The organism is Methylocystis iwaonis, assembly GCF_027925385.1.
Taxonomy (GTDB): Bacteria; Pseudomonadota; Alphaproteobacteria; order Rhizobiales; family Beijerinckiaceae; genus Methylocystis; species Methylocystis iwaonis.
Genome location: NZ_AP027142.1, coordinates 2,842,501 through 2,897,449, shown reverse-complemented (window position 1 = coordinate 2,897,449; position 54,949 = coordinate 2,842,501). Strand labels below are relative to the sequence as shown.

58 protein-coding genes, 1 tRNA gene and 1 riboswitch (2 of these 60 running past the window's edge) are annotated in these 54,949 nt (G+C 65.3%); of the genes, 40 read left to right on the top strand and 19 right to left on the bottom strand.

The window, feature by feature from the left end; translation table 11 throughout:
• From murC to QMG84_RS13925, 12 genes are all read left to right on the top strand, one after another.
• Positions 1-1,128, top strand: partial view of a UDP-N-acetylmuramate--L-alanine ligase gene (murC, locus tag QMG84_RS13980; protein WP_281928631.1) — the 3' portion only. 285 nt of this gene lie to the left of the window's left edge; 1,128 of the gene's 1,413 nt are visible here — the last part of the coding sequence; the start codon falls outside the window, past its left edge; the stop codon is at positions 1,126-1,128.
• A 145-nt stretch (positions 1,129-1,273) separates the two neighbouring features.
• Complete coding sequence (gene murB / locus QMG84_RS13975; protein WP_281928630.1) at positions 1,274-2,194, top strand: UDP-N-acetylmuramate dehydrogenase; 921 nt, start codon at positions 1,274-1,276, stop codon at positions 2,192-2,194.
• The gene (locus QMG84_RS13970; protein WP_281928629.1) at positions 2,195-3,739 is read left to right on the top strand and encodes a hypothetical protein; all 1,545 of its coding nucleotides are present in this window, start codon (positions 2,195-2,197) and stop codon (positions 3,737-3,739) included.
• 99 nt (positions 3,740-3,838) lie between these two features.
• On the top strand, positions 3,839-4,762 hold the full coding sequence (locus QMG84_RS13965; RefSeq protein WP_281928628.1) for a D-alanine--D-alanine ligase: 924 nt from the start codon (positions 3,839-3,841) through the stop codon (positions 4,760-4,762).
• Complete coding sequence (locus QMG84_RS13960) at positions 4,729-5,724, top strand: cell division protein FtsQ/DivIB (protein WP_281928627.1); 996 nt, start codon at positions 4,729-4,731, stop codon at positions 5,722-5,724. Before QMG84_RS13965 ends, QMG84_RS13960 begins: the two co-directional genes overlap by 34 nt.
• Before the next feature lie 4 nt (positions 5,725-5,728).
• Positions 5,729-7,042: a cell division protein FtsA gene (ftsA, locus tag QMG84_RS13955; protein WP_202072405.1), complete on the top strand. Its 1,314-nt coding sequence runs from the start codon at positions 5,729-5,731 to the stop codon at positions 7,040-7,042.
• Between the two features lie 154 nt (positions 7,043-7,196).
• Positions 7,197-8,909: a cell division protein FtsZ gene (gene ftsZ / locus QMG84_RS13950; RefSeq protein WP_202072406.1), complete on the top strand. Its 1,713-nt coding sequence runs from the start codon at positions 7,197-7,199 to the stop codon at positions 8,907-8,909.
• A 128-nt stretch (positions 8,910-9,037) separates the two neighbouring features.
• On the top strand, positions 9,038-10,000 hold the full coding sequence (lpxC, locus tag QMG84_RS13945; protein ID WP_281928625.1) for a UDP-3-O-acyl-N-acetylglucosamine deacetylase: 963 nt from the start codon (positions 9,038-9,040) through the stop codon (positions 9,998-10,000).
• Between the two features lie 177 nt (positions 10,001-10,177).
• Positions 10,178-11,065 (top strand): outer membrane protein assembly factor BamD, encoded by an 888-nt coding sequence (locus tag QMG84_RS13940; RefSeq protein ID WP_281928623.1) that lies wholly within the window; start codon positions 10,178-10,180, stop codon positions 11,063-11,065.
• Between the two features lie 186 nt (positions 11,066-11,251).
• A complete protein-coding gene (gene recN, locus QMG84_RS13935; protein ID WP_281932018.1) occupies positions 11,252-12,928 on the top strand; it encodes a DNA repair protein RecN in 1,677 nt (558 codons plus the stop codon).
• Between the two features lie 78 nt (positions 12,929-13,006).
• On the top strand, positions 13,007-13,270 hold the full coding sequence (locus QMG84_RS13930) for a type II toxin-antitoxin system Phd/YefM family antitoxin (protein WP_281928622.1): 264 nt from the start codon (positions 13,007-13,009) through the stop codon (positions 13,268-13,270).
• Positions 13,267-13,707 (top strand): hypothetical protein, encoded by a 441-nt coding sequence (locus QMG84_RS13925; protein WP_281928621.1) that lies wholly within the window; start codon positions 13,267-13,269, stop codon positions 13,705-13,707. Before QMG84_RS13930 ends, QMG84_RS13925 begins: the two co-directional genes overlap by 4 nt.
• 23 nt (positions 13,708-13,730) lie before the next feature.
• Here the strand turns inward: QMG84_RS13925 and nth are convergent, their stop codons facing one another.
• Complete coding sequence (gene nth / locus QMG84_RS13920; protein WP_281932016.1) at positions 13,731-14,441, bottom strand: endonuclease III; 711 nt, start codon at positions 14,439-14,441, stop codon at positions 13,731-13,733.
• 49 nt (positions 14,442-14,490) lie between these two features.
• On the opposite strand from nth, the gene QMG84_RS13915 reads away from it, so the two are divergent.
• The gene (locus QMG84_RS13915) at positions 14,491-14,982 is read left to right on the top strand and encodes a DUF2244 domain-containing protein (protein ID WP_281928620.1); all 492 of its coding nucleotides are present in this window, start codon (positions 14,491-14,493) and stop codon (positions 14,980-14,982) included.
• Positions 14,983-15,245: 263 nt separating this feature from the next.
• Here QMG84_RS13915 and QMG84_RS13910 read toward each other — a convergent pair whose 3' ends face one another.
• The 3 genes from QMG84_RS13910 to gloA form a co-directional block, all read right to left on the bottom strand.
• Entirely contained in the window at positions 15,246-15,890 is a 645-nt protein-coding gene (locus QMG84_RS13910; protein WP_281932014.1) for a DedA family protein, read from the bottom strand.
• A gap of 81 nt (positions 15,891-15,971) precedes the next feature.
• Positions 15,972-16,322: a hypothetical protein gene (locus QMG84_RS13905; protein ID WP_281928618.1), complete on the bottom strand. Its 351-nt coding sequence runs from the start codon at positions 16,320-16,322 to the stop codon at positions 15,972-15,974.
• A 403-nt stretch (positions 16,323-16,725) separates the two neighbouring features.
• Positions 16,726-17,166 (bottom strand): lactoylglutathione lyase, encoded by a 441-nt coding sequence (gene gloA / locus QMG84_RS13900; protein ID WP_281928616.1) that lies wholly within the window; start codon positions 17,164-17,166, stop codon positions 16,726-16,728.
• Between the two features lie 156 nt (positions 17,167-17,322).
• Between gloA and QMG84_RS13895 the strand changes: the two genes are divergently transcribed.
• Both QMG84_RS13895 and QMG84_RS13890 read left to right on the top strand, forming a co-directional pair.
• Positions 17,323-18,726 (top strand): cation diffusion facilitator family transporter, encoded by a 1,404-nt coding sequence (locus QMG84_RS13895; RefSeq protein ID WP_281928614.1) that lies wholly within the window; start codon positions 17,323-17,325, stop codon positions 18,724-18,726.
• Positions 18,727-18,796: 70 nt separating this feature from the next.
• Positions 18,797-19,057 carry an exodeoxyribonuclease VII small subunit gene (locus QMG84_RS13890; protein WP_281928611.1) on the top strand — a complete coding sequence of 87 codons (261 nt, stop codon included), beginning with the start codon at positions 18,797-18,799 and terminating at the stop codon, positions 19,055-19,057.
• A gap of 259 nt (positions 19,058-19,316) precedes the next feature.
• Here the strand turns inward: QMG84_RS13890 and QMG84_RS13885 are convergent, their stop codons facing one another.
• From QMG84_RS13885 to recF, 3 genes are read right to left on the bottom strand one after another with little or no spacing between them, the layout of a single operon-like run.
• Complete coding sequence (locus QMG84_RS13885; RefSeq protein ID WP_281928609.1) at positions 19,317-20,633, bottom strand: DUF3422 family protein; 1,317 nt, start codon at positions 20,631-20,633, stop codon at positions 19,317-19,319.
• 5 nt (positions 20,634-20,638) lie between these two features.
• Positions 20,639-20,827, bottom strand: a complete 189-nt coding sequence (locus QMG84_RS13880) for a hypothetical protein (protein WP_281928607.1) — start codon at positions 20,825-20,827, stop codon at positions 20,639-20,641.
• A 36-nt stretch (positions 20,828-20,863) separates the two neighbouring features.
• Positions 20,864-21,997 (bottom strand): DNA replication/repair protein RecF, encoded by a 1,134-nt coding sequence (gene recF / locus QMG84_RS13875; RefSeq protein WP_281928606.1) that lies wholly within the window; start codon positions 21,995-21,997, stop codon positions 20,864-20,866.
• 231 nt (positions 21,998-22,228) lie between these two features.
• Here recF and coaBC point away from each other — a divergent pair, with 231 nt between their 5' ends.
• The 7 genes from coaBC to QMG84_RS13840 all read left to right on the top strand — a co-directional run bounded on the left by coaBC (position 22,229) and on the right by QMG84_RS13840 (position 28,673).
• Positions 22,229-23,476, top strand: a complete 1,248-nt coding sequence (coaBC, locus tag QMG84_RS13870; RefSeq protein WP_281932012.1) for a bifunctional phosphopantothenoylcysteine decarboxylase/phosphopantothenate--cysteine ligase CoaBC — start codon at positions 22,229-22,231, stop codon at positions 23,474-23,476.
• Complete coding sequence (gene dut, locus QMG84_RS13865) at positions 23,473-23,937, top strand: dUTP diphosphatase (RefSeq protein WP_281928605.1); 465 nt, start codon at positions 23,473-23,475, stop codon at positions 23,935-23,937. The genes coaBC and dut overlap by 4 nt, the downstream gene beginning before the upstream one ends.
• Positions 23,934-24,371 (top strand): RrF2 family transcriptional regulator, encoded by a 438-nt coding sequence (locus tag QMG84_RS13860; protein WP_281928603.1) that lies wholly within the window; start codon positions 23,934-23,936, stop codon positions 24,369-24,371. The genes dut and QMG84_RS13860 overlap by 4 nt, the downstream gene beginning before the upstream one ends.
• 12 nt (positions 24,372-24,383) lie before the next feature.
• Positions 24,384-25,160 carry an enoyl-CoA hydratase gene (locus QMG84_RS13855; RefSeq protein WP_281928602.1) on the top strand — a complete coding sequence of 259 codons (777 nt, stop codon included), beginning with the start codon at positions 24,384-24,386 and terminating at the stop codon, positions 25,158-25,160.
• Between the two features lie 184 nt (positions 25,161-25,344).
• Entirely contained in the window at positions 25,345-25,617 is a 273-nt protein-coding gene (gene rpsT, locus QMG84_RS13850) for a 30S ribosomal protein S20 (RefSeq protein ID WP_165055313.1), read from the top strand.
• Between the two features lie 938 nt (positions 25,618-26,555).
• The gene (gene dnaA, locus QMG84_RS13845; RefSeq protein ID WP_281928599.1) at positions 26,556-28,052 is read left to right on the top strand and encodes a chromosomal replication initiator protein DnaA; all 1,497 of its coding nucleotides are present in this window, start codon (positions 26,556-26,558) and stop codon (positions 28,050-28,052) included.
• Positions 28,053-28,193: 141 nt separating this feature from the next.
• Complete coding sequence (locus tag QMG84_RS13840) at positions 28,194-28,673, top strand: J domain-containing protein (RefSeq protein ID WP_281928597.1); 480 nt, start codon at positions 28,194-28,196, stop codon at positions 28,671-28,673.
• 216 nt (positions 28,674-28,889) lie between these two features.
• Here QMG84_RS13840 and QMG84_RS13835 read toward each other — a convergent pair whose 3' ends face one another.
• Complete coding sequence (locus QMG84_RS13835) at positions 28,890-29,969, bottom strand: polyamine ABC transporter substrate-binding protein (protein WP_281932010.1); 1,080 nt, start codon at positions 29,967-29,969, stop codon at positions 28,890-28,892.
• Between the two features lie 75 nt (positions 29,970-30,044).
• On the opposite strand from QMG84_RS13835, the gene QMG84_RS13830 reads away from it, so the two are divergent.
• Positions 30,045-30,515, top strand: a complete 471-nt coding sequence (locus QMG84_RS13830; protein ID WP_281928595.1) for an MmcB family DNA repair protein — start codon at positions 30,045-30,047, stop codon at positions 30,513-30,515.
• A 251-nt stretch (positions 30,516-30,766) separates the two neighbouring features.
• Here QMG84_RS13830 and QMG84_RS13825 read toward each other — a convergent pair whose 3' ends face one another.
• The 7 genes from QMG84_RS13825 to yajC form a co-directional block, all read right to left on the bottom strand.
• Positions 30,767-31,369 carry an ActR/PrrA/RegA family redox response regulator transcription factor gene (locus QMG84_RS13825; protein WP_281928594.1) on the bottom strand — a complete coding sequence of 201 codons (603 nt, stop codon included), beginning with the start codon at positions 31,367-31,369 and terminating at the stop codon, positions 30,767-30,769.
• A 160-nt stretch (positions 31,370-31,529) separates the two neighbouring features.
• Positions 31,530-32,864, bottom strand: a complete 1,335-nt coding sequence (locus tag QMG84_RS13820; protein WP_281928593.1) for an ActS/PrrB/RegB family redox-sensitive histidine kinase — start codon at positions 32,862-32,864, stop codon at positions 31,530-31,532.
• A 30-nt stretch (positions 32,865-32,894) separates the two neighbouring features.
• Positions 32,895-33,743, bottom strand: coding sequence for a phytoene/squalene synthase family protein (locus QMG84_RS13815; protein WP_281928592.1), 849 nt, complete (start codon positions 33,741-33,743; stop codon positions 32,895-32,897).
• Between the two features lie 85 nt (positions 33,744-33,828).
• Positions 33,829-34,203 carry an Mth938-like domain-containing protein gene (locus QMG84_RS13810; RefSeq protein WP_281928590.1) on the bottom strand — a complete coding sequence of 125 codons (375 nt, stop codon included), beginning with the start codon at positions 34,201-34,203 and terminating at the stop codon, positions 33,829-33,831.
• Positions 34,204-34,227: 24 nt separating this feature from the next.
• Entirely contained in the window at positions 34,228-35,316 is a 1,089-nt protein-coding gene (gene secF / locus QMG84_RS13805) for a protein translocase subunit SecF (protein WP_281928589.1), read from the bottom strand.
• Between the two features lie 15 nt (positions 35,317-35,331).
• Entirely contained in the window at positions 35,332-36,921 is a 1,590-nt protein-coding gene (gene secD, locus QMG84_RS13800; protein ID WP_202072428.1) for a protein translocase subunit SecD, read from the bottom strand.
• A gap of 43 nt (positions 36,922-36,964) precedes the next feature.
• A complete protein-coding gene (yajC, locus tag QMG84_RS13795) occupies positions 36,965-37,474 on the bottom strand; it encodes a preprotein translocase subunit YajC (RefSeq protein ID WP_281928587.1) in 510 nt (169 codons plus the stop codon).
• A 262-nt stretch (positions 37,475-37,736) separates the two neighbouring features.
• Here yajC and QMG84_RS13790 point away from each other — a divergent pair, with 262 nt between their 5' ends.
• The gene (locus QMG84_RS13790) at positions 37,737-38,054 is read left to right on the top strand and encodes a hypothetical protein (protein ID WP_281928586.1); all 318 of its coding nucleotides are present in this window, start codon (positions 37,737-37,739) and stop codon (positions 38,052-38,054) included.
• Positions 38,055-38,131: 77 nt separating this feature from the next.
• On the opposite strand, the gene argE is transcribed toward QMG84_RS13790, so the two are convergent.
• Positions 38,132-39,289 (bottom strand): acetylornithine deacetylase, encoded by a 1,158-nt coding sequence (gene argE, locus QMG84_RS13785; RefSeq protein WP_281928584.1) that lies wholly within the window; start codon positions 39,287-39,289, stop codon positions 38,132-38,134.
• 18 nt (positions 39,290-39,307) lie between these two features.
• Positions 39,308-39,700 carry a Co2+/Mg2+ efflux protein ApaG gene (gene apaG, locus QMG84_RS13780; protein ID WP_281928583.1) on the bottom strand — a complete coding sequence of 131 codons (393 nt, stop codon included), beginning with the start codon at positions 39,698-39,700 and terminating at the stop codon, positions 39,308-39,310.
• 200 nt (positions 39,701-39,900) lie between these two features.
• On the opposite strand from apaG, the gene QMG84_RS13775 reads away from it, so the two are divergent.
• The 6 genes from QMG84_RS13775 (at position 39,901) to QMG84_RS13750 (ending at position 44,587) form a co-directional block, all read left to right on the top strand.
• Positions 39,901-40,275, top strand: a complete 375-nt coding sequence (locus QMG84_RS13775) for a DUF2946 family protein (RefSeq protein WP_281928581.1) — start codon at positions 39,901-39,903, stop codon at positions 40,273-40,275.
• A 166-nt stretch (positions 40,276-40,441) separates the two neighbouring features.
• A complete protein-coding gene (locus tag QMG84_RS13770; protein ID WP_281928580.1) occupies positions 40,442-43,078 on the top strand; it encodes a TonB-dependent receptor in 2,637 nt (878 codons plus the stop codon).
• Between the two features lies 1 nt (position 43,079).
• The gene (locus tag QMG84_RS13765; protein ID WP_281928578.1) at positions 43,080-43,586 is read left to right on the top strand and encodes a DUF2946 family protein; all 507 of its coding nucleotides are present in this window, start codon (positions 43,080-43,082) and stop codon (positions 43,584-43,586) included.
• A gap of 105 nt (positions 43,587-43,691) precedes the next feature.
• The gene (locus QMG84_RS13760; protein WP_246744794.1) at positions 43,692-43,910 is read left to right on the top strand and encodes a hypothetical protein; all 219 of its coding nucleotides are present in this window, start codon (positions 43,692-43,694) and stop codon (positions 43,908-43,910) included.
• An 11-nt stretch (positions 43,911-43,921) separates the two neighbouring features.
• Positions 43,922-44,329, top strand: coding sequence for a hypothetical protein (locus QMG84_RS13755; RefSeq protein WP_281928577.1), 408 nt, complete (start codon positions 43,922-43,924; stop codon positions 44,327-44,329).
• A gap of 99 nt (positions 44,330-44,428) precedes the next feature.
• Positions 44,429-44,587 (top strand): hypothetical protein, encoded by a 159-nt coding sequence (locus tag QMG84_RS13750; RefSeq protein ID WP_202072438.1) that lies wholly within the window; start codon positions 44,429-44,431, stop codon positions 44,585-44,587.
• Between the two features lie 355 nt (positions 44,588-44,942).
• Here the strand turns inward: QMG84_RS13750 and QMG84_RS13745 are convergent, their stop codons facing one another.
• A complete protein-coding gene (locus QMG84_RS13745) occupies positions 44,943-46,127 on the bottom strand; it encodes an O-succinylhomoserine sulfhydrylase (RefSeq protein WP_281928574.1) in 1,185 nt (394 codons plus the stop codon).
• Between the two features lie 76 nt (positions 46,128-46,203).
• Positions 46,204-46,282: riboswitch (SAM riboswitch) on the bottom strand.
• Positions 46,283-46,388: 106 nt separating this feature from the next.
• On the opposite strand from QMG84_RS13745, the gene QMG84_RS13740 reads away from it, so the two are divergent.
• The 10 genes from QMG84_RS13740 (at position 46,389) to QMG84_RS13695 (ending at position 53,464) form a co-directional block, all read left to right on the top strand.
• Positions 46,389-47,495 carry a 2'-deoxycytidine 5'-triphosphate deaminase gene (locus QMG84_RS13740; RefSeq protein WP_281928572.1) on the top strand — a complete coding sequence of 369 codons (1,107 nt, stop codon included), beginning with the start codon at positions 46,389-46,391 and terminating at the stop codon, positions 47,493-47,495.
• Positions 47,496-47,522: 27 nt separating this feature from the next.
• Entirely contained in the window at positions 47,523-48,923 is a 1,401-nt protein-coding gene (locus QMG84_RS13735; protein ID WP_281928571.1) for an ATP-binding protein, read from the top strand.
• Between the two features lie 58 nt (positions 48,924-48,981).
• Positions 48,982-49,056: transfer RNA gene (locus tag QMG84_RS13730), tRNA-Gly, on the top strand.
• A gap of 76 nt (positions 49,057-49,132) precedes the next feature.
• The gene (locus QMG84_RS13725) at positions 49,133-49,375 is read left to right on the top strand and encodes a type II toxin-antitoxin system HicA family toxin (RefSeq protein ID WP_281928570.1); all 243 of its coding nucleotides are present in this window, start codon (positions 49,133-49,135) and stop codon (positions 49,373-49,375) included.
• A complete protein-coding gene (locus tag QMG84_RS13720; protein ID WP_281928569.1) occupies positions 49,372-49,602 on the top strand; it encodes a type II toxin-antitoxin system HicB family antitoxin in 231 nt (76 codons plus the stop codon). The genes QMG84_RS13725 and QMG84_RS13720 overlap by 4 nt, the downstream gene beginning before the upstream one ends.
• Positions 49,603-49,778: 176 nt before the next feature.
• Positions 49,779-51,119 carry a 3-phosphoshikimate 1-carboxyvinyltransferase gene (gene aroA / locus QMG84_RS13715; RefSeq protein ID WP_281928568.1) on the top strand — a complete coding sequence of 447 codons (1,341 nt, stop codon included), beginning with the start codon at positions 49,779-49,781 and terminating at the stop codon, positions 51,117-51,119.
• Positions 51,116-51,748, top strand: a complete 633-nt coding sequence (gene cmk / locus QMG84_RS13710) for a (d)CMP kinase (RefSeq protein WP_281928566.1) — start codon at positions 51,116-51,118, stop codon at positions 51,746-51,748. Before aroA ends, cmk begins: the two co-directional genes overlap by 4 nt.
• Before the next feature lie 154 nt (positions 51,749-51,902).
• A complete protein-coding gene (gluQRS, locus tag QMG84_RS13705) occupies positions 51,903-52,796 on the top strand; it encodes a tRNA glutamyl-Q(34) synthetase GluQRS (protein ID WP_281928565.1) in 894 nt (297 codons plus the stop codon).
• A 117-nt stretch (positions 52,797-52,913) separates the two neighbouring features.
• The gene (locus QMG84_RS13700; RefSeq protein WP_281928563.1) at positions 52,914-53,186 is read left to right on the top strand and encodes a phosphopantetheine-binding protein; all 273 of its coding nucleotides are present in this window, start codon (positions 52,914-52,916) and stop codon (positions 53,184-53,186) included.
• A gap of 20 nt (positions 53,187-53,206) precedes the next feature.
• Complete coding sequence (locus QMG84_RS13695; RefSeq protein ID WP_281928561.1) at positions 53,207-53,464, top strand: phosphopantetheine-binding protein; 258 nt, start codon at positions 53,207-53,209, stop codon at positions 53,462-53,464.
• On the opposite strand, the gene QMG84_RS13690 is transcribed toward QMG84_RS13695, so the two are convergent.
• Positions 53,465-54,949: the 3' portion of a M23 family metallopeptidase gene (locus QMG84_RS13690; protein WP_281928559.1), read on the bottom strand. Its footprint extends 555 nt past the window's final position; only the last 1,485 of its 2,040 coding nucleotides appear in the window; its start codon lies off the right edge, out of view — the gene reads right to left on this strand; its stop codon occupies positions 53,465-53,467.

Below are 54,949 nucleotides of genomic sequence, written 5' to 3'. Positions count from 1 at the left end.
CGCGCCGAAATGCTCGCGGAGCTGATGCGCCTCAAGCAATGCGTCGCCATCGCCGGCACGCATGGCAAGACGACGACCACGTCTCTTGTCGCGACGCTGCTCGACGCCGGCGGGCTCGATCCGACCGTCATCAATGGCGGCATCATCAACGCCTATGGCACCAATGCGCGATTGGGCGCCGGCGATTGGATGGTGGTGGAGGCCGACGAAAGCGACGGCACCTTCTTGAAGCTTCCCGCCGATGTCGCGATCGTCACCAACATCGATCCCGAGCATCTCGACCATTTCCACACTTTCGATGCGATCAAGGAAGCCTTTCGCGCCTTCATCGAAAATCTGCCGTTCTACGGCTTCGCGGTGATGTGCCTCGATCATCCGACCGTGCAGGAGCTCGTCGGCAAGATTGAGGACCGCCGGGTTTTCACCTATGGCGAGAATCCGCAGGCCGACGTGCGGCTGCTGGACGTCAATCTCGAAGGCGGCGTGTCGCGCTTCAACGTGCTGCTGCGCGACCGCAAGACCGCGCAGGCGACTTACCTCGAAAACCTGCTGCTGCCGATGCCCGGCCATCACAATGCGCTGAATGCCACGGCGGCCATCACTGTGGCCTATCAGCTTGGCCTGTCGCCGGATCAGATCCGCAAGGCGCTCGCGGGCTTCGGCGGCGTCAAGCGCCGCTTCACGCGCACGGGCGAATGGAACGGCGTTCAGGTCTTCGACGATTACGGCCACCATCCGGTGGAGATCGGCGCCGTGCTGCGCGCCGCGCGCGCCTCCACCAAGGGCAAGGTCGTCGCAGTTGTGCAGCCGCATCGCTATACGCGCCTGCAATCGCTCTTCGACGCCTTCGCGACCTGCTTCAACGACGCGGATGTCGTGATTGTCGCCGATGTCTATCCGGCGGGCGAGCAGCCAATCGTGGGCGTCGATCGTGACGCGCTCGTCTCGGCCATTCGCGCGCACGGCCATCGCCGCGCCGTGAGTCTGCCATCGCCGGAAGTGCTGCCGGCCATGGTGCGCGAGATCGTGACGCCGGGCGATTACGTTGTGTGTCTCGGCGCGGGGAACATCACGCAATGGGCCTATGCGCTGCCGGAGCAGCTTGCGGCGGGCGGGGTCAGCGCATGACGCGCATTCTTCACGGCTCCTCCCCTCTCCCGCTTGCGGGAGACGGTGGCCCTCGCGTCAGCGAGGGTCGGGTGAGGGCCGCCCTCATCCGTCACGCGTTCCGCGCGACACCTTCTCCCGCAAGCGGGAGAAGGAGGAAGCGTCTATGACCTTCCGCGATCTCACCCCCGACATCGCGCCCCTCCTGCCCGAGTTGCGCGGCAAACTCTCCGCCAATGAGCCGCTCGCGCCTTACACATGGTTTCGCGTCGGCGGGCCGGCGCAGCTTCTCTTCATGCCGGCGGACGAAGCGGACCTCGCCTATTTCCTCTCGCGTCTGCCGAGCGACATTCCCGTCACCGTCATCGGGCTCGGCTCCAATCTCATCGTGCGCGACGGCGGCGTTGCGGGCGTGGTTATCCGGCTCTCGGCGAAAGGCTTCGGGGAGATCGCCATTGAAGAAAACGCGCGCCTGCGCGTCGGCGCCGCCGTCCCGGATGTGAAAGCCGCGCGCGCCGCGGCGGATGCGGGCATTGATGGTCTGGCCTTTTATCGCGGCATTCCCGGCGCCATCGGCGGCGCGCTGCGCATGAACGCCGGCGCGCATGGCGGCGAGACCAAGGATACGCTCATCGAAGCGCGCGGCGTCGATCGCGCAGGCAACATCCGTATCTTCTCCATCGCCGATATGGGCTACAGCTACCGCCACTGCTCGGCGCCGGCGGATGTTATTTTCACGCAGGCGCTGTTTCAGGGCCGGCCCGGCGACAGCACGGCGATCCTCGCCGAGATGGATCGCATCACGCAGGCGCGCGAGGCTTCGCAGCCCATCAAGGAAAAGACCGGCGGCTCGACCTTCAAGAATCCCGAAGGCCACAAGGCCTGGCAATTGATCGACGCCGCCGGCTGCCGCGGCCTCGTCGTGGGCGATGCGCAGGTGAGCGAGATGCATTGCAATTTCCTCATCAACCGCGGCGCCGCCACCGCCGCCGACATCGAAAATCTCGGCGAGACGGTGCGGGCCCGCGTCTTGGAGACGAGCGGCGTGGAACTGCACTGGGAGATCAAAAGGATCGGCGTCGCTTAGATGAAAGCGGACACGCCGGGCGCCGACGCGGCCTCGAAGCTCGAGGCGATCCTTGCGAGTCCCTGGACGACGCTTGCCCTGGTCTTGATTGCAATCGGCCAGCAGATCGCCGGCCATCTCGATTGCGACGTGTCCTGGTTCATCACTTTTGCCGAGCGATATGTCGACGGCGCCGTTCCCTATGTCGACATCACCGATCCAAACCCGCCGGCGTCCTTTCTCGTTCTGGCGCCGGCGATCAGACTGGCCCGCGCCTTGGGCCTTGCGGCCGAGCCGGTCGTTGCAGGGCTCGTGTTCTTTTCCGCCTTTCTGTCGATCGCGCTCAGCGCTGTGATCCTGCGTTCGGGCGCACCGCGTTCGCGTAAGGAATGGGGGCTTATCGCCAACGCAGCGGTTTTCCTGCTGCTCGTCGCGCCTGCTTTGGCTTTCGCGGAACGCGAGCATCTGGCGCTTCTGGCGCTCGCGCCTCTGCTTGCGACATTGGCGGCGTCAGCCGAGGGCGGGCGCGTCGCTCGGCCATTGCGGATCGTCGCAGGCCTCGGCGGCGGGCTGGCCGTCTGCTTCAAACCGTTTTTCGCGCTCGCGATCATCGCGCCGGCGCTCGCTATTGCGTACCGCGAACGCTCGCTTCGTTCGCTGCTGACGGCGGAAATGGCCACGGCCGTCGGCGTCTGCGTCGCCTATGGCGTCGCGACCCTCGTGTTTTTCCCGGGCTATGCGCATTACGCGCTGCCCGTGATCGCGGATGTTTATCAGCCGTCCCGCGAAACCACGGCCAATCTCGCCTTCCGCTCGCTCGCGCCTGTCAACCTCGCGCTTCTCGGCGCGCTTTTGATCGCCTCGGCGCGTGGCGTGGCGCCCGCCGCCGTGCGGGTCTGCGCCTTCGCCTCGGCCGCCTTTCTCGCAAGCTTTTTCTTGCAGGGGAAAGGCTGGATGAATCACGCCTATCCAGGCGTCGTGCTGGCGCTTCTCGCCTGGAGCCTGTTCGCGCTCGGCGACGATCCGCGCGCCAAGGCCGCGCGGGAAGGGCGGCTGTTCAAATTCGTCTTCCTGCCTCTGCTGATCGCCGCGCCCTTCGAATTCGGCGCTCACATGCTTTGGGTGAACGCCGAGGAGCACCCCGGTCTGCGCGCGGCGATCGAACGCGTTGCGCCGCCGCATCCGCGCGTGATCGCCATGGCGCGCCAGCTCGACTTTGGCCATCCGGTCACGCGCCAGCTCGGCGGCGTCTGGGTCGGCCGCCCCAATGCGCTTTGGGTCGCGAGCTTCGCCGCCTATCTCTCGAAGGGCTCCATCGACCCGGAGCGGCGCGCGCTGCTGCAGGACTATCGCCGTCGCGATCTCGCCGGATTTGCCGAGGATGTTCGCCTCGGCAAGCCCGACGTCATCATCGTCGAGGATAAAGAGACGCGCGAGTGGGCGATCAAGCAGCCGGAGTGCGCGACCGTCCTCGATGGCTACGAAAAAACCGGGCGATCCGAGGAAATCGAAATCTGGACCCGCAAGGCGCGGGACGCCGTTGCGCCGTCTCCGGGGGCGGCATAGCTTCGGCCGGGTAAGGGATTCGGGCGCGGCCCGATCAACGCGCGACAGAGGCAAAGACTTCTCTTTCAGCTTTGCTTTGGCGCCAATCAAGAGATCGATATGACCAAACACGTCGCCGTGCTGATGGGCGGACTCTCCGCCGAACGCGAAGTCTCTTTGCGCTCAGGCGCGGCCTGCGCCAAAGCGCTGGAGGAGCAGGGCTACCGCGTGACGCCGGTCGATGTCGGCCATGACGCCGCAACCGTGCTGGCGTCGCTCGCGCCCGACGTGGCCTTCAACGCCCTGCACGGAAAGTTCGGTGAGGACGGCTGTATTCAGGGCGTGCTCGAGCTGTTGCGCATTCCCTATACGCATTCGGGCGTGCTCGCTTCCTCGCTCGCGATGAAGAAGGACGTGGCCAAGGTCGTGATGGCGGCCGCCGGCGTTCCCGTGCCCAAAGGCCGCGTCGTGCATCGTCTGGAGGCCGCGAAGGCGCATGTGCTGCCGCCGCCCTATGTGCTGAAGCCCGTCTCGGAGGGCTCCTCCTTCGGCGTCTTCATCGTCAGGGAGGACCAGGCCCATCCGCCGCAGGAGCTGATGCGGGAAGATTGGGCGCATGGCGATCTGATGCTCGCCGAACAATTCGTGGCGGGGCGGGAACTTACCTGCGCCGTGATGGGAGACCGCGCGCTCGACGTGATCGAGATTCTCGCCGCTGACGGCGGCTGGTACGACTACCACGCGAAATACGCGAAAGGCGGTTCAAAACACGTTATTCCCGCGAATCTTAAACAAAATATTTACCAAGAGGTTCAACATTTAGCCATCGAGGCTCATCGGGCTCTCGGTTGCCGCGGCGTCAGCCGCGCGGACTTCAGATACGACGATCGCCCCGATGGAACGGGCGAGCTTGTCGTGTTGGAAGTCAATACGCAGCCGGGAATGACGGAGACCTCGCTCGTGCCAGATATGGCGGCTTATGCAGGTTTATCGTTCGGCGAGCTTGTGAAATGGATGGTGGAGAACGCATCCTGCGATCGTTGAGGGAGTCGCTCGCGACTTCCCTCCCGCCTGTACATTTTCCGCTCGCCCAGCCCGAGGCGGCTGTCGCGGGCGCCTCCTACGCCAGCGCCGCCGCCACCGCCGATCTTCCGCCCCAGCAGCCGCATCGCCTCGACGATGGGCCGTCCGCGCTGCAGCGCTACGCGTTTCTTGCACGTCCGGGCGTCGGCCTGGCCGCCGTGCTTCTTCTCTTTGGCGGGGTCGGCCTCGCCGGCGCCTTGCAGAATGGCGGCTATGACGCGCTCATCCGGCGCGAAGGCCAGCCCTGGGACATTGCCGCCCGCGCTTTCGGTTTCGATATTTCCGCGGTGACCATCACCGGGCAGTCGCGGCTGACCGAAAACGAGCTTCTGGACGCCGCGGGAGTCACGCCGCGCCAATCGCTGCTCTTTCTCGACGCCGGCGCCGTTCGCGAGCGCTTGCTGGCCATCCCGCTCGTGAAGACAGCGCGGGTGATGAAGCTTTATCCCAACCGTCTCGTCGTCGCGATCGAGGAGCGCCGGCCGCAAGCGCTTTGGCAGCGCGACGGCCGCATCTCGGTTGTTTCCGATGACGGCGTCGCGATCGACGAACTGCGCGACGAGCGTTACCTCGGCTTGCCCTTCGTTGTCGGCGAGGGCGCGCAGAAACGTCTGCCGGAATTCCTGGCGATCAGAGAGGGGATGGGCGATCTCGCGCAGCGTGTGAAGGCCGGCGTTCTCGTCGCCAACCGCCGTTGGGACATCGAGATGACCAATGGCGTGATCGTGAAATTGCCGGAAGCCGATCCGGGCCGCGCCATCGGCGCCCTGATCCGCCTGCAGCGCGAGGCGCGCATTCTCGACAAAGACGTGATGGCGATCGATCTTCGCGCGGCCGACCGCGTCACGGTGCGCCTGACGGAGGAAGCCGCCGCGGCGCGAGAAGCGGCGTTGCCCCATAAAACCAAGAAGGCTGGTGGGTAGAGTCATGAAGTCCCAGCTTGTTCCCCCCCGTCTCAAGCCGCTCTCGCCGCGCCGCGCCGCGACCTTCGGCGTGCTCGATATCGGCACGTCGAAGATCGCTTGCCTGATCGCGCGCCTGACGCCGGTCGGCGACGTTGCGCCGCGCGACTGGCGGACGCATCGCATCCGCGTCATCGGCATCGGCCACCAGCGCTCGCTCGGCGTGAAACACGGCCTCGTGATCGACATGGACGCGGCCGAGCGCGCCATCCGGCAGACGGTGGACGCGGCCGAGCGCATGGCCGGAACGCAGATCGATCATGTGATCGTCACCGCGTCGGGCGGCCGTCTCGCGTCGGAACACTTTGCCGCGAAGCGCGCGATCGGCGGGCGTGAGGTCGCGGAAAGCGACATTCATCGCGTGCTCGAAGCTTCCGCCGCGCATCACCTGCATCGCGGCCGCGTCGCCGTGCATTCGATCCCGACAGGCTTCTCGCTCGACGGCGTGCCGGACATTCGCGAGCCCAAGGATATGATCGGCGACGAGCTCGGCGTCGATCTCCATGTGGCAAGCTGCGATCAGGCGGCGGTTCGCAATCTCGTCCTCGCGGCGGAGCGCGGCCATCTCGGCGTGGAAGGCATGGCCGCTGCGCCTTACGCCGCCGGCCTATCGGCGCTCGAGCCCGACGAGGCGGAAATGGGCGTCGTCCTCATCGACATGGGCGCGGGCTCGACCTCGCTTGCGGTCTTCGCGCGCGGAAAGTTGACACATCTCGACGCCGTGACGCTCGGCGGCAATCACGTCACCATGGACATTGCCCGCGGCCTCGACGCGCGCCTTGCCGACGCCGAGCGCCTGAAGACCTTCCACGGCTCGGCGATCTCGTCTTCCTCCGACGAGCGCGAGACGGTGTCCTTCGATCATGTCGGCGAGAGCGGCCGTCACAAGCACTATGCGCCGAAGTCGCATCTCGTGCGGATCATTCGTCCGCGCATCGAGGAGACGTTCGAATTCCTGCGTGACCGGCTCGCGCGCGCCGGCTATCCGTCCGGCCCCAACCGCCGCATCGTGCTCACCGGCGGCGCCTGTCAGCTCACCGGCGCGGCCGAGTGCGCGCGGTCGATTCTCGGCGGGCAAGTGCGCATCGGCCGCCCGATCGGAGTCGACGGTCTTCCCGATCCGGCGCGCAGCCCCGCATTCGCGGCGGCGGCGGGATTGCTCGTCTATCCGCAGGTCGCGGGGCGCGAATATTTCGAGCCGCATCGCGGCGAAAGGTTTGCGACGGGTACGGATGGTTACATGTCGCGAGTGGGTAGATGGTTAAAGGAAAGCTTCTAGAATCGCAGCAAGTGATTCTCTCTACCGAAGCGATTCGGCCTGTCGAGACGGGCCTCTGCGTAAAGTTACCGAGGACGACGCGTTCGGCGACGGGGCGTCCAAGGAAAGGACAACCGACGCCGATGAGCTGTGTTAATTCCGAGAGGCCTGGCAAATGACGATCAATCTCAAAGCGCCCGAACTGAGGGAACTCAAGCCCCGAATCATGGTCTGCGGCGTGGGCGGGGGCGGCTGCAACGCCGTCAACAACATGATCACGTCTGGCCTGTCGGGCGTCGATTTTCTGGTCGCCAACACCGACGCTCAGGCGCTTGCCTCTTCTTCCGCCGAGCGCGTGATTCAGATGGGCCTGCAGGTGACGGAAGGTCTCGGCGCCGGCGCCCAGCCGGAAGTCGGCCGCGCCGCCGCTGAGGAAGCTCGCGAGGAGATTCGCGAGCATCTGCAGGGCGCGCATATGTGCTTCGTCACCGCCGGCATGGGTGGCGGCACCGGCACGGGCGCCGCGCCGGTCATCGCGCAGATCGCGCGCGAGATGGGCATCCTCACTGTCGGCGTCGTGACCAAGCCGTTCCATTTCGAGGGTCAGCGCCGTCTGCGCATCGCCGACGCCGGCATTGGCGAGCTGCAGAAATGCGTCGACACGCTGATCGTCATCCCGAACCAGAATCTCTTCCGCATCGCGACGGAGAAGACGACCTTCGCCGACGCCTTCGCCATGGCGGATCAGGTGCTCTATTCGGGCGTGGCCTCGGTCACCGATCTCATGGTCAAGGAAGGCCTCATCAACCTCGACTTCGCCGACGTGCGCTCGATCATGCGCGGCATGGGCAAGGCGATGATGGGCACGGGCGAGGCGACCGGCGAGCGCCGCGCCAATCTCGCGGCCGAAGCGGCGATCGCCAATCCGCTGCTCGACGAAGTGTCGATGAAGGGCGCGCGCGGCCTGCTGATCTCGATCACCGGCGGCCACGATCTCACGCTTTATGAAGTCGACGAGGCGGCGAGCCGCATCCGTCAGGAGGTCGACGAGGACGCCAATATCATCCTTGGCGCCACTTTCGATTCCTCGCTCGAAGGCGTCATCCGCGTGTCGGTCGTCGCGACGGGCATCGATCTCGCCGCAATCACGGCCGAGGATCCGACGAGCCAGAGCCGGATGGCCGAGGCCGCCGAGCGGCTGCGCCAGCAGTTGCACGCCAAGTCGCAACCGGCGCCCGTCGCCGAGGCCGCCCCTTCGGCCCAGATCTACGCGATGCCGGAACGCGCGCCCGCGCCCGCCTATCAGCCCGAGATGCGCGAAGCGGCGCCGGCTCCTGTCTATTATGCCGAGCCGGCCCCGGCTGCGCCCGCCCATATGACGACGAATGGCGTCTATCTGGAGCCGGTCGCCGCGCGTCCGGCCTATGTCGAGCCGATGCCGGAGCCCGCGCCGCGCATGGCTGCGGAGCCAGCCGCGGCGCCTTATGTGCCGCCGGCGCCCGAGATGCCGCGCACCCCGCGCATGCCGTCGCTCGAGGATTTCCCGCGGCCGGTGCAGGATCAGATTCGTCAGCACCACGCTGAGGCGTCGCAGGACCCGCGTCGTAAATCGATCTTCGAGCGCCTCGCCTCCTTCGGCGCGAGCCGCCAGGAGGACGCGATGCAGGCCGCGCCCGCCGCGCCTTATCCTCAGGCCCCCATGCCGCCGCGCGCACCGCAGCCTTCTCCGGCGCACGCCGAATATGGCAAGCGCCCGGCGGCGCCTGCGCCGCAGGCGCCGGGTCACGCCGGGCTCGACACCCATGGCCGCCGCGCCCCCGCGCCGCGTCCGGTGGAGGAAGACCATCTCGAAATCCCGGCTTTCCTGCGCCGGCAATCGAACCACTAAGCTGCTTTGCAGCTTCGCAAAGGCCCGCCAGCGCGGGCCTTTGTCTTTTTTGCGCGTGGCTTGTAACAAACGGTAGCAAACCGTTACTGGAGCCTTGCCACGCCCCTGGGATAAGAATTATCCAGTAAGTGGCTCTAACTTGGGCCTGTTCCAGCCTTCGCCGGGAGGATCCCCTCATTCGCCCGAAGTCTCGCGCCCAGACATCGCTTGCGCGCCCCGTCACGCTCAGCGGCCGCGGCGTCCATAGCGACACACCAGCGCGTCTCACGCTTTCGCCTTCCGCCGCCGATTCCGGGATCGTCTTCAGCGTCGACGGCGCGGACATCCTCGCCGACTGGCGCAGCGTCGACGCCACGCAATTGCGCACGCGGCTGTCGGGCGAGGGCGCGAGCGTCTCGACCGTCGAACACCTGCTGGCGGCGCTCGCGGGCCTTGGCGTCGACAACGCCCTTGTCGAGATCGAGGGCGCGGAAGTCCCCGCCATGGACGGCTCCGCTGGAGCCTTTGTCGCCGCGCTCGATGAGGCGGGCATCGCCGAGCTGGCCGCGCCCCGTCGTGTTTTGCGCGTGAGCGCGCCTGTGCGCGTCTCCGACGGCGCCGGCTGGGCCGAGCTGACGCCAGCGGGCGGCGGCCTGAGCCTCGACGTCGAAATCGCCTTCGAGGGCCGCATTGGCCGGCAGCGCCGCGCGTTGGACGTCACCCCCGAAACATTCCGCCGCGAGCTCGCCGGCGCGCGCAGCTTCGGCTTCCTGCGCGACGCCGAGCGTCTGTGGCGCGGCGGCCTCGCGCTCGGCGCCTCGCTCGGGAATACGGTGGTGCTCGACGGCGAGACCGTGCTCAACCCCGAGGGGCTGCGCTACGTCGACGAATTCGTCCGCCACAAAATGCTCGACGTCGTCGGAGACCTCGCGCTCGCCGGCGCGCCGATCCTGGGGGCGTTCCGCTCCTTCAGAGGCGGGCATGCGCTGAATGTGGCGCTGGTGCAAACGGCGATGCGCCAAGGCGCGCTGGAATTGGTCGAGCGCCATGTTGTCGCGGAGCGGCCGGCGGCGTCTTTCGCCATAATCTCGCCAGAACAAAGTCCTTCCTAATAACCGCATCATCCGTCGCCGCGCGCCGCCAGCGCCGGGACGGCGCGGGTCCGGCGCGCATGCGTATCGCAATGCGCTCTCGAGCGGGGCCGCGAGTGGCGGGTTATGGCGGTTTAGGCTAATAGGCTTTCAGAGCGCGGCGCGGTCGTCGCTCTTTGCCGCAAGGGGCGCTTCATAATGTCTGTTTTCGCTGCTTCTTTCCGCTCTTCCGCTATGCTCGCCGCGGCGGCCCTGGCGCTCGCCATTGCGCCGGCGCGCGCGGACATCATGGATACGATCACGAGCGGCTTTGGCCTTTTGGGCGGCGGCGAAAAATATAAGACGGAAATCACCCCGGACATTCCAGCCGACGACCTCTACAACCAGGGCCTCGCCAGGCTGAAGGCCAAGGACTACGAGAAGGCGGCGAAGAGATTCGGCGAGGTGGAGAAAAACTATCCCTCGTCCGAATGGTCGCGCAAGGCGCTGCTGATGACTGTCTTCACGCAATATGAGAAGCCGGCTTATGACGAAGCCGTCCAGGCGGCGCAGCGTTACATCGGCCTTTATCCGAATTCGCCCGACACGCCTTATGTCTTTTATCTCGCTGGCATGAGCTACTACAACCAAGTGCCCGACGTGATGCGCGACCAGTCTTCTGCTGAAAAGGCGCTGCAGATTTTCTCCGAGCTGATCCAGAAATACCCGAAGTCCGAATATGTCGCCGACGCCAAATACAAGATGGGCGTGGCGCGCGATCAGCTCGCCGCCAAGGAAATGCAGGTCGGTCGCTTCTATCTGACGCGTAAGAATTACCCGGCGGCGATCAACCGTTTCCACGACGTGCTCGGCAAATATCAGACGACTCGCCATACGGAAGAAGCGCTCTACCGCCTGACGGAAGCCTATCTCGCCATGGGCGTCACCAATGAGGCGCAGACGGCGGCGGCGATCCTCGGTCATAACTACCCGGATTCGCAATGGTACAAGGACGCGCACGCCTTGTTGAAAACGGGCGGTCTGGAGCCGCACGAATATAGCGATTCCTGGCTCTCCAAGGTCGGCAAGACGCTGCACGCGATCTAACCAATTTGGACCGCGAGCCTTCAGGCTCGCCTCTTAAAAATGCGCGCCTGAAGGCGCGCGGTCCCCGATTGATTTCGTCGCAGGGCGTGCCAACCTTGGCGCGTCGGCGAATCGCGCCCTTCCGCCACCACTGGGCGGCGGGGCTGTTGCATGCGGTTCGCGCGCCGGAGCGATAAAGTCAGCGTCATGCTCACCCGCCTCTCGATTCGCGATATCGTGCTCATCGACGCGCTCGATCTCGATTTCGGGCAGGGGCTGACGACGCTTACCGGCGAGACGGGCGCCGGCAAGTCTATTCTGCTCGACGCGTTTGTGCTTGCCCTGGGCGGGCGCGGCGACGCTTCGCTCGTGCGCGCGGGCAGTGAGCAAGGCCAGGTGACGGCCGTCTTCGATCTTGCCCCGGACCATCCCGCCCATCTGGCTGCGCGCGAATTCGGCCTCGCCAGCGAGGACGAAATGGTGCTGCGCCGCGTGCAGGCGGCGGACGGGCGCACGCGCGCCTTCGTCAACGACCAACCGGCGACGGCGCAGGCGCTTCGCGCCATTGGCCGCGAGCTGGTGGAAATCCATTGCCAGCACGATGATCGCGCGCTTGTCGATCCGAGCGCTCATCGCACGCTGGTCGACGCCCATGGCGGTTTGCTCGGTCAGGCCATTGAGGTGCGCGGCAGGCACAGCGCCTGGCAGGCGGCGCGGCGCGCTCTGGCCGATGAGGAGGCGCGCATCGCCAAGGCGCGCGCCGACGCCGATTATCTGCGCCACGCCCATGAGGAGCTGACCAAGCTCGCGCCCGAGCCAGGCGAGGAGGAGACGCTCGCCGAACGCCGGCTGTTCATGCAGCGCGCCGAGAAGGTCGCGACCGACATTCGCGACGCGCTCGCGGTTTTCGCGGATGACCGGGCTCCGGCCGTGGAGATCGGCCATGCCGCGCGCCGGCTGGAACGCCGGCTGACGCAGGCGCCGCAAATATTGGAGCCACCGGCCAAGGCGATGGCGCAGGCCGTCGACGCTTTGTCGCTCGCTGAGCAGGCGCTGGAGCAGGCGCTCGCCGAAACGCGTTTCGATCCGGCGGAGTTGGAGCGCGTCGAGGAGCGGCTCTTCGCGCTGCGCGGGGCGGCGCGCAAATATCAGGTGGGCATTCCGGAGCTGCCGAAGCTCGCTGAGAAATTCGCCGGAGACATTGCGGCGCTCGACGCCTCGGAAGCGCGGCTGACAAAGCTCGCGCAGGAGCTTGAGACGGCGAAGGCCGCCTATGACACGGCCGCGCGCGCGCTCTCCGCCGCCCGCCAGAAGGCGGCGAAAAAGCTCGATTCGCTGGTCGACGCCGAGCTGAAGCCTTTGAAGCTGGAGGGCGCGCATTTCTCGACGCAGGTGACGAGCGAGCCCGAGAACGGCGGACCGGAGGGGATCGACCGGGTCGAATTCTGGGTGCAGACCAATCCGGGCTCGCGTCCCGGGCCGCTGACCAAGGTGGCGTCGGGCGGCGAGCTTGCGCGCTTCATGCTGGCCTTGAAGGTCGTGCTCGCCGACCGTGGCTCGGCCCCGACGCTGGTCTTCGACGAGATCGATACGGGGGTCGGCGGCGCGGTGGCCGACGCGATCGGCCAGCGCCTCGCGCGGCTCGCGGGCAAGGCTCAGGTGCTTGCCGTGACGCATGCGCCGCAGGTCGCCGCCCGCGCCAGCCGCCATTTGCGCATCAGCAAGGGCGCGTCAAGCAAGGGCAAGGAAAAGCGCGTGGCGACGAGCGTCGCTGTGCTGGCGGAGGCCGAGCGGCGGGAGGAGATCGCGCGGATGCTGTCAGGCGCGGCGATCACCGACGAAGCGCGCGCCGCGGCGATGCGGTTGCTGGAAGGGGCGGGGTAGCTCCAAGGCCAATGCGCTTGCGACCAAAAGAGGGCGCGCCCATAATAAGGATGGCGTCACAAAGCGAGTGAAAGACCCATGAAGGTCTCTTCCGCTGAATTTATCGAGAATTACAGCACATTGGCCGATCGCGCGCTCTCCGAGCCGATCACCATAACGAGGAACGGTTGTGACCGGCTGGTGGTCATTTCGGCCGAGGAATATTCACGCCTCAAGCGCCGTGACCGGCGCGTTGTGGAACTGGCGGATTTTACGGAAGAAGAAATAGCCGCCATCGCCAAGGCCGAAGTCCCGCCAGGCCATGAGAGCCTGGATGAGGAATTGAAAGACTGGCGGCCGTGAGTTGGCCGGCGCCACAGCCGGGATTGTTGATCCGATATTCCTATCTTTGGGCCCGCGAAGCTCGCGAGGGCAGGGAAGAAGGCGCCAAGGACCGGCCCTGCGCGGTCGTTCTCGTTCTTCTGCGTGAAGGGGGAAAGGCGCCGCTTGTCCGCGTCCTGCCAGTCACCCATACCGCTCCGATGAACCCCGACGATGGGCTGGAGATCCCTCTGGCGACGAAGCAACGCCTCGGGCTCGATTCAGCCCGTTCCTGGGTTGTGCTGACCGAAGCCAATGATTTTGTTTGGCCGGGGCCCGATCTTCGCCCGGCAGTCCGGGGCGACCCCGCGAGCGTTGTTTACGGGATGCTGCCGCCGGGCTTCATGAGAGTGCTGCGCGAACGCCTTGTGGCGCGTTGGCGAACAGTTCGAGCGAAGTCGGTTCCCCGCGGGGAGTAGCGCTTCGCTCAGGCACGGCTACGTCACGCCGTCTTCTCCTTGAATTTGCACAAATCATACAAGATGCACCGCGCGCATTCCGGCTTGCGCGCTTTGCACACATAGCGGCCGTGCAGGATCAGCCAGTGATGCGCGTGCAGGAGATATTTCTCCGGCACGACGGCCTCGAGCCCTTTCTCCACCGCCTCCGGCGTCGCGCCCTTGGCGAGGGGCAGGCGGTTCGAGATGCGGAAGATATGCGTGTCGACGGCGATGGTCGGCAGGTGGAAGGCGATGTTGAGCACGACATTGGCGGTCTTGCGGCCGACGCCGGGCAGCGCCGTCAGCGCATCGCGGTCCTGCGGCACCTCGCCCCCGTGGCGCTCGATCAGCAATTGCGAGAGCGCAACGACGTTCTTGGCCTTGGTGCGGAAGAGGCCGATGGTCTTGATCGCCTCGCGCACGCGGTCCTCGCCGAGAGCGACCATTTTCTCAGGAGTGTCGGCGATGGCGAAAAGCGCCGGCGTCGCTTTGTTCACCCCGGCGTCGGTCGCCTGTGCGGAGAGCACGACGGCGACCAGCAGGGTGAAGGGGTTCGTGTAAAGAAGCTCGCCCTTGGGCTCGGGATTGGCTTCGGCGAGGCGTGCGAAAATGGCCTCGATCCGCGCGGCCTCCGCCGCCGGCAGGCGGCGGGCACGAGGCCTTTTAGCAAGGGGCTTCCTGGTCTGTGCGTTTTCGCTGTTTCTTCCCGCCATGACGGCGTTATATCTATTGGTTCGCAGGGACGAAAGCGCTGTAGAGCCCATGGCTGAGCCCTTTGACGAACCGATTTATTCCAAGCGCCTTTCGCCGCATCGATCGATGACGCCGCGCGCCTTCTATCTCTTCATCCTCGCCTATTGCATCGCGCAAGGACTGTTCGCGCTGCCTTTTCTGTTCATGGGGGCCTGGCCCGTCGCGGGCTTCATGGGGCTCGACGCGTTGGCGCTGTTCATCGCCTTCCGCCTCAGCTTCCGCGATGCGCGCGCCTATGAGACGGTGGACGTCACGCCGGTCGAGCTCGTCTTCGCCAAGGTCGGCGCCGGCGGCTGGCGGCGCGAGTGGCGCTTCAATCCCGCCTGGGTGCGCCTGGAGCAGAAGGTCCACGAGGAATTCGGCACGCAGAGCGTCGCTTTGGTGTTTCGCGGCGAGACCGTCGAGGTCGGCTCATTCCTGGGGCCGGATCAGAAGGCCGAACTCGCCCGCGATCTCACCCACGCCCTCGCCACGGCGAAACGGGGACCGCGCTTTTCCTGACTTCTACCAGTTCCGTTTGAATAGCTCGTAGCGGGCGCGTGTTATTCCCGGTGGGCTGAAAGCCCGACCGGAATCCAGAGCCACAAAAGCGCTGGTTTTGCTCAGAGCCCGTCATTGCGAGCGAAGCGAAGCAATCCAGGGCGACGATGCGGCTCTGGATTGCTTCGTCGGCTCAGCCTCCTCGCAATGACGGCGGTGGTTTTCCTGTGTGTCCGAACTGTGCGAGCGTCGGGAATGTGCCGAACAGTCGAGCGGATCTCGTCTTATTGCTTGCGTTGCGAGAGGACGGCGTCGGCGTCGCGCAACAGCCGCTCCTCATTCACCTTATAGTAGCGCCACAGCACAAAGAGCCCGATCAGGCCACAGACAATGCCGAGCGTTGCGAGCCGCCCCTCGATCTTCTCGAAACCCGCTGTCAGCCAATAGGCGCCGAAGCCGAAGACGAGCGCCCAAACAATGCCCCCGGCCGCGTTGAAGAGGAAGAACTTGCCGGCCGGCAGGCGGTTGGCGCCCGCGAGCAGCGCCGCGAGAATGCGCAGCAGCGCGATGAAGCGGCCGAAAAAGACGATGGCGCCGCCCCATTTGTAGAAGAGATATTGCCCGAGCCGCAGCTTCTCCGGGCCGAGACCTACGCGCCAGCCATGACGCTCCAGGAAGCGGTAGCCGAATTCGCGGCCGATCCAATAGCCGATGTTGTCGCCCATGATGGCGCCGGCGGCGGCGGCCGCGACAATCCAGTCGATCGAGAGCGCGCCGGAGAGGCGCGCATAGATCGCGGCGCCGACCAGCATGGTTTCGCCCGGCAAAGGCAGGCCGGAGCTTTCCAACGCAACCACCAGGAAGATGGCCCAATAGCCATAGGTCGAGAGGATGGCGGCGATCTGCGCCTGATCGAGGAAATGGGCCATGATGACGTCGCGCAAGCTCGGATAAACAAAAAGCGACACCGCGGCGCGATGTCGCTCCGATGCGTTGAGCCCTTCGGGCCGTTACTGATACTGATGCGCGCCGGCGCAGCTCAGGTTGATTGCGAAGGGTTGACCGAAGCCTTCATCGGCGAAGAGGGCTCCCTCTTCGAGCGCGGGTTCGAGCACCGCGCGCAGGCCCTTGAGCAACGGCTGGTCGTCGCCCGTGATCCGTTCGCGCAGCGCCTCGCGGACGCCGTCATCCGCCCGGCGGGCGAAGTCGCGAACGATAATCGATACGAATCTGCCGACGCTCATTCCCTTCTCTTGCGCCGCCACGCGGACGCGCTCGGCGAAGCGGCCGCCGATGCTTTTGAGGGCCGCCTGGGCGACCATCTCATTCGAGCAGGAATGGATCAGATCCGTTACCAGCATATCGTCCTCCGCTTTGCTTTCTTTTTTCAGCCCGTCCTCTTCGCTTCCTACGCCGTCCGACCCCTCGGGCGCGGCGTCATCTTGAAAATTGGGCGGCGGCGACTGAACCGTCGCTGAACCGCTCACGCTGAAAACCTCGGATCCGCAACGGACCCGGGCGCTTTCGCCTTCGGCCCGGAAACGCGCCTTGCACGCTCCGTCCCCGCGTATCGCCGCTCCTATACGAGGCCTGTGACGCGCCTACGACGAGCGGTTGTAAATTTTTGCGTGGAGGAAGCGCGGCGCGCCCTTGCCGCGCCTCCGTATTGTCCCAACGCGCCACTCTGGTCATAGTTTCATGGCGCAGTGAAAAAATCTTTGCTGCGCCTGCACAACAATTCCAAAGTCCATCCCGCCTGCGGCGTCACCAAACGCCGATATTCTGCGCCGAGGCCCAAGGCTCCTTGGGCTCCAAGGGCTTACCTTTTTGCAGCAGCTCAATCGACACCGCGTCCGGGGTGCGCACAAACGCCATATGGCCGTCGCGCGGCGGCCGGTTGATCGTCACGCCGGCTTTCTGAAGCCTCCCGCAGACCTCGTAGATGTCGTCGACGGCGAAAGCGAGATGGCCGAAATTGCGCCCACTAGCATATTCGTGCTCGTCCCAATTATAGGTGAGCTCGATCGTCGGGGCGCCGCTGCGCTTGGCCTCCTCGATGTCGGCGGGCGCCGCCAGATAGACGAGCGTATAGCGGCCTTTTTCATTCTCCATGCGGCGCACTTCCGTGAGGCCGAGAATGTCGCAGAAAAAATGCAGCGAGCGGTCGAGATCGCCCACCCGGATCATCGTATGCAGAAACTTCATGCGTAAACTCCTGTTGATGGCGCATCCTAGCACCGGCGCGCCGGCTTGTGCGTGGCCGAGGGTGAGTCGTTCCGCCGCGGCGATCCACAAGCGGCGTTTGCGGCCGGGGCCGCCTCTTGCTAGGCAAAGCGCGTCAATTTTCGCAGGCAACCTCCCATGACCGAGACGAGGGCGCTCGACGCCCACGGCGCCAGCCGGAAAATCGCCGCAGCCAAGGCCTCCATCGCCGCGAGCGCGCTACTCGCCGTGGCCAAGCTCGCCGCCGGCCTCTGGTCCGGCTCGCTCGCGCTGCTCTCCGAGGCTGGCCACGCCTTTGTCGACACGGGCGCGACGGCGCTGACCTATTTTGCGGTGCGCGAGGCGGAGAAGCCGGCGGACGCGGAACATCATTACGGACATGGAAAATATGAGGCGCTCGCGGCGCTTGTCGAGACCGGCCTGCTCTTTGGCCTGGCGCTCGTGGTTGTCGGCGAGGCGATCAGGCGCCTCGGCGGAGAGCAGGTGACGATCGAAACCGGCTGGCCGGCCTATGGCGTGCTGGTGGCGTCGATCCTCATCGATTTCGTGCGCTCGCGGCAGTTGGCCGAGATCGCGCGGGAGGAGCGCAGCGACGCGCTCGCCGCCGACGCCCTGCATTTCGCCAGCGATCTCGTGTCGTCAGTTCTGGCGCTGATCGGCGTGGCGGCGGCGCATTTCGGCTTTCCGCAGGGCGACGCGCTCGCCTCCTTCGGCGTGGCGGGCTTCATCGCCATCGCCGGCTACCGGCTCGGCCGGCGCACGATCGACACTTTGGTCGACGTGGCGCCGGGCGATCTTACGCCGCACATCGAGCGGGCGATTCTCAACGTGCCGGGCGTCATCACGCTCGACGAATTGCGGCTGCGCAGCGCCGGCGCGGAGATTATCGGCGACGCGACGATCGGCGTCGCGCGCACGCTGCGCGTCGAGCAGGCGGCGCGCATCAAGGCCGCGGTCTCGGAGGCCATCCTCGCCGCCGTCCCGCATGCGCGCGTCACCATCACCGCCGACGCCAGGGCGCTCGACGACGAGACGGTGGTCGAGCGCATCATGCTCGTCGCCGCGCGCCGCCATATCACTGCGCATCACGTTATCGCCCAGCAGATCGGCGAGCGCTTGTCGATCGGCCTCGACATAGAACTCGACGGCGTCATGCCGATGGGGCGCGCTCACGCCATCGCCACGGATTTCGAAAGCGCCATTCGGGACGAATTCGGCGCAGACGTCGAAATCGAGACCCATATCGAGCCGCTGGCGCCGCATGTGCTCGTCGGCCGCGACGCGCCGGATGAACTTGTGCGGGAGATCGCGGCGGCGCTCGATCGCCACAGCGAGCAAGTTGGCTATATCGCCAATGTGCACGACGTGCGCGTGCGTGAAACCTCCGGCGGGCTCGTGGTGAATTATCACTGCGCCGTCGACGCCAGCGTGCCGGTCGAGACGGTGCATGAAGCGGTCGATGGGTTGGAGCGCCGGATGCGCGAGGAATATCCTCAGATCCTGCGCATCGTCGGCCATGCCGAGCCGGCCGATCATGATTGAGCGGCGGCGCGCCTGAAGGCGCGCGGTCCGGACCGCGGGCCTTCAGGCCCGCCTTAAATCAAGGCAAGACATGAAGACCGAGAAAGAAGAAGCGGCCGCAGACGTCTCCGCCATGCCTTTCGAGAAGGCAATGCAGGAACTCGAGAGCATCGTCGGCGAGCTGGAGAAGGGCTCCGTCTCGCTCGACGAATCGGTGCGCCTTTATGCGCGCGGCAAGGCGCTGCAGGAGCGTTGCGAGAAGCTGCTCGCCGAGGCCGAGGCGCGGGTCGAAAAGATCACGCTCGGCGAGAATGGCGCGCCCAAGGGCGTTGCGCCGCTGGACGTGGATTGAGGGCTTACTACAGTTTCCGTTTGAACAGCTCGCATTGGGGTTTGTCATTCCCGGCGGGCTGAAAGCCCGACCGGGAAACCAGAGCCACAAAAGCGCTGGTTTTGCTCAGAGCCCGTCATTGCGAGCGAAGCGAAGCAATCCAGGGCAGCGATGCGGCACTGGATTGCTTCGTCGGCTCCGCCTCCTCGCAATGACGGCGGTAATTCCGATCGCTCGCTTTGCGAGCGTCGGGAATGACGCCGACCCCAGCCGACTCGTATTAATCGCCCAGCTCTTCCTTGGCGGCGCGGATCGACAAGACGCGCACGCGCGCCATGAAGGCCCAGGAAATGAGCAGCGCGAAAGGCACGAAGATCGCCCCGGCCATATCCGCGGAGATCGCTTCCGGCAATGCGCCCGCCTCCTTCAATCCCTTGGCGATGAAGGCGAATAGCCCCACGAGATAATAGGCGAGGCCGGCGACCGAAATGCCCTGCACCATGCGGTTGAGCCGCATCTGCAGGCGCGTGCGACGAACCATGTCGTCGAGCAGGGCGCCGTTTTGCCGCTCCATCTCCAGCGTGATGCCGGTGCGCATTAGGTTGGTCGTGCGGGCGACATCGGTCGAAAAGCGCGTCTGTCGCGCCTGCACGGCGTTGCAGGTTTCAATCGCCGGATCGAGCCTTGCGTTGAGGAAGCTCGAAATGGTCGGATATTGCCCTTCCTTGGCTTCCTGCAATAATTCCAGCCGGCTTTTCACCAGCGCATGATAGGCGCGGCTGGCGCTGAAACGGAAAGTCGTGCGCGTCGACAGCGCCTCATTGGCGGCCAGAAGATCGGAAAGCCGCTTGAGCAGCGCCTGATTGCTGCGCGACTCGTCGCGACGCAGCGCATTGGTGATTTCGGACAGCTCCTCTTCCATCATCGTCAGCTCGGGAGAAACCGCGCGCGCGAGCGGAAGGCCGATGAGCGCCATGCTGCGATAGGTCTCGACTTCGAGAAGACGCTGCGCGAGACGCCCGGCTTCGAGCGGCGGCGCCTCCAGTATGCGGATGGCCATGCGCGTGAAGCCATGAGCGTCGACGGCAAAGTCGGTCAGCGCCTGGGCGCCGCCGGCCTTGCCGATTTCGATGACACAGAGGCTCTGCGAATTGAAAAGCGCGGCCAGCTCGTCGAGCGGCGTTTGCCCGTCGATGACGCATAGATGCGTGGCGACGATCAGCGGCCCCGGCGGACGAAAGGCGATCTCGCCGCGCGTGAGAGGATCGGCGTGATCGAAAGGCTTTTCCGCCCCTATGCTGGTCGACCAGCTATAGGTCGTGAATTCCGCGTGCTGCTCCCAGCGCAACTGCCAGCCGTTGAACGCGAGATGATGGAACTTCGCGTCGGGCGCCGGCGGTTCGAGCCGATGCGTTCGCGCCAATTGTTCGAGCGCGGCGCGGTCCGCGAGGGCCTCCTCGCGATTGGTCGCGAAAGCGAAATGATAGACGCGGCGCGGGACCTGCAGCGGCAGGAAAGGCCGCGCATGCAGCTCCGCGAGGATCGCCGCGCGCGATTCGTGCTCGATCCACTGCGCGCCCGTAATTGGCTTGTTCATTCCGCTTACCCGATCAGCCTATGCGCGATCCAGCCAATCAAGAGCGCGAGGAGCGTCGTGAAGACGGCCATTCCCGACCAGACGGAAACGCCGGTGACGACGCCGCCTTCCTTGAAGGCGTTGCGCAGGCCGGCGCCGAGGATGAGCCACGGCGCCGCCACGCCGGCGATGATCGCATACCAATACCAATCCATTGCCTGCTCCGAGATCCGCGCGATGGATAGCATGCGTCAGAAAGCTTTTTCTATGCGTCCGGGCGTCACCAGCAACATTTCCGCCCGCCCGTCGAGCGAGGCGAACAACAGCGGATCGGCGCCCGTCATCCAGACTTGACCGCCCAGCGCCTCTAGCTCGCCGAACAACGCCTCGCGCCGCTTCGGGTCGAAATGCGCGGCGACCTCATCCAAAAGCAGCAGGGGCGCCTTGCCGGTCATTTCTCCGACAAGCCGGGCATGCGCCAATGTGAGCCCCATCAGCAGCGCCTTCTGTTCGCCTGTCGAGCAGTCGCGCGCGGCTTCGTTCTTGGGGCCGTGGCGCACGGCGAGGTCGCTTGTCTGCGGTCCGGTGAGCGTGCGGCCGGCGGCGGCGTCGCGGCGTCGCGTGTCTCGCAGCGTCTCACGAAAGCGCTCTTCCACCGCGAGCGCCGGCGCCTCGGCGAGCATGTTCTCGATCTCGCCTTCTATTGCGATGTCCGCCCAGGGGAAGACGCTTTCGCTGGCGACGATCAACGACGCAAGCCGCGAGACGGTCTCCCGCCGCGCCGCCGCCACGGCGACGCCGAGCGCGGCGATTTCCTGCTCGGCGGCGTCGAGCCAGCGCTTGTCTAAGACGCCTTCCTCCAGCAGCCTGTTGCGGTTGCGCAGCGCGCGTTCCAGCTTGTTGACGCGCGCGCCGTGGTCGGCGTCGACGCCGAGCGCCAGGCGATCGAGAAAACGCCGGCGCTCGCCTGCCGGGCCGTTGAACAGACCGTCCATCGCCGGCGTCAGCCACAAGACGCGCAGATGGTCGGCAAAGGCGCGGGCGGAGGAAACCGGCGCGCGGTCGATGCGAAATTGCCGCTCGCCCTCGGCCGAGAGCCCGTGACCGAGCTGCGCCGTCATCCCGTCCGCTTCGATCTCGATCGACACGGCGAAGCCGCCGGAGCCGTCGCGACGGGCGCATTCGGACAGCTCGGCGCGGCGCAGGCCCCGGCCCGGCGAAAAAAGCGAGAGGGCTTCGAGCACATTGGTCTTGCCGGCGCCGTTCTCGCCGACAAGCGCCACGAGCCGCGCGTCGATCTCGCAGCGCGCCTGAGCATAGGAGCGGTAATCGGCAAGCGTGAGGCGCCGCACGCGCGGCGCGGGCAGGGAATCGGCGCGCGTCATTCGCCGTTAGATAACACCAATGGGAGGGACGCGTCGCCGAGCCGCCGTCATTGCGAGCGAAGCGAAGCAACCCAACGCCACACCATGGCTCTGGATCACTTCATCGTTGCGCGCGTTCGAATGTCGGATTTCGGACGCGCGCCGGCCATGGCCGCTTTGGCCTTGCGCCCAAAGTCTGTATTCTCCGCGCGCATTCATCGGGGAGTATCCGCCTTGCCGCGTCCAGAGATCATGCAAAGCCTTGAGGGGAAGAGGGTTTTGCTCGTCGTTGGGGGCGGGATCGCGGCCTATAAGTCACTCGACCTCGTGCGTCGCCTGCGCGAGCGGGGGGCGCGGGTGCGGGTGGTCATGACCGCCGCCGCCAAAGAGTTCGTCACGCCGCTCGCCTTCGTCAGCCTTGCAGGCGAAAAGGTTTACGACGATCTCTTCTCGGCGACGGACGAGCACGAGATGGGCCATATCCAGCTCTCTCGCGACGCCGACCTCATCGTCGTGGCGCCCGCGACCGCGCATCTCCTCGCGCGCGCCGCGCAGGGTCTCTGCGACGATCTCGCCACGACGCTCCTGCTTGCGACCGACAAGCGCGCCCTCTACGCGCCCGCCATGAATCTGCGCATGTGGCTGGCGCCGGCGACCCGGCGCAATGTCGCGACGCTCAAAAGCGACGGGGCCTTGTTCGTCGGCCCCAATAGCGGAGAGATGGCCTGCGGCGAATATGGCCCCGGCCGCATGGCCGAGCCGCTGGAAATCGTCGCCGCGATAGAGCAAGCGCTGGAAAGCGACACGCGGCTGTCCTTGCCCGCCGTCGAGCCCGGCGCGCTGGCCGGCCGCCATGTCGTCGTCACCTCGGGGCCGACGCATGAAGCGATCGACCCGGTGCGCTATATCGCCAACCGTTCCTCCGGCAAACAGGGCCACGCCATTGCAGCCGCCGCCGCCATTGCGGGCGCGCGGGTGACGCTGATCTGCGGGCCTGTGATGCTCCCCGATCCGCCTGGCTGCGACGTCATCCACGTCGAGAGCGCCCGCGACATGCTTGCCGCTGTCGAGCAGGCGCTGCCGGCCGATGTTTTCGTCGGCGCCGCCGCCGTCGCCGATTGGCGCGTCGAGGCGGCAACGCAGAAGATCAAGAAAGAGCAGGGGGCTGAGGCCCCGAGCTTTGCGCTTGTCGAAAACCCGGACATTCTGGCGAGCGTCGCGCGCGCGCAAAATCGGCCGCGGCTCGTCGTCGGCTTCGCGGCGGAGACCACCAACGTCATCGCTCACGCCCGCGAAAAGCTTGCCCGCAAAGGCTGCGATCTGATCGTCGCCAATGACGTGTCGGAAGGCTCCGGCGTTTTCGGCGGCGATGAGAACGAGGCGCATCTCGTCTCGCCGATCGGCGTCGAAAGCTGGCCGCGCCTGCGCAAGGAGGCCGTCGCCGAGCGGCTCGTTGCGCGGCTCGCGGAAATTCTCAATGAAAAAGAGGCCGCTGAATGAAAGTCTCCATCCGCCGCCTCACCAATGGCGAGGGCCTGCCGCTCCCCGCCTATGCCAGCGAAGGGGCCGCCGGGCTCGATCTCTATGCGGCGCTGCCCGCCGGGCAGAAGCTCGTGCTGGAGCCGGGCGCGCGCGATCTGATTCCGACCGGAATCCAGATCGCCTTGCCGGAGGGCTATGAGGCGCAGTTGCGGCCGCGTTCGGGGCTCGCCGTCGAATATGGCGTGACCGTTCTCAACGCGCCGGGCACCATCGACAGCGACTATCGCGGCGAGGTGAAGGCGCTGCTCATCAATCATGGCGGCCAGCCCTTCGAGATCACCCGCGGCATGCGGATCGCCCAGCTCGTCGTCGCGCCGGTCGTGCGCGCGATCTTGGAGGAGGTGGCGGATCTCGACGAAACCGCGCGCGGCGCGGGCGGTTTCGGCTCGACCGGCCTGCACGGGGGCGGTGAGGAATGAAGCTGCTGCCGCGACCGGCGCGATTCGCTTTGATGGCGGCGCTCGACGTCGCCCTTTATGCGCGCGGGCGTCCCGTCTCGTCGAAGGAGCTTGCCGCGCGCCACGATCTGCCGCCGCGCCGGTTAGAGACGCTGCTGCAGGCGCTGGTGCGCGCCGGCATATTGAAGAGTGTGCGCGGCCCGGCTGGCGGCTATGAGCTGGCGCGCGAACGGCGCCGACTCTGCGTCGGCGAGATCGTGCGCGTCGCCTTGCGCGCCGAGGAAGAAGAGGATCAGGCGCCCGCGCTGCTCGTCGCCGTGCTCGAGCCGCTGATCGCCGAGACCGAAGAGGCGGCGCTGGCGCGGCTCGACGACATCACCCTCGAGGATCTCTACGCCCGCGCCATTGCGCTGGGCTTCGGCCAGAAAGAGCCCGCGACTGACTTCGATATTTAGAAGGAGGCCCAGATGAGCAGCTACGAGACGATCGACGTCGAAACGCATGGCCGTGTGGGCCTCATCCGCCTGAACCGGCCGCAGGCATTGAACGCCCTCAACGCGCTGCTGATCAGCGAGGTCGACTGCGCTTTGGCCGGCTTCGAGGCCGACGACGGCGTCGGCTGCGTGGTGGTCACCGGCTCGGAGAAGGCCTTCGCCGCCGGCGCCGACATCAAGGAGATGAAGGACAAGAGCTTCGCCGACGCTTATCTGAGCGACTTCATCGGCCGCTGGGACACGGTCGCGCGCGCCCGCAAGCCGATCATCGCGGCGGTCGCCGGTTTCGCGCTCGGCGGCGGCTGCGAGCTCGCCATGATGTGCGACTTTATCATAGCCGCCGATACGGCGCAGTTCGGACAGCCTGAGATCAAGATCGGCGTCATCCCCGGCGCGGGCGGCACCCAGCGCCTGACCCGGGCGATCGGTAAGGCCAAAGCCATGGACCTCGTGCTGACCGGCCGCATGATGGGGGCGGAGGAGGCCGAGCGCTGCGGTCTCGTCGCGCGAATCGTCCCCGCCGCCGACCTTGTCGCAGAGGCGCTGAAGGCGGGGGCGGCCGTCGCCGTCATGTCGCTGCCGGCGGCGATGATGGCCAAGGAGGCGGTGAACGCTGCTTTCGAAACCACGCTCACAGAGGGCGTGCGCTATGAGCGCCGGCTGTTTTATTCCCTCTTCGCCACCCAGGACCAGAAAGAGGGCATGGCGGCTTTCGTGGAGAAGCGGAAACCCGCTTTCCAAAATCGCTGAGGCGGACCGCGAGCCTTCAGGCTCGCTCAAAATGCGGGCCGGAAGGCCCGCGGTCCAAATGCGCATCGCCATTGACGAAAAAAAGGGGCGAGCCTATAAGGCATGCGACGTGGCCGCGATTTCGCGGCCGCAATGTTTTCGGGCGGCCATGAGTCGCTGTTACAGCTTCGAGGACAGATAAGACATGGCCAATACAGCTTCGGCCAAAAAAGCCGTTCGCAAGATCGAGCGCCGCACCGCCGTCAATCGCGCGCGTCGCAGCCGCATGCGCACCTTCGTGCGCAAGGTCGAGGAGGCGATCGCTTCCGGCGACGCGTCGCTCGCCGCCGCTGCGCTGCAGAGCGCCGCGCCGGAGATGATGCGCGCCGCGCAGAAGGGCGTCATTCACAAGAACACCGCCTCGCGCAAAGTTTCGCGCCTGAGCGCCAGCGTGAAGGCGCTTGCAGCGAAGGGGTGAGATTTCTCGCCTATTGCGTGCAGCTTACTCCGATTTTGGAGTGATTGGCGATACTCTTAAGGCCCAGCTCTGCTGGGCTTTTTTTATTTCTGGCCTCTGGTGGCGCAAACTTTGCCCGCGCCATTCGGACGCGCACACAAAAAATATCGCGTAGCGGTTGCGCGCAGACGAAAGTCCTCGGATTCAAGCCCTTGTGACCAAGTCGTCAAAAAGGCCTATCCAGATGGCCACTTGACATCTTTACGACAGTTAATTCACGCGCATTCCAAGTGCATAATGCGGAAAATCGGATTTCCTTTTATTCCCAGAGCTGAATCATAAGTTTACAGCCTACTTTGCGCCGTAAAGTCTTGCATCGGCGCCACAGGCGAGGCGAAAGGATGACGTCACATTGATGTCGATCATTGCGCGGATGAGGCGCCGCGTGTAGGTTCTTTTTTGTCGAACGAAAGCGATTATCGCCCACCATCAGCTACAGGCTGAGCACACAAAGGGAGCGACGATATGTCGAGATCCTGCTCGAAAAGCCGAGGCTTCCGGCGAGCGATTGCTTTCCCTCCTGTTCGATTTGAAATTCACGAGATCAGTTCGCGGGGCTGCTGAGTTCAAAGCAGTCAGGCGGGGGCGTTAGAAATCCAGGATCCTGCGATTCTGGAAACCGGGGGTTTTGTCATGAGAAGACAGCGGCGGGCCAATGAGATTGGAGTGCTGCGTAGAGTGCGTGAATTCTTCTCACGGCGTTCAATTGATTTTGTCCCCAGCGTCTATCTCGATCGTATAAGCGGCGAGGCGAGTAGCGAAGGGTTTGCGCTAGGTCCGCCCTGCTGAGCGTCGCCGACTGAGACTATTCTAGCAACCATCTGCGTCTATCTGAGCGAATTCACGTCGCCCGCGCGCTGCGGGCGCGACGGAACGCGTATTCTCGAAAAAGGTCACGAATGCTGGATCGCGCCATGCAACACGACGGGATTTGCCCGGAAGATCAAAAGCGCTGGGAAGGCGTACGTCAAAGGTTGCGCGCCGAGCTCGGCGACGCCGTTTACAGCTCATGGTTCACGCGCCTGGAGCTCGATCGCCTGAACGCCGGGACCATCTATCTCAGTGTGCCCACCAAATTTTTGAAGAGCTGGGTGCAATCGCACTATGCGTCGCGCATCAAGGCGCGCGTGTCGAATGAGTTCGAGAATATCGAGCATGTCGTGATCGACGTGCGTTCCTCCGCGCGCAAGGCGAAGCCGCGCGATGGCGTCGGCGAATCCGAGGCGCTGACGCCGCATTTGGCGGAGAAGCCGCAGACGCCTTACGTTGTCGCCGCAGAGCCCGTCGAGACTTCCGCCGCACAACGGCGGCCGGCGCGCGCCGTGGCGCCGCGCGGCGAGAACGACTCTGTCGTCGGTTCGCCGCTGGATCGCCGCTTATCCTTTTCGACCTTTCTCGTCGGGCCTTCCAACCAGCTCGCTTACGCGGCCGCATGCCGCGTCGCAGACGCCCGGCCCGGCGACACGCCAATGTTCAATCCGCTCTACGCCCATGCGGCGGTTGGGCTGGGCAAGACGCATCTTCTGCAGGCGCTTGCCCATGCGACGAACGATAATCGACGTCGCGCGGTCTATCTCACGGCCGAACGATTCATGAGCGGCTTCGTTTCGTCGCTGACCACGCAGACGGCGCACGCCTTCAAGGAGCGGCTGCGCGCCATCGACATGCTCATCATCGACGATGTGCAGTTCCTGCAAGGCAAATCGATTCAGCAGGAGTTCTGCCACACGCTCAATGCGCTGATCGACGCGGGGCGTCAGGTTGTCGTCGCCGCCGATCGTCCGCCGTCCGATCTCGAAACGCTGGACGAGCGCGTGCTGTCGCGTTTCAAAGGCGGTCTGTGTGTCGACATCGGCCCCCTCGACGAATCCCTGCGCGCAAAAATCCTGGGCGCGCGCATCGCCGCCGCCCAAGAGATGCAGCCGGGCTTCCATGTGCCGCCGGACGTCATCAATTATGTCGCGCGCACGATCGTCACCAACGGCCGCGATCTGGAAGGCGCCGTCAATCGTCTTCTGGCGCATGTCACGCTCAACGGCGCGCCGCTGACCGTCGAGACGGCGGAAACGGCGATCCGCGATCTGGTGCGCACGCAAGAGCCCAAACGCGTCAAAATCGACGACATCCAAAAGCTCGTGGCCTCGCACTACAATATTTCTCGCTCTGACATTCTGTCCTCGCGCCGCACGGCGAATGTCGTGCGCCCCCGCCAGATCGCCATGTATCTGTCGAAAGTGTTGACCTTGCGCTCCTTGCCCGAAATCGGGCGGCGCTTCGGCGGCCGCGATCACACGACGGTGCTGCACGCTGTCCGAAAGATCGAGGAACTCGTCTCCAAGGACAAAAGCCTTGCGGAAGTCATCGATCTTCTGAAACGCATATTGAACGAGCAATAAGCCTCACCGCTGGAGCCTGCCGGCCTTTCTCCGCGCCTTGGCTCCGATCATGCATAGACGCACAGATTGTCCGGCTTCGCAGACCCTTTCGCACGCATAAGGCGGGGGCGCGACGCTGGCCTGTGCGAGAAGGTCCGCTGCATGACGGACAAAGAGCAATGGGTCGTCTGGAACGGCTCGCTGGGCGTCCTGGATATGGTGACGATCGGCCATATCGAGGCGCGCGAGGATGGCAGGCGCGCCTATCTTGCGCCGCCCTATGGCGTTGTCGGCCCCTTTAGCCTCGACGAGCTCGAGGCGCAGGGGCGGATCGCCTTTGGCGAATGCCTCGTCATGTCGCGCCAGAGGTGGCAGGAAGATCAGGTCGAACTGCGCCTCGAAGCGCGGGAAAAACGCCGGGCCTTCCAGTTACAGTTTCGTTTCACCGAGTCGGATCAGGAAGAGCACCGCGAGACGCTGAATTTGCCAATTGAGGGCGCGCTCACGCCGTCGGAGATCAACGCCGCCTTCCGGCGGCTGGCCAAGACCGCGCATCCCGACGCCGGCGGCAGCGCCGAGGAATACCGCCGGATCGCGGAGGCGCGCGACGCGCTTCTCGAGCAATTCGCGGCTGCGTCATAGGGCGCTTGTCATTCCCTGCGGGCCGCAGGCCCGACCGAGAATTCAGAGCCTCCCGTCATTGCGAGCGAAGCGAAGCAATCCAGAGCCGCGATAGCTGCCCTGGATTGCGTCGTCGCTTACGCTCCTCGCAATGACGGCTGGCCGATATAGCGCTGGTTTTGCTCCGGATTCCAGATCGCCCGCTCTGCGGGTGCCGGGAATGACAGTCGCATAAACCTATCGCCCGGTTTTCACCATCGTCCAAAGCCGCGTGATGAACTTCTGCTGAGGCTGGTTCGGCGTTGTGACGGTGAAGAGGCGGCGCATGGTCGTGTCATTCGGGTAGACCGAAGGATCATCGGCGATCGATTTGTCAATCAAGGCGCGGGAGGGGCCGACCCCATTGGCGAAATTGGTGGCCTTGGTGTTGCGCGCGGCGACATCGGGCCGCAGCAGATAATCGATGAACATATAAGCCTCGGCGACATGCGGCGCGTCGACGGGCATGGCGAGATTATCCATCGACATCAGCGTGCCTTCGCTCGGGATCGCATAGGCGATCTCGACATCCGAGCCCGCCTCGCGCGCGCGGTTGCGCGCCTGCAGGCTGTCGCCGGCCCAGCCGATGGCGAGGCAAATGTCGCCATTGGCCAGCGCGTTGATATATTCCGAGGAGTGGAATTTCTTGATGTAGCGCCGCAGCCCCACGAGATGATCGGCCGCGCGCTTGAGATCAGCTTCGCTCTTGGAGTTGGGATCGAGCTTCAGGAAATTGAGCGTGATGGCGAAAATGTCTTCGGGACTATCCAGCACATAGACGCCGCAGTCGGCGAGCTTTTTCAAATTCTCTGGGCGCAGCACCTGTTCCCAGCTCGTGATCGGCTTGCCGATGCGCTCCCTGATCTTCGCGACATTATAGGCGACGCCGGTCGTGTACCACATGTAATTGATCGCATGGGCGCTGCCGGGATCGTAGCTCGACAGCCTTCCGTCGATCTCGCTCCATATGTTCACCGCATTGGCGAGGCGTTTGCGGTCGATGGGTTGCAGCACGCCGGCTTTGATCTGGCGTTGCAGAAAGGTCGCGGAAGGCACGACGATGTCATAGCCGGTTGCGCCGGCAAGCAGGCGCGACTCCAGAATTTCATTGGAATCGTAGGTGTCGTAGACGACCTTGACGCCAGTCTCGCGTGTAAAATCCTCGAGCACGCCGGGGTCGATGTAATCGCTCCAATTGAAGATATTGACCACGCGCTCGGCGGCCGAGGCGGGAGCGCAGGCGAAAGCGAAGAGGAGGGCGGCGAGGATTTTCGTCATGAGCGGCCGGCTGGAGGGGCGCGGCTTGCGCCGCATGTCGCGGGCGGAGATTATCATGCTCGCGCGGGAGAGACGATGCACTCCAATCTGCTTCCATCGGCGGAAGCCGGACGTCCCGAGACGACCCGGCATGTGACGCGCGGCGCGCGGCGCTACCTGCGCGCCTGCGGCTTCGCCGTCATCGCTGAATTGCCTTTGCCCAATGGCACGCGGGCCGATCTGGTCGCGCTCGCGCCCGACGGCGGATTGCGTATCGTCGAGGTGAAATCCTCGCTCGAGGATTTGCGCGCGGATCAGAAATGGACGCGCTACCGCGACTATTGCGACCGATTCTATTTCGCCATTCCCATGGCGCTCGACGTCGAACTCTTCCCCGAGGACGCGGGCCTCATCGTCGCCGACGCGCATGGCGCCATGCTCGCCCGCGAAGCGCCGAGCCTGCGCCTCGCATCGGCGAGCCGAAAGGCGATGCTGGTGCGCTTCGGCGCCTTGGCTGCGGAACGCTATTGCGCGCTCGCCTTCGGCGATGAGCGGCTGGAGGGGTGAGTCAGAAACCGGACCGCGCGCCTTCAGGCGCGCTTTATGTAGAGCGCGCCGACTACGACAAGATAGCGTTGCCGCCCCTCGTGCTTCGAAACGCCTGCTGCGCAGCCTCCTCAGCATGAGGGGCTTCTGCATCTGCGCCAAACACTTAGGCCTCATCCTGAGGAACGAGCGAAGCTCGGGTCTCGAAGGAGGAGGCCGCCTTGGGAGGCGTCACCAAACCGAGCGCGCCTGAAGGCGCGCGGTCCAACTCCTCAGCGCGGCGCGCGCTTCGCCAGGATGCGCTGCAAGGTGCGGCGGTGCATGTTGAGGCGCCGGGCCGTCTCCGAGACATTGCGGTCGCAGGATTCGAAGACGCGCTGAATATGCTCCCACCGCACGCGGTCGGCGGACATGGGGTTTTCCTGCGCGTCGGGCTTCTCGATCGAGGTGGCCATCAGCGCATGATAGATTTCGTCGGCGTCCGCGGGCTTGGCGAGATAATCGAAGGCGCCGAGCTTCACCGCGGTGACGGCGGTGGCGATATTGCCGTAGCCGGTCAGGATAATGCCGCGCGCGTCCGGCCGCGCCTCCTTCAACTTCTCGATGACGTCCAGTCCGTTGCCGTCTTCGAGCCGCATGTCGACGATCGCAAAGGCGGGCGGCCTGTTTTCGAGCGCCGCGAGTCCTTCGGCCACCGTCTCGCATTGGGTGACGACGAAGCCGCGCGCCTCCATGGCGCGGGCCAGGCGATGCAGGAAGGGTTTGTCGTCGTCGAGAACGAGCAGCGACCGGTCCTCAGGCAGCGGCGGAATGGCGAGCGTATCGGCTGGCTCCGTGGCAGCGTGTTCCGTGTCGCCGATGTCCTCGCGATTCATGCCCCGAGCCCCCCAGAGTGATTTTTGTCAAGTAGACTACAACAAGGATTTTACGACGTCGACTCTGGCGCAGCAGTCGTAAAATCAAAAAGACACGTAATTTTTTCGAGGCGTCAAAAAATTACGCCGCGACGCCCAATCGGAGAGCGCGGCGGATATTCTAGGCGTCTGTCGACTTCAGCTTTGCGGCCGGTATTTCAAGCAAGGCGCGAGGCCAGGTGACCTTGACGATGGCGCCGGTGCGGGGCGGCGAAACATTATAGGCCTCCACTGTTGCGCCGGAGCGTTCGAGTAAGGTCTTGGCGATAAAGAGGCCGAGCCCCAAGCCCGACTGGCTGTCGTTCTTGGTGCGGCGGTCGGTCGGCCGGCCGCGCAGGTAAGGATCGCCGAGGCGATCGAGGATGGCTGGCGTAAATCCCGGGCCATCGTCCTCGATGGAAATGGTCACCAGGTCGCGCGACCACCAGGCGTCGATTCGCACGCGTGATTGGGCGAAATCGATGGCGTTTTCCACGAGATTGCCGAGACCGTAGAGAAGGCCGGGATTGCGCGCCAGCGCCGGGGACGGGGTCGAGCCGTTGCTGCGCTTCGAGATTTCGAGCTTCACGCCGAATTCGCGTTGGGGCTCGACAACCTCCTCGATGAGCGTGTCGATGGAGAGCACGTTCATCATGGTTCCCTGATCGGCGCCGAGCGAGGCCAGCTTGCCGAGGATCTCGCGGCAACGCGCGGCCTCCTGCGCAAGGAGATCGAGATCGTCCTTCAAGCCTTCCGCCGGGCAATTGGCGGAGGACTTCTGCAATTCGCGTGTGATGAGGGTAATCGTGGCGAGGGGCGTGCCGAGCTCATGCGCAGCGGCCGCGGCGAGCCCGTCGAGCTGGGAGAGATGCTGCTCGCGCTCCAGCACCAATTCGGTCGCCGCAAGCGCCGTGGCGAGCAGCCGGCTTTCATCGGAGACGCGTGCGGCATAGAGCGCGATGAAGGCCGCCGACAGCGCGAGGGACGACCAAATGCTGGCGCGGTAGAGCAGCGGGAATTTGAGCTGCTCGTCCTCGTACCAGGGCAAGGGCTCGAATTCGACGCAGAGGAAGGTCGCCGCGGCGAGCATGACGATGCCGAGGAAAAGCGTGAGATTGCGCGGCAGCGAGACGGCCGAGATCGTCACGGGCGCGAGCAGCAGCATGACGAAGGGGTTGGTCACGCCGCCGGTGAGATAGAGCAGGAAGCTGAGCTGCACGAGGTCGTAGCAGAGCAGCACCACGGCTTCGAGATCGCTCAGGCGGAACGTGCCGGACGTGCCGAAACGCAATCCGAAATTGAGCGTCGCGGAGGCGACGATGAAGACGAAGCAGAGCCCGACGGGAAATTCGAAGTTGAGAACCAAATAAACGAAGAGACAGGCGATGCTCTGGCCGAGAATGGCGATCCAGCGCAGGAAAATCAGCGTGCCGACGCGCAGGCGTCGGCTATCTTCGTCATAGACGTCGGGTTTCATGCTTCTTTTTCCGGCGCCGGGCGGCGCTTGTCAAAGGCCGACGCCACGAGAGGCGCGCCAAATCCGCCATTGCCGCCGCAGCGGCGAGATGTCGCTCATTCCCCGGAGCGGATCGTAATCCGCGGCGCCGACCCGCGCCAGATAGGCCGGAACCGTCGCGGCCGCCAGCAAAGCCTCTCGGCCCTTGGGCAGTGCGCCCGCTGCGCGGCGCGCCGCGTCATAGTGGGTTTGCGCCTTGTCGCGCAGCTCCGAAAGGGCCGCGCGCAGGGCGGGGGTGTTAGCGTGAATGTCGGCGCCATGGCGCGCCAGCAGATCGGCCGGGAGTAGGGCGCCCGAGGGGAGGCGCAGCACGCGGGCGATGCCCAGCGCCATGCCGGCGTCGTCGAAAGCCGGAGAGTCCGGCGCGCCGAGAATGCGCGCCGCCCAGCGGATGGGGCCGGCGGCGGTCGTGCGGGCATAGGTTTCGAGGGTCGCCATGTCCGGCATTTGATCGTCGTAGAGATCGGCGACATGGGCGTCGGCGAGCGCGATCAACTCCTCGCGCGGCAAAGCGAAGCGCTCGATCGTGTCGATCAGCGCGTCGGCGATCGGGTGGGCGCGGGTTCCCTCGGAAACGTCATTCGAGAGCGCGTCGGTCCACCAGCGCAGCCGCATCTCGCCGAGCAGAGGCTGCGAGACTTTCGTGCGCACCTCGGCGGCCTCGAGCGCATAGGCGTAGATGGCGTGGATATGTTTGCGCGCAGCCGGCGGCGCGAAGAGGCTCGCGAGCCAGAGATCCCGGTCGCGCTCGCGCAGCGCCGCCTCGCAGAGGGCGTAGTGGTCGGGGGCGGCGGTCACGATGAGGCGGAATGCTTGCGCGCCTGAAGGCGCGCGGTCCATCGGGCGCCTCCGGACCGCGCGCCTTCAGGCGCGCTCAGGAGCGGTTGCTCTGGATCACAGGGGAGCGAGCCGGGCGCCTTACCCATCACACTGCAATCAGCAGCGCGCCGACCTGGCGGCCTTCGTCGATGAGCATGTTGTAGGTGCGCACGGCGGCGCCCGTCGCCATGGTTTCGCAGCCGATTCCGGCGTCGCGCAATTTGGCGCGCAGCGCCGAGGCGAGCGGCATCAGATCCTTGCCCGTGCCGACGATGAACAGGTCGAGCTCGCCCGAATCGGACAGCGCCAGATCGATCGTCGCCGCGTCGATCTCGTTCCAGGCGCTTGGCGTGATCGCGCGAATGCCGGTGGGCAGGGCGAGGATCGAGCCGCGATGCGACATGTCGGCGAAGCGGAAGCCGCCATTGCCGTAATCGTCGATCTTGTAGCGGCCCGGGACATAGCCCTGCGGGTCGGTCATGATGCGCGCCTTTTGCGTGAGCGCTTACTTCGGCCGGCGGCGCGCGCTCGACTTCGGCTTCGCCGCCGCCTTGGGGGCAGGGCGCTTCGGCGCGACGGGCACGGGCGTGTCGCCGATGTCGTCCGACATCGAGGCGGCGTAGGCGTCCGACGACCCGTGATATTCGATTTCCGTCCCTGCTTCGGCCTCGGCCTTTTCCTCGGCCGGGCGCGCGACGTCCTCGTTACGCAGGCCGAGATAGATCAGCATGGGCGAGCAGATGAAGATCGACGAATAGGTCGCGACGAAAATGCCCCAGATCATCGCCAGCGAGAAGGAGCGGATGACCTGGCCACCGAAGACGACGAGCGCGATGAGGGCGAGCATGACCGTCGTCGCGGTCATGATGGTGCGCGGCAGCACGGCGTTGATCGACATATCGACCATCTGCGCCGTCGCCAGTTTCTTATACTTGCGCATATTCTCGCGGATACGGTCGAGCACGACGACCGTTTCGTTCAGCGAATAGCCGACGATCGTGAGAATGGCGGCGATCGAAGTGGTGTTGAATTCGAGCTGGGTGATCGAGAAGAAGCCGACCGTGAGCAGAAGGTCGTGCATCGTCGCGATGACGGCGCCGATGGCGAACTGCCATTCGAAGCGGAACCAGAGGTAGGTCAGCACTGCGAGGATCGAGATGACGACGCCCAGCGTGCCCGATTGCACCAGCTCGTTCGACACGCGGGGGCCGACCACTTCGACGCGGCGCACGTCATATTGAGTCTCGACCGCGCCGCGGACCTTCTCGACGGCTTCCTGCTGCGCCTTGTCGCCGCCGGGCTGCAGGCCGAAACGCAGCGTGGCGTCGGCCTGATTGCCGAAAGCCTGCACTTCGATGTCGCCGAGCTTCAGGTTTTCGCCGAGGCCGCGCAGCGTCGCGACTTCCGCGAAGCCCGATTTGGCGCGCAGCTCGATGACTGTGCCGCCCGCGAAATCGATGCCGAAATTCATGCCCTTGAAGATGAAGAGCGCGACGGCGACCAGCGACAATACGGCCGAGAAGGGATAGCTCACGCGCCGGAAGCGCATGAAGGGGAATTTCGTATTCTCCGGAGCGAGGCGCAGGAGTTTCATCGGTCTTTTCGCCTCTTAGATCGGCAGCTTGGTCGGGCGCGCATAGTGATACCAGACCGCGATCATCATGCGGGTCATGGTCACGGCGGTGACGATGGTGGTCAGAATGCCGAGCCCCAGCGACACGGCGAAGCCGCGCACCGGGCCCGAGCCCAGGAAGTAAAGGATCAGCGCCGCGACGCCCATGGTGACGTTGGAGTCGACGATGGTCGCGAAGGCGCGGTTGAAGCCGGCGTCGAGCGAGGCCAGGATCGAGCGGCCCGCGTGGTTTTCTTCGCGAATGCGCTCATAGATCAGCACGTTGGAGTCGACCGCCATACCGATCGTCAGCACGATGCCGGCGATACCGGGCAGCGTCAGCGTCGAGCCGAGCAGCACGAGGCCGGCGAAGATGAAGGCGATGTGGACGAACAGCGCCAGATTGGCGAAGACGCCGAACACGCCGTAGGTGATGAGCATATAGAAGACGACGAGACCGGCGCCGACGAAGGCGGCGCGCTTGCCGGCGTCGATCGAGTCCTGGCCGAGGCCGGGGCCGACGGTGCGCTCCTCGACGATGTTGAGCTTCGCGGGCAGAGCGCCGGCGCGCAATAGAATCGCGAGATTGTTCGCCTGCTCAACGGTGAAGCGGCCGGAAATCTGGCCGGAGCCGCCGGTGATCGGCGTCAGAATGCGCGGCGCCGAGATCACTTTGTTGTCGAGCACGATCGCGAAGAGGCGGCCGACGTTCTTGGAGGTGACGTCGCCGAATTTCTGCGCGCCGCGGATGTTGAAGCGGAAGTTCACGACCGGCTCGCCGCTGCGCTGCTGGTCGAAGCCGGGCTGGGCGTCGGTCAAATCTTCGCCCTGCACCATGATCTGCTTCTCGATCGGCAGCTTGCCTTGCTCGTCGACCTGCTCCAGCTCCTCGACCTCGGCCGGGTTTTGGCCCGGCTCGGCGACGAGGCGGAACTCGAGTTTAGCGGTCTGGCCGAGAATGTCCTTCAGGGTCTGCGGGTCCTGAAGGCCCGGCACCTGCACGAGAACGCGATCGTCGCCCTGACGCTGGATCGACGGCTCGCGCGTGCCGAGCGCGTCGACGCGGCGGCGGATGACCTCGATCGACTGCTCGACCGCCTTGCGCGACTTGTCGCGCAGGCCCGTGTCGGTGACGGTGATGCGGACGAGGCCTTCCGGCGTGGCGTCGACGTCGAGCGGCGACTGGCCGCCGACATTGGCGCTGAAGCTATTGCGCAATTGGCGCAGGCGCGGCAGGATTTTCTCGCGATCGGCGGCGTCCGGGACGCGAAGCTGCACGCCGCGCGCCGTTGCGCCGATGCCGCCGGTGATCGCCACCTTCTCCTCGCGCAGAATGCGGCGCACGTCGTCGCGCAGATTCTTGATCTGCGTGCTCAGGAGGTCGGATTGGTCGACCTCCAGCATCACATGCGAGCCGCCCTGCAGATCGAGGCCGAGCACGATGGTCGGCGGCATGAGCCATGACGGCAGCCGCGCCGCGAGCGCCTCGTAAGTCGATGGCGACAACATGCTCGGGACCGTCACCAGGACGGCGGCGAGAGTCATCGCCACGATGGCGAGGAATTTCCAGGTCGAGAATCGCAGCATCGTGTCGCTATTTCGTCAGAGGGTCGGCGCGCGGGGAGGCGTGTTACGGCTTGGCCTTGGTCTCGGGAGCAGGCTTGGCCGCCTTGGCGGGCGCCGGCGCCGGGGTATCCTTCACAGGTTCGCCCTTGGCGCGGACGCTGGCGATCGCCGTGCGAATGAGGCGGATGCGGGTGTTGGCGGCGATCTCGAGTTCGATCTCATTGTCGTCGATCGCTTTGGTCACTTTGCCGACGAGGCCGCCGGTCGTGACGATCACGTCGCCGCGGCGGACATTGCGCAGCGACTCCTGCTCCGTCTTCTCGCGGCGCGCGCGCGGCCGGATGACGAGAATATAGACAATGCCCATCACCACGAAGATGGGAACGAGCTGGGCCATCATATCGGGAATCGACGGCGGCTGGTTGGCGTCGGCGCCGCCAGCAGCGCCGACGCTCGTCTGCGTCGCGGGCGCGCTCGGGGCGGGGGAGGGCGTCGGGGCGGCCGGCGCGGGAGCCGTTTGGGCGGGAGCCGCCGGCTGTTCGGTTTGCGCCATGGCGTCCGTGATCAGTTTCATCGCAGCGTCTCTATCGTAGGCGCGACGCGCGTCTTGAAGGCGTCGGGCGGGCGTCTGAACGGGCGCGGACTATAGCCGCTCGACTTACGAAAGCAATGCCGGATGCCGCTTCGCGAGGCAATTGCCGGTTCTGCGGCGCAGGGCTGTTTGCTTGCCAAGCGGAACAGCGGGGCCATGGCGCGCGTTCACCCATGGTTCAGGCGCCAAAGCGGACGCTCCACATGCTTCCCTGAGGCGGAAACAAGACTTCGGAGAATCGTCCATGCTCAAGAAGTTATCCTGTTTGGTCGTGGCGGCCGGCCTTCTCGCGTCGCCAAATGCCGCGTTCGCGGGCGGCTGGGGTCACGGCGGCGGCGGCTGGGGCCACGGTGGCGGTGGTTGGGGCCACGGCGGCGGCTGGGGTCATGGCGGTGGCTGGGGAGGACACGGCTGGCATGGCGGCCCCGGCTGGCATGGCGGCGGCTATGGGTGGCATGGCGGCGGCTATGGCTATGGCTGGCGCCGGCCTTATTATGGCGGCTACGGCTATCGCGGTCCGTGCTGGCGCTGGTGGTATGGCCGCTGGGTTTGGGCCTGCTAAAAGGTCGTTTGCGACGCTTTGGGGCGCGCGGCCGGGACTTTGGTCGCGCGCGCTTTTCGTCTTTGACTGTTTGGAAACTACGTTTCCAGTTCCCGCGCCAGGGCGCGCATGAAGTCGACGCAGGCGGCCAACTCGGAAATGTCGACATATTCGTCGGGCTGGTGGGCCTGATCGATGCGGCCCGGCCCGCAGACGACGGTCGGGACGCCCGCCTTCTGGAAATGGCCGGCCTCGGTCGCATAGGGCACGGCGATCGTGTTGTTGCGGCGCGCAAGGCGCAGCGCCAGAGTCTCGGCGGCCGAGCCCGGCTGGGGCGCCAAACCCGGCACCTTCACCAGCGTGTCAGTGTCGATCCCGCATTGGGGGAAAGCCGCGAATACCGTTTTGCGCAGGCCGTCGGCATAGGCTTCGAGCCGATCGCGCGCCAGCGTCGGCGCGGCGCCCGGCAGGCCGCGAAACTCCCAGTGGAATTCGCAATCCTTGGCGACGATGTTGCGGGCCGTGCCGCCCTTGATGAAGCCGACATGGATGGTGGAGTAGGGTGGATCGAAACGGCCCGAGGGGTCGCCTTCGACGCGCAGCTCCTCCGAGATTCGCTCCAGCTCCGTCACCAGCCGGCAGGCGATATGCACGGCGCTCACCCCCCGATGCAGATTGGCCGAGTGGATCTCGAAACCGCGCACGTGGGTCGTAAAAGTCGTGACGCTCTTATGCGCGTCGGCGACCTCCATGGAGGTCGGCTCGCCGACGATGACGGCGTTGGGGCGCGGGAGATCGACGCCGAGCCGCGCGATCATGTCCAGCGGGCCGAGGCAGGTCGTCTCCTCGTCGTAGCTCAAGAGAATATGGATGGGGCGCGCCAGCGCCGCCTTCTTGAATTCCGGGATCATCGCCAGAGCGACGGCGCCGAAGCCCTTCATATCCACCGCGCCGCGCCCATAGAGACGCCCGCCGTCGCGCCGCAGCGTGAAAGGATCGAAGCTCCATTCCTGGCCTTCGACGGGCACGACGTCCGTATGGCCTGAGAGCAGCACGCCCCCCGGCGCCATGGGGCCGATGGTGGCGAAGATGGCGGCCTTGTCGCCAACGGCGTTGGGCGCGCGCGCGAAGGGCACGCCCTGTTCGCGTAGATAGGCCTCGACAAAATCAATCAGCGGCAGGTTCGACTTCGAGCTTTCGGTGTCGAAAGCCACGAGCCTTGCGGTCATGTCGATTGCGCGGTCGAGAGCGTCCATCAGGCGATCTGGGGCAAGCTAGTTCAGCGTAGGATTGGACATAGGGCTGTCGAGCGAGAAGGCCGGAACCTCCACGTCGAAAGTCTCGCCCGAATCCGTGACCATTCGATAACTACCTTGCATCAATCCCGACGGCGTGGCCAGCGGGCAGCCCGACTCGTATCGGAATGTCTCGCCGGGCTCGAGCACCGGCTGCTCGCCGATGACGCCGGGCCCGCGGACCTCCTCGCGTCGGCCATTGGCGTCGATGACGATCCAATGGCGCGAGAGCAGTTGCACGCGGTCGCGGCTGAGATTGGCGATCTCGATCGTATAGGCCCAGAAGAATCGGCCTTGGATGGGGTCGGAATTCTCCGGCAGGAAATCCGGCAGCGCCGTGACCCGAATGTCTCTCGTGATGGCGGTATACATGGCGCGGGAGCTTAGAACGGCTTCTGCGAAAGAGGAATGTCATTCTCCGGGCGCCGCGCTGCCGCTTTCTTAGGCGCCTGAAGGATTGTGGCGGATTCGACACGTCGCAAAGGATTTTTACGACGGCAGGAAAACGCCCGCTTGGCTTCCACGCCCGGCTAAGCCATTAAATTACCGTAAAAGTTTTTTGAGGAACGAAGATGCGGCCGTCATCGCTACGCGCCTTGCTGCTCGCGTTCGTCATGGTCCTGCAGACCGTGGCGGGCGGGTTCGGCGCTGCGCGGGCGGCGCCCAGCGGCTTCGATCCGCAAATCTCGGCCCATTGCGGCCTGTCGCACGCCAGCGAGCCCGGCTCGGGCGACACAGGCCGCGACGCGCACCATCATATGTGCGAGTCCTGCCTTCTCTGCGCAGGGCCGCCCTCGCTTCCGGTCGGGGCTTTCTATCCCGTTCCCGCCCAGCCCCGCATCTTTCACAGCGCCCGCTTTGTCGCCGCCGATAGCGCCGGCGCGCCGGCGCGCCTTGCGCGCGGCCGGCTCGCGCGGGGCCCGCCTGCAATTTTCCCGAGCGCGTGAGCGGCGGCGCGTCCTCGCCGCCTGCCCGCGCATTTTCCTTGGTCCAGTTGAGCGGCCCCTGCCGCTCTCCCACAAGATTTGCTCCGCTTGTCGCCCTCGCGACGCCCCCCCCCCACGCGGGGAGCCGGCGTGCGAGAGAGCGCGCGAAGCTCTCCGGATTTGCACAATGAACCGTCACCATCTCCTGGGCGCCGCCTCGATCAACGCGCTTCTCTTCTTCGTGTCCGCCGATGCGCTGGCGCAGCAAAGCCTGCCCACCATCGACGTCGGCGCGCGGCGCGGACCGGCGCGGCCGAGCGTCTCCAGCGCGCCGCGCGGTCCCGTGCGCCCGTCCGCCCCCGCCGCCGGCCCAGTGGCCGCGCCCTCGACGGGGCTCGATCGTTACGCCGAGCCCAAGCCCGCGCCGTTCAGCCGCACGATTCCGCAAAATGTGCCGGCGGTCGTGGAGTCGCGCACGCGCCAGGAGATCGAGGAGACGGTCAATGTCATGACCTCGGCGGAGGCGTTCAAATATCTGCCCTCGCTGCTCATTCGCGAGCGCTATATCGGCGACCGCAACGCCATCGTCTCGGGCCGCACGACCGGCACGATCGAAAGCGCCAAGACGCTCGTCTACGCCGATAATGTGCTGCTCTCCAATCTGCTCGGCAACAGCTTCAACTTCCCGCCGCGCTGGGGCATGGTCTCGCCCGCCGAGATCGACCGCGTCGACGTGATCTATGGCCCCTTCTCGGCGCTCTATCCCGGCAATTCGATCGGCGGCGTATTGGCGATCACCACGCGCATGCCGGATAAATTCGAGCTGCACGCCTCGGCGACCGGCGCGCTGCAGCCCTTCAGCCTCTATGGACGCAGCGAGCTCGACGGCTCGGGCAACGCCAATCTTCTCATCGGCGATCGTTTCGGCGACTTCCGCTATTTCTTCTCCTACGACCACCTCACCTCGCAGGGACAGGCGCAAACCTTCCCCGGCAATTTTATGACGCCCTTCGCCCCCAGAAACGGCACGCGCTTCTTCGGCGGCTATCAGGATTTCAATCAGAACGGCATTCCCCGCATCATCACGGGCGCGGCCGGCGCCGATTTCCAGCAACAGGACATGGCGAAGCTAAAGATGTCCTATGACATCGCGCCGCTGCTGCGCGCGACCTATACGCTCGGCGTCTGGAACCTCGAAAACAAGACGACCGTCCAAAGCTTCATCTACGATCGCAACGGCGTTCCGATCTACAATACGCAGAGCGGCCGCGTCGTTATCGGCTCCTTTGCCGTGACGCCGGGCGGCGTGAACCCCGGCTGGGGCGGCTCGACGCATCTCATGCAGGCGCTCTCGCTCAAGCGTGACACCGGCGGCGTGTTCGATTTCGATCTCTCGGCGACGTCCTACAACTTCCTGCGCGATTATTCGCAAAACGCGACGTCCTACGGCCTGCGCCCCAACGACGCCGCGACCGCCTATAATATCAACACCACCGGCCAGAACACCGTAAACACGGGAACCTATTGGCGCACCGGCGACGCCCGCTTCATCTGGCGGCCTATGCAGGACGCCTTCGGAAAGCACGAAGTCTCCTTCGGCGGGCATGCCGACGTCTATTCGCTCAACACGGTGACGACCCTGACGCCCTTCGCCGGCAATAATTATGCGATGGGCCTCACCGGCGTGAACTACGGGAAAACCGAAACCAAGGCGGTCTATATCCAGGACGCCTGGAAGTTCCTGCCGGATTGGAAGCTCATCGCCGGCGGCCGCGGCGAGTTCTGGCATGCCTATAACGGCTCGAATGTCGCGGGCGGCCTGGCTACGGGCAGCGGACCGGCCTCCGGTCTCGTGCCGGTCGTACCGGCGCAGGCGAGAGTCGGGCAATTCCCCGACGCCTATAAAAATTCTTTTTCGCCGAAGGCGGCGCTCGAATATCAGGTCACGCCGGAATTCGCTTTGCGGGGCTCCATGGGGCGCGCCTATCGCTTCCCGACCGTCAACGAGCTGTTCCAGTCGCTCGCGACGTCGAGCACTCTGGTCCTAAACAATCCCAACCTGCAGTCCGAAATCTCGACCTCCTGGGATCTGACCGGCGAGTATCGGAAGGTCGACGCCTTCAACGGCGCGGTCGGCCTGTTCAATCCACGCGTGAGCCTCTTCCTGGACGACCGCTGGAACGCCATCGTCAGCCAGTCCTCGATCGGTCCGACCGGGCAGATCGTCACGCAGAACGCCAATCTCGACAAAGCGCGCTTCCGCGGCGTCGAGGCGGCGATCGTGATGAAGGATATTCTGACTCCGGGCCTCGATTATTCCGGCAGCGTGACCTTCGTCGATGCGAAGATTCTGTCGAATGGCAGCGCTCTGGCGACGACGGGCGGGGCGAGCGGCTCGCCATTCCCCACAGCGGCCGGCGTCTTGTTGAACGGCATGCAATATCCGCGCGTGCCGCGCATCCGCATCCGCTCGGTTCTGAGCTATAGCCCGACGACGGATTGGTCGATCTCCTTTGGCGCGCGCTATGCGTCGGCCGCCTTCGTGACGCTCAACAACGTGGATTTCAACCACAATAATTACGGCAGCGTCGACAGCGAATATCTCGTCTTCGACGCCAAGATGAACTACAAGCTCGCGCCAGAGTGGACGTTGACCGCTGGCGTCGACAACATCGGCCGCTGGAAATACTATGTGAACCCCAATCCCTACAACCAGCGCACGTTCTTCCTTGGCTTGAAATACGATATCGGCGGGCTGGACGGCGCCGCGACGGTTGCGGGGCTGAACGGCGGCGTCGGCGCCGGCGTCCCCGGGGCGCGGTGAGATGGCGACGCCCGCGGCCCGTTTCTGCGGCGTTTTGACGCATGTCGACGCGGGCCTCGCAGCGCTGCTTGCGGACTCGGGCTGCGTTTGCTTCAATCCACCCGCTCATTTTGGCGAAATTGAAAGACAGGCTTTCTTCATGCCGCGTGTGTGGCTGACAAAGGTGCTTTTCGCTTTGGCGCTGGCCGTCCAGGTCTTTGCGCCATTGTCGAGCAGCCTTGCCGCCGCGCGGGAGAGCGAGGCCGACCCCGCCATTGGCGTTTGCCTGAAGGCCCCCAAAGGCGGGCAGAGCGGCTCTCAAGCGCCCGGCCATTCTCATGGCGGCCGTGACTGCCCGATCTGCCAGGCCTTTTGCGACGGCGTCGCGCCGATTGCGTCGCGCCCGACCTCGCTTGGCATGGCGCCTGTCCAATGGGTCGAGTTCCGCTGGTTTCCGGCGGACCGCGCATTGGCGAGCTCGTCGCTCGACGAGGCCAATCGCGCCCGCGGGCCCCCCAGCTTCTCCTGATCGTCCAAAGACTTTGTCATAGGAATCCGCCCTGTTTCAGGTGCGCGCGTTCCCATGCCCGAGCGACGACAATCGCCGTGTGACTGCGGTGAAGGGAGAAGTATCGTGAGCAGAAAGAAAAGACGGCCGAGCGGCCGGGACTGCGTCCTGGCGGGCGCCGCGCTCTCGTCCTTGAAAGAGCGCGAGCGTCATGAGCGAAAGATCATGGCGTCGGCGGCGCCGATGATCGCGCCGGTTGTCGCAATGTGGCGTGACGCCCAGCAGAGCGGCATCCGACTGATCAATCTGGAGCGACGGGCGCGTTTCGCGCGCCTCGAATCCTAAAGAACACCGAGATGACGCATCGCCTTTCTTTCCTGCGCCCCGCCGCAGCGAGCCGCTTTGCGCGCGCGCTGCTGCTGGCTGCGGCCCTTGTGACGGGAGCGCCGTTCGCGGCGTCGCTCGCCATGGGCCTGCGCGCGGGGGCGGGCGCCGTTGCGTCTCTTTTCGTTTGTTTCGCGTCGGGCGCCTCCTTGCCCGACGCGCAGACAGGGCGGCCAGGCTCCGTCAGCGACCACGGCATCGATTGCGTCCTATGTCAGACGCTCTGCAGTGGCGCTGCGCCCTTGGCTGTCCGGCCCGGTGTCGTCGTTGCGGCGCACATCCAGAGACTGAACCTCCCCTGGATGGTGGCGGACCGCGCTGCGCCGACGACCCGGACCCGTCTGCCGCACTGGGCGCGGGCGCCGCCGGCGACCGGTTGAAGCCCCCCAGGCGGGTTTGCGTCGGCGCTCGTTCCCTCCTTGAGGCGCCGACGCGAATCCCTGTTTCATTGTCGCCGCTGCGGCGGCGTGGAGGAAAGAATGTCCGAGTCAGTCCTATCGGTCGGCGTCGAGATGATCCTGGCGGTGCTGACGGCCGCCGTTTTCGTCGTCGACTGCTTGCGCCAGGAAGCCGCCCCCGCATTGCGGCCAGTCTTGGCGCGCAAGCGGTCGGCCTACCGCGCATTCCGCAAAAGTTGATAGACTTCTGCGAAAGGAATGCGCTCCAGCTTTTTGAATCTACGCGTTTTTTCCATAGATCGCATGATTCCATGCGAGCGGAAAGCGCGCTAGTCGAGAGCAACGGACGCGCCGCGCTCCGGCGCGCAAGTGGTCCCAATTGAAAGAAACGGGCGCGCTTGAGTGCGCCCGTCATACCATTTCCGTTGAATCGGTCGCATTGGCGCTCCCGATGGGCCGAAGGCCCGATCGGGAATCCAGAGCCACAAAAGCGCTGGTTTTGCTCTGGATTCCCGATCACCCGCTGCGCGAGCGACGGGAATGACACGGACCCAATCGAGCGACGCGCGGGTCAGCGCAGTTTGGTTGAAGGCCCTTATGCCGCCAAGCCTGCGGCGAGATCGTCGATCAGATCGTCGGCGTCCTCCAGCCCCACCGAGAGGCGCAGCATGCCGTCGGTGATGCCGAGCGTGGCGCGCGCCTCCGGGGTGAGGCGCTGGTGGGTTGTCGTCGCCGGGTGGGTGATCAGGCTCTTGGCGTCGCCGAGATTGTTGGAAATCTTGATCACCTGCAGCGCGTTGGCGAGCTTGAAGGCCGCCGCCTTGCTCTCCAGGAAGAAGCTGACCAGCGTGCCGCCGCCGCTCATCTGCCGGCGCGCCAGCTCAGCCTGCGGGTGATCCTTGCGGAAGGGATAAAGAACCTTCGTCACGCCCTTCTGCTCGGCAAGGAAATCGGCGATCCTGGCGGCGCTCGCCGCCTGTTGGCCGACGCGAAGGGGAAGGGTTTCGAGGCCTTTCAGCATCACCCAGGCGTTGAAGGGCGACATGGCCGGGCCGGTCTGGCGCAGGAAATTATGGATGCTCTCCTCGATGAGCGCCTGTGTCGAGAGGATGACGCCGCCGAGGCAGCGGCCCTGGCCGTCGATATGTTTCGTCGCCGAATAGACGACGACGTCGGCGCCCAGCGCCAAAGGTTTCTGCAGCAAAGGCGTCGCGAAGACATTGTCGACGACGAGGCGCGCGCCGGCGTTGTGGGCGAGGTCGGCGATCGCCGCGACGTCATAGACTTCGAGGCCCGGATTGGTCGGGCTTTCGAGGAAGAAAAGCTTGGTTTCGGGGCGGATTGCCGCCTTCCATTGCGAGAGGTCCGCGCCGTCGACGAGCGTCGAGGCGACGCCGAAGCGCGGCAGCAGGTCCTCGACCACATAGAGGCAGGAGCCGAACAGCGCGCGGGCCGCCACGACATGATCGCCGGCCTTCAGTTGCGCGAGGATGGCGGCCGTGACGGCGGCCATGCCGCTCGCCGTGGCGCGAGCGGCCTCTGCGCCCTCCAGCAGGCACATGCGGTTCTCGAACATGGCGACGGTCGGGTTTGAGAAACGCGAATAGATGAAGCCAGGATCGTCGCCCTTGAACCGCGCCTCGGCCGCCTCCATCGTCGGATAGGCGAAGCTCTGCGTCAGAAACAGCGCCTCCGACATTTCGCCGAAGGGCGAGCGCGTCGTTCCGCCATGGACAAGGAGCGTCGCCGGCTTGAGATTGCGCGGGGCGTTCGTAGACATGCGTTTCTCCCTCGGGCGCGACTGCGCCGAACAAATCCATTGCGCGCTACCTCAGCACGCGGCCGAAAACGGGTTTCCTTCGGGAGACCCGGCCTTTTAGCCCTTTGTTTTGCGTGGCGGCAAGCCGGCCGGCTCAAATAACCACGTTCGCTTATAGAAGGCAGAGGCCCCGTGGCTGTCAACGGGCTCGTCTTGCCTTGCGGCGCAATTTGGCGCTTATGCCTGCGTTAACCGGCTTTGGCCCGGCCGAGGAGGGGAAGAATGAGCGGCGTGCTCTCCAGCCGACAGATACAGGCGATGGCCGACAGCGGCGCGATCCAGGTCGCCGCGCCTTTAAGCCGCAATCAAATCCAGCCGGCAAGCCTCGACCTGCGGCTCGGCTCCAAGGCCTATCGCGTGCGCGCGAGCTTCCTGCCCGGCAAGGAGCGGGGCGTACGCGATATACTCTCGGCGCTCGCCTATGACGAAATGTCGCTCGAGGGCGAGGGCGCCATTCTCGAGCGCGGCTGCGTTTATGTCGTGCCGCTGCTCGAAAGCCTGTCGCTCGGCCAGGATGTTTCGGGCGCGGCGAATCCCAAGAGCTCGACCGGGCGCCTCGATATTTTCACCCGGCTCATCACCGACAGGGGCGAGCGCTTCGACGAGGTCGCGCCCGGCTATGATGGGCCGCTTTACGCCGAGGTCTCGCCAAGGAGCTTCTCGGTGCGCGTGCGCATGGGGTCGCGGCTCAATCAGCTTCGCTTCCGGACGCGTCCGGAAGGAGCGGGCGGGCAGAGCGGCTTCGCGCTCTCCGATGCGGCGCTCGCCGAGCTGCACGGGAAGGCGCCGCTCGTCGACGGGGCGCTCAATCTGCGCGACGGCGTGGTGCTGCGCGTGGCGCTCGGGGCCGAGGCTTTCGGCGGGATCATCGGCTATCGCGCGCAGAAACATACGGATGTGATCGACGTCGACCGGGTCGGCGCCTATCGCGTCGACGATTACTGGGACGAGCTGCCGGCCCGCGGCGGCAGGTTGATCCTCGATCCGGGCGACTTCTACATCCTGGCCTCGCGCGAGCGCCTCGCGATCCCGCCTGGGCTGGCCGCCGAAATGGCGCCGATGGACGCCGCAATTGGCGAGTTCCGCGTGCATTACGCCGGCTTTTTCGATCCCGGCTTCGGCGCCGGGCCGGATGGACTCCCAGCCGCGCGCGCCGTGCTGGAGGTCCGCTCGCGCGAAGTGCCCTTCATATTGGAGGACGGCCAATTCATCGGCCGCCTGGTCTATGAGCGCATGGCCGAGACGCCGGAGTCGCTCTACGGCGAAGAAGGACTTTCGAACTATCAGGGCCAAGGGCTGAAATTGTCGAAACATTTCAGGATCGGATAGGCGCCGGCGCGCCAAGGGAAAGACGTCATGGTCCTGTCGGATTTCATCCGCCGGCTGCGGCCGGATCATCTCCTCGGCCAGATTTCCCTCCTGATCCTCGGCTCGATCGTCGTTTATCAGGCGGTCATCGTCCTGATGCTGCATGTGATGGAGACGGAAGGGCGCCGCCATTACGTTTCGGAGGCGGATTTCCTCACGGGGGTGCTGCTGGCGCTCGACGCCGCGCCCGTTGCCGAACGAGACGCGCTTATCCAGAAGATCCACTTCGCCGCGCCCTACGCCAACATTCACATTCGTGACGATCGGCCAGCGGCGCTCGATCCGCGGGACCCCGTCTTCAAAGCCGAAATTCATCGCATCAATGCGCATCTGACGGGGTTCTCCAAGGCCTTCGAGACGATCCCGCTTCACAATATGCAGGACACTCTGGCGCTGGAGCTGGAGAAGGGCGGCTATGCCATCCTCTCCATCGCGCAGCACCGGAAACCCTCGCGCCTTTTGTGGCGTTGGCTCTGGGAGCCGGAGCCGCGCTATCCGATCTTCATGACCCGCTGGGCCCGGGTGGGATTCCTTTTCTTCATCAGCGCCTCGGTGATTTTAATCTGGCTGTCGAACTATATTGTCGCGCCCTTGAACGAGCTGGCCCGGCGCGCCGAGTCCTTCCCGACCAAAGAGGGGCTCGCCTCGCCGCTCGTCGATCGCGGCCCACGCGAGATTCGCGATCTCAACCGGTCGATACGGGCGATGAAGGCGCGCATTCTCGCGATGGTGGCCGAACGCACGCATATTCTCGCGGCCGTCAGCCATGATCTGAAGACGATCATCACGCGCATGAGCCTGCGAACGGAGTTTATCGCCGACGATGATCTGCGCGGCAAAATGCAGAAAGACATCCGCGTCATGGATGCGATGCTACGCAAGAATTTGGAATATTTGCGAACCGAAAATCCGCGGGTCGATCACTCGATCATCGATCTCGACAGCGTCATCCAGACAGTTGTGGACGAATTCAACGACCTCGGCCGCGACGTCGTCTATTCCTGCGATAAACGGCAGACGATGCGCGGCTCGCTTTCCGATATGCAGCGCGTTTTCACTAATCTCGTGGAGAACGCGACCCGGCACGCCAGGCGTGTCGAAATCGAGGTTTCCGAGATTTCCGGCAATATGATCCATATCGACGTGGCGGACGATGGGCCGGGCATCCCCGACGCGTTGAAGGCAAAGGTCTTCGAGCCCTTCGTGCGCGGCGACATGGCCCGCACGATCAGCGAGCATGGCGGTTTCGGCCTCGGCCTCGCCATTGTGCGTTCGCTTGTCGAAGGGCATGGCGGAAAAGTGGAAATGCTGGATCGCGCGCCGCACGGGCTGATCGTCCGCGTGACCCTGCCGCGCGCCGAATGCGCCGCCGAGCGGGAGAATGCGTGAAGAGCGCGCCCTCGCGCCCGTTGAAACCCGGCCGCACAAGCGCTACACATGGAATCGCGCGGGCGTAGTTCAGTGGTAGAACGACAGCTTCCCAAGCTGTATGTCGAGGGTTCGATTCCCTTCGCCCGCTCCATTTTTCCTGAGCATCCCAATCGTTTATTGCGTTACGGCTGACTTAGCCGTTTCCCTCCCCGAAAGAAGGGCTCACCGTGAGCCGTCGCCTTGACGAAATGCGCAGCCGCCCGGCCGGTGACTGGCGAATCGACGATATTGCGGCCTTGTGCCGCGAGTTCGGCATCCTATGCGCGCCGCCGCGTGGCGGGGGTTCTCACTACAAGGTCGCGCATCCCAGGGTGGCGGAAAAGCTCACAATTCCTTCCAAGCGGCCTATCAAAGCGGTATATATCCGCAAGCTCGTCGCCTTTGTCGATGCAGTCAGGACTTTGCCATGAGGGTCGAGCCAACCGATTATCCGCTCATCGTCCAGCCGCTTTCCGCGGAGGAGGGCGGCGGGTTCGTAGCGATTGTCCCGGATCTTCCCGGCTGCATGTCAGATGGCGAGACGCCGGAGGAAGCGGTGACGAATGCGCGTGACGCCATTCTCACCTGGATCGAAGCCGCGCGTGATCTTGGCCACCCAGTCCCGCCTCCTTCTCGCCATGTGGCGCTGGCGAGCTGAGGTCATGACCCATCTCTAAGCTGGCCGCGTTCAACGCGTAGTCGGCGGTAACAATTGGCGACGCGCTGCGCGATCCCTGACGCCGAGACTTTCCACTTTCACGGGAATGACATCGCGCGGCCGCCCGGCTAGAAGACGGCGGGACAATTCCGCATTCTTCGCCGAGGATCACGTCATTGGACGCCGCCACCCATGCTCCCGCTGCGCCGCTGAGCGCCGTCGCTTCTGGCCCGCTCTCGGGCCGCGTGCGGCCGCCCGGGGATAAGTCCGTCTCGCATCGCGCCATGATCTTCGGCCTTCTCGCCGTAGGCGAGACGAAGATCGACGGACTTTTGGAGGGCGAAGACGTGCTGCGCACGGCGCAGGCGGCACGCCAGCTCGGCGCCAAGGTGGTGCGGCATGCGCCGGGAAGCTGGAGCGTCTGGGGGGCGGGGCTCGGCTCGCTTCTGCAGCCGACGGAGACGCTCGACTTCGGCAATGCCGGGACCGGCTCGCGGCTGATGATGGGCGTCGTCGCCGGCCATCCGATCGTCGCGCGGTTCGACGGCGACGCTTCGCTGCGCAAGCGCCCGATGAAGCGCATTCTCGATCCGCTGGCGCTTCAGGGCGCGCAGCTCTTGGAGCAGGCCGAAGGCGGCCGTCTGCCGCTCGTGCTGCAGGGCTCGGCCGAGCCGCTGCCGGTGGAATATAAAACCCCTGTCGCCTCGGCGCAGATCAAGTCGGCCGTGCTGCTCTGCGGGCTCAACTCGCCCGGCCGCACCGTGGTGATCGAGGCCGAGGCCTCGCGCGACCACACCGAAAAAATGCTCGCCCATTTCGGCGCGACGGTGACGAGCGAGCCGCATGGTCCGCATGGGCGCAAGATCACGCTCGAAGGCCGCCCCGAGCTTATAGCGCGCCCCGTGCGCGTGCCGGCTGATCCTTCCTCGGCCGCCTTTCCGCTGGTCGCGGCGCTGATCGTTCCCGGCTCCGACATTGTCGTCGAAGGCGTGATGACCAATCCGCTGCGTAGCGGCCTGCTCACAACGCTCATCGAAATGGGCGCGGATATTTCTCTCGACAACAAGCGAGAGGAGGGCGGCGAGGAAGTCGCCGACGTGCGCGCGCGCTATTCGGCCCTAAACGGAGTCGACGTGCCGGCCGAACGCGCGCCCTCGATGATCGACGAATATCCAATCCTCGCCGTCGCCGCGGCCTTTGCCAAAGGCGAGACGCGCATGCGCGGCCTCTCCGAATTGCGCGTGAAGGAATCGGACCGCCTCGCCGCCATCGCCGCCGGGTTGAAGGCCAATGGCGTCGACTGCGAGATTATCGGCGACGATCTCATCGTGCGCGGCGGCGCTGTGGCCGGCGGCGGCGTGGTCGAGACGCATCTCGACCATCGCATCGCCATGAGCTTTCTCGTCATGGGCTTGGCCGCGCAAAATAAGGTGACAGTCGACGACGAGACGATGATCGCGACGAGCTTCCCGTCCTTTCGCGTGCTGATGGAAGGCCTGGGAGCGCGATTCTCGTGAGCTTCATCATCGCCATCGACGGGCCGGCGGCCTCCGGCAAGGGCACGCTCGCGCGCAGGCTTGCCGCGCATTACGGCCTGCCGCATCTCGACACGGGCCTGCTCTATCGCGCCACCGCGCGCGCTTTGCTCGACGAGGGTCTGCCGCTCGACGACGTCGATGCGGCCGTCGAGGCCGCGCGTGGGCTGTCGCTGACCGATTTCGACGAGACGCGTCTGCGGGCGCGCGATATGGGCGAGGCGGCCTCGGTCGTCGCCGCCATGCCCGCGGTTCGCGCGGCGCTCGTCGATATGCAGCGGGCTTTCGCCGCGCGGCCCGAGGGCGCCGTGCTCGACGGCCGCGACATCGGCACGGTCATCTGTCCCGCCGCGCGGGTGAAGATTTTCGTCACGGCGTCGCCCGAGACGCGCGCCCAGCGCCGCGCTTTGGAGCTCGCCGGGCGCGGCGAAGAGGTGGATTACAACGCGATTCTCGATGATGTGCGCAAACGCGACGCCCGCGATAGCGAACGCAGCGCCGCGCCCTTGAAGGCGGCGGCGGACGCCGTGACGCTCGATAGCAGTGAACTCGACCGCGACCAGGTATTTGCGGTGGCGCTCGAGATTGCGGAGCGGGCGCGCAATGCGTGACAGGCGTCGATGATAAGAAGAACGCCAATGAAAAAGGGAGGCCCGAAGGCCTCCCCGTCGATGAAAATGTCTCGAAATACGGCGCTGATGTAATCAACACTAAGCCTAAGGGTCATCACCCATTTGGGTGATATCGGAGCCGGAAAGGCGAAGCATGAGTGAGCGTCGGGTCTTCCGTTTCGCGCCCTCGCCGAACGGCTATCTGCACCTCGGCCATGCCTATTCGGCTCTGCTCAATTTTACTCTCGCGAGCAATTGCGGCGGCCGTTTTCTGCTGCGCATCGAGGATATCGATCTGGGACGCGCGCGGCCGGCGTTCGAGGCGGCGATCCACGAAGATCTCGCCTGGCTCGGGCTCGAATGGGAAAGGCCGGTGCGCCGCCAGTCCGAGCATTTCGAGGATTATGCCGCGGCATTGGAGTCGCTGGGCGCCATGGGCTTGCTTTACGCCTGCGATTGCAAGCGCTCGGACATCGGCCGCTTCGCCGCCGCGCATTCCGATTGGCCCCGCGATCCGGACAGCGCGCCGCTCTATCCCGGAACCTGCCGGGACAAGCCCCGCCGCTCGGTGCGCGAAGTTTTGGCCGAGGGCGGCGCCGCGTTGCGGCTCGACATGAGGAAAGCGGCGGCGCTGGCCGGGGAGGGGCTCTTTTGGCGGGAGCGCGGCGCCCCTGGGCGTGCGCCCGATTCGACGGTCCCCGACGCAGCGGAAGGATTTTCCCTTGTGCGCGCCGAGCCCGCGCAATGGGGCGACGTGGCGCTCGCGCGCAAGGACACGCCCGCCAGCTATCACATTGCAGTTGTCGTCGACGATGCGCTGCAGGGCGTGACAGACGTGGTGCGCGGGCGCGATCTATTCTTCGCGACAAGCCTGCACCGCCTGTTGCAGAAGCTGCTGCGCCTGCCCGAACCTCGCTACTTTCACCACGAGCTGATTCTCGACGACGCTGGCGAGAAGCTCGCAAAGAGCCGAGGTTCGGCGACGCTGCGGGCGTTCAGGGACGCCGGGGTAAGCGCCGCGGAGGTGTGGCGAAAACTCGGATTTTAGACGCCCGGCGTTTGCGGCTGCAGCCGTTTCGCCCGACGTGCGCGTCCGCACGACGCTCCAACGCCCGCGCAGCTACATTGGCTTCATCGAATTTCTCTCGGGGCAAGGAGAAAAACAATGTTTGCAGCCATCCGTCGCATTATCGAGCGGGAAACGAAGCTCGCCGTTCCGGCCGCGCGCCTCACGCCGCACGCCAATCTTTATGATCTCGGGCTGACCCCTTTCGGGGCGGTTCTCGTGCTGGTCGCCATCGAGCGCGAATTCAAGATCGAGTTTCCACGCGCGTTGTTGACGCGCGAGACCGCCGCCTCGATGGCCTCGATCGCTCATGCGATCGACAGCCTGCAGACGCCGTCGCCAGCGGCCGAAACGCCGCGCTGCGCCGCGTAAAATAGCGGGAGACAGGGGCAATGTTTTCCACCATCAGGCGCATTATCGATCGGGAGGGGCGCCTTCCGATCGCCGCCGCCGATCTGACGCCAAAAGCCGATTTGTTCGCCTCTGGGCTCACGCCCTATTGCGCCGTGCGGATCATGCTCGCGCTGGAGCGCGAGTTCGGCGTCCAATTTCCGCGCCATGCGATGAAGCGGGAGACGATGCGATCGCTCGAATCGATCGAGCAGGCGCTCCGCCTCGCGCTATCCGCTGCGCCGGTCACCGGGGCTTGATCACCGGCTCGCCGTGGCGCCCTGGGCGGCGACCTTGTTGCTGTTGGGCGCCTTGGCCATCAACGAGTCGATCCGGTCGCGCTCCCGCTTGAAATCCGCCAGCATGCGGCCTTCGATCTCGCGGGTGCGGGCGAGCTTGACGCGCATCGGATCGACGAAATGGCCGTTGACCATGACCTCGTAATGGAGATGCGGGCCGGTCGAGAGGCCCGTCGAGCCGAGGAAGCCGACGATTTGTCCCTGCTTGACGCGCACGCCTTCCGAAACGCCGCGGGCGAAGCCCGACATATGATTGTAGGTCGTGATGTAGCCGTTGGCGTGCTGGATCTCGACGCGGCGGCCATAGCCTGAGTCCCACTGCGCCTTGATCACCGTGCCGTTGCCGGCGGCGAGAATCGGCGTCCCGATCGGCGCCGCCCAATCGACGCCCGTGTGCATCTTGTAATAGCCGAGGATCGGGTGGCGGCGCATGCCGAATCCCGAGCGCGTCTCGCCGAGCGAGATGGGCTTGCGCACCAGGAATTTACGGCTCGAGCGGCCGCTCTCGTCGTAATAATCGACGAGCCCGTCGTCCTGGGTCTGGAAGCGATAGTAGCGATAGGTCTCATTATGCGTGGTCAGCGACGCATAGAGGAGAGAGTCGCGCGTTGGTCCCGAGCCGTCGTCCGGCTCGTCGTAAAAGACGTCGAGGGAATCGCCGCCGGCCGCGCCGCGCTGCAGATCGACGTCATTTGCGAAAATGCGCACCAGCTCGCCCACCACTGTTTTGGGGATCTGCTGTTTCAGCGCGGTCTCGTAGAGCGAGTTGTAGAGCCGCATGGCGCCGGAATCGTCGTCCTCGCCATCGGCGAAATCATCTGCGGGCGCGCGTTTCGACGCGCGTCGCGCGCCGCCCGAGGGCGCCGTCGGCGTCTGCACGAAGGCGCCTTGATCATTCGCGGCGACGATCGATTCGACCTCGTCGTCATTGTAAACCGACAGGCGCGCGAGCTGCATATTTTTGCCCGAGCCGTCGAAATCCGCAAACAGCAGCTTCACGCGCTGGCCTTCGCGAACGGGGTCGCGCTTGCCCCGATAGGCGGCCGCGACCGCGGCCATACGCGCCCTCGGCACGCCGTTGGCGGCGAGAATGTCGTCGAGCGTCTCGCCGCGGCGCACGATGGCGAGCTTTTCTTCCATCTGCGTCGGTTGTGGCGTGTCGCGCGGCGCGATGGTGACATTTTCCGGCACCATGCGTACTTCGATCGACGAAAAAGGCGCGGTGAGCGACGTCCCCGGCGCGGCGTAGGCGAGGGCCTGTGGGTCCATGGCGGCGGCGCGGCTCGTGCGCGACAGCAGAAGCTGGCCGGGGAGGGGCAGGGCGGCGGCCTTGGGTCCCGCCGCGAGCGAACTCTTCACCTGCTCATTGACCTGCGCCTGCGCCTCGTCGAACGAGAGCTGCGCGCTCTGCGAATGGATGTCGAGCCCGGAAAGATCCCTGGTGAC

Excerpts from the sequence above, each read along its gene's own strand:
- murB (WP_281928630.1), top strand. The coding sequence starts at position 1,274 with ATGACCTTCCGCGATCTCACCCCCGACATCGCGCCCCTCCTGCCCGAG.
- QMG84_RS13970 (WP_281928629.1), top strand. The coding sequence starts at position 2,195 with ATGAAAGCGGACACGCCGGGCGCCGACGCGGCCTCGAAGCTCGAGGCG.
- QMG84_RS13965 (WP_281928628.1), top strand. The coding sequence starts at position 3,839 with ATGACCAAACACGTCGCCGTGCTGATGGGCGGACTCTCCGCCGAACGC.
- QMG84_RS13960 (WP_281928627.1), top strand. The coding sequence starts at position 4,729 with ATGGATGGTGGAGAACGCATCCTGCGATCGTTGAGGGAGTCGCTCGCG.
- ftsA (WP_202072405.1), top strand. The coding sequence starts at position 5,729 with ATGAAGTCCCAGCTTGTTCCCCCCCGTCTCAAGCCGCTCTCGCCGCGC.
- ftsZ (WP_202072406.1), top strand. The coding sequence starts at position 7,197 with ATGACGATCAATCTCAAAGCGCCCGAACTGAGGGAACTCAAGCCCCGA.
- QMG84_RS13940 (WP_281928623.1), top strand. The coding sequence starts at position 10,178 with ATGTCTGTTTTCGCTGCTTCTTTCCGCTCTTCCGCTATGCTCGCCGCG.
- recN (WP_281932018.1), top strand. The coding sequence starts at position 11,252 with ATGCTCACCCGCCTCTCGATTCGCGATATCGTGCTCATCGACGCGCTC.
- QMG84_RS13930 (WP_281928622.1), top strand. The coding sequence starts at position 13,007 with ATGAAGGTCTCTTCCGCTGAATTTATCGAGAATTACAGCACATTGGCC.
- nth (WP_281932016.1), bottom strand. The coding sequence starts at position 14,441 with ATGGCGGGAAGAAACAGCGAAAACGCACAGACCAGGAAGCCCCTTGCT.
- QMG84_RS13915 (WP_281928620.1), top strand. The coding sequence starts at position 14,491 with ATGGCTGAGCCCTTTGACGAACCGATTTATTCCAAGCGCCTTTCGCCG.
- QMG84_RS13910 (WP_281932014.1), bottom strand. The coding sequence starts at position 15,890 with ATGGCCCATTTCCTCGATCAGGCGCAGATCGCCGCCATCCTCTCGACC.
- QMG84_RS13905 (WP_281928618.1), bottom strand. The coding sequence starts at position 16,322 with ATGCTGGTAACGGATCTGATCCATTCCTGCTCGAATGAGATGGTCGCC.
- gloA (WP_281928616.1), bottom strand. The coding sequence starts at position 17,166 with ATGAAGTTTCTGCATACGATGATCCGGGTGGGCGATCTCGACCGCTCG.
- QMG84_RS13895 (WP_281928614.1), top strand. The coding sequence starts at position 17,323 with ATGACCGAGACGAGGGCGCTCGACGCCCACGGCGCCAGCCGGAAAATC.
- QMG84_RS13890 (WP_281928611.1), top strand. The coding sequence starts at position 18,797 with ATGAAGACCGAGAAAGAAGAAGCGGCCGCAGACGTCTCCGCCATGCCT.
- QMG84_RS13885 (WP_281928609.1), bottom strand. The coding sequence starts at position 20,633 with ATGAACAAGCCAATTACGGGCGCGCAGTGGATCGAGCACGAATCGCGC.
- QMG84_RS13880 (WP_281928607.1), bottom strand. The coding sequence starts at position 20,827 with ATGGATTGGTATTGGTATGCGATCATCGCCGGCGTGGCGGCGCCGTGG.
- recF (WP_281928606.1), bottom strand. The coding sequence starts at position 21,997 with ATGACGCGCGCCGATTCCCTGCCCGCGCCGCGCGTGCGGCGCCTCACG.
- coaBC (WP_281932012.1), top strand. The coding sequence starts at position 22,229 with ATGCAAAGCCTTGAGGGGAAGAGGGTTTTGCTCGTCGTTGGGGGCGGG.
- dut (WP_281928605.1), top strand. The coding sequence starts at position 23,473 with ATGAAAGTCTCCATCCGCCGCCTCACCAATGGCGAGGGCCTGCCGCTC.
- QMG84_RS13860 (WP_281928603.1), top strand. The coding sequence starts at position 23,934 with ATGAAGCTGCTGCCGCGACCGGCGCGATTCGCTTTGATGGCGGCGCTC.
- QMG84_RS13855 (WP_281928602.1), top strand. The coding sequence starts at position 24,384 with ATGAGCAGCTACGAGACGATCGACGTCGAAACGCATGGCCGTGTGGGC.
- rpsT (WP_165055313.1), top strand. The coding sequence starts at position 25,345 with ATGGCCAATACAGCTTCGGCCAAAAAAGCCGTTCGCAAGATCGAGCGC.
- dnaA (WP_281928599.1), top strand. The coding sequence starts at position 26,556 with ATGCTGGATCGCGCCATGCAACACGACGGGATTTGCCCGGAAGATCAA.
- QMG84_RS13840 (WP_281928597.1), top strand. The coding sequence starts at position 28,194 with ATGACGGACAAAGAGCAATGGGTCGTCTGGAACGGCTCGCTGGGCGTC.
- QMG84_RS13835 (WP_281932010.1), bottom strand. The coding sequence starts at position 29,969 with ATGACGAAAATCCTCGCCGCCCTCCTCTTCGCTTTCGCCTGCGCTCCC.
- QMG84_RS13830 (WP_281928595.1), top strand. The coding sequence starts at position 30,045 with ATGCACTCCAATCTGCTTCCATCGGCGGAAGCCGGACGTCCCGAGACG.
- QMG84_RS13825 (WP_281928594.1), bottom strand. The coding sequence starts at position 31,369 with ATGAATCGCGAGGACATCGGCGACACGGAACACGCTGCCACGGAGCCA.
- QMG84_RS13820 (WP_281928593.1), bottom strand. The coding sequence starts at position 32,864 with ATGAAACCCGACGTCTATGACGAAGATAGCCGACGCCTGCGCGTCGGC.
- QMG84_RS13815 (WP_281928592.1), bottom strand. The coding sequence starts at position 33,743 with ATGGACCGCGCGCCTTCAGGCGCGCAAGCATTCCGCCTCATCGTGACC.
- QMG84_RS13810 (WP_281928590.1), bottom strand. The coding sequence starts at position 34,203 with ATGACCGACCCGCAGGGCTATGTCCCGGGCCGCTACAAGATCGACGAT.
- secF (WP_281928589.1), bottom strand. The coding sequence starts at position 35,316 with ATGAAACTCCTGCGCCTCGCTCCGGAGAATACGAAATTCCCCTTCATG.
- secD (WP_202072428.1), bottom strand. The coding sequence starts at position 36,921 with ATGCTGCGATTCTCGACCTGGAAATTCCTCGCCATCGTGGCGATGACT.
- yajC (WP_281928587.1), bottom strand. The coding sequence starts at position 37,474 with ATGAAACTGATCACGGACGCCATGGCGCAAACCGAACAGCCGGCGGCT.
- QMG84_RS13790 (WP_281928586.1), top strand. The coding sequence starts at position 37,737 with ATGCTCAAGAAGTTATCCTGTTTGGTCGTGGCGGCCGGCCTTCTCGCG.
- argE (WP_281928584.1), bottom strand. The coding sequence starts at position 39,289 with ATGGACGCTCTCGACCGCGCAATCGACATGACCGCAAGGCTCGTGGCT.
- apaG (WP_281928583.1), bottom strand. The coding sequence starts at position 39,700 with ATGTATACCGCCATCACGAGAGACATTCGGGTCACGGCGCTGCCGGAT.
- QMG84_RS13775 (WP_281928581.1), top strand. The coding sequence starts at position 39,901 with ATGCGGCCGTCATCGCTACGCGCCTTGCTGCTCGCGTTCGTCATGGTC.
- QMG84_RS13770 (WP_281928580.1), top strand. The coding sequence starts at position 40,442 with ATGAACCGTCACCATCTCCTGGGCGCCGCCTCGATCAACGCGCTTCTC.
- QMG84_RS13765 (WP_281928578.1), top strand. The coding sequence starts at position 43,080 with ATGGCGACGCCCGCGGCCCGTTTCTGCGGCGTTTTGACGCATGTCGAC.
- QMG84_RS13755 (WP_281928577.1), top strand. The coding sequence starts at position 43,922 with ATGACGCATCGCCTTTCTTTCCTGCGCCCCGCCGCAGCGAGCCGCTTT.
- QMG84_RS13750 (WP_202072438.1), top strand. The coding sequence starts at position 44,429 with ATGTCCGAGTCAGTCCTATCGGTCGGCGTCGAGATGATCCTGGCGGTG.
- QMG84_RS13745 (WP_281928574.1), bottom strand. The coding sequence starts at position 46,127 with ATGTCTACGAACGCCCCGCGCAATCTCAAGCCGGCGACGCTCCTTGTC.
- QMG84_RS13740 (WP_281928572.1), top strand. The coding sequence starts at position 46,389 with ATGAGCGGCGTGCTCTCCAGCCGACAGATACAGGCGATGGCCGACAGC.
- QMG84_RS13735 (WP_281928571.1), top strand. The coding sequence starts at position 47,523 with ATGGTCCTGTCGGATTTCATCCGCCGGCTGCGGCCGGATCATCTCCTC.
- QMG84_RS13720 (WP_281928569.1), top strand. The coding sequence starts at position 49,372 with ATGAGGGTCGAGCCAACCGATTATCCGCTCATCGTCCAGCCGCTTTCC.
- gluQRS (WP_281928565.1), top strand. The coding sequence starts at position 51,903 with ATGAGTGAGCGTCGGGTCTTCCGTTTCGCGCCCTCGCCGAACGGCTAT.
- QMG84_RS13700 (WP_281928563.1), top strand. The coding sequence starts at position 52,914 with ATGTTTGCAGCCATCCGTCGCATTATCGAGCGGGAAACGAAGCTCGCC.
- QMG84_RS13695 (WP_281928561.1), top strand. The coding sequence starts at position 53,207 with ATGTTTTCCACCATCAGGCGCATTATCGATCGGGAGGGGCGCCTTCCG.